Raw genomic sequence first — 57,671 nt, 5'->3', positions numbered from 1 at the left:
AACGAACAGCAATACCGTCAATTACAACAACTCGGCAATTTTGATACTAAAACCTCAAGTTGGATTCTGACCCCAACGCAAATTCGAGGGCTGGGAGGAGCGTTGTTTTGCGACCGCCGATACGGGCAAGTATTTACCTATCATAATGGTGCTGAGTCTTATTATGCTGCACGAGGTTTTAGAGTCATGCTTAGTGTTTAGTTGCGTGATAGATACTTTAAATGAATTTCTGAGAGGTGAAGGCGATGAATATCGAGCTATTGCGTCAAGGTTTGGGCTGGTCCTTAGTCATTAATTATCTGATTTTATTTATTTGGTTTTTTGCCTTTATTTATGCGCGACCTTGGATGAAACGGTTACATGGGCGCTGGTTTAACCTGAATGATCAAACTTTTGATGCAATTCATTATGCATCGATGGCGGTCTATAAAATTCTGATTATTGTGTTTAATTTAGTTCCGCTCATTGTGCTGTTTCTGCTGGATTAACGTTCAGAAATTTATTGCAGCGTCCTCTTGAGAATGCTCAATTGGCAGAGAAAATTGCTATGATCAGGATAAAAGTCCAAATAACTTAAAAAGATGATCGATAAACAAAACCAAGCTCACCATTGTCTGGTCTGTAAAAAGCCATTTCCCAATAAAGCCCTCGTTTCTGGTCATGCCATTCGGGATGTCATCAGTGATGAAATTCAAAAAGACTATCCTGAATGGTCGGTGGATAGTTTTATTTGTCATCCAGATTTGACTCATTATCGTATTCAATATGTGCATTCATTGCTGAAATCGGAAAAGGGCGAGCTCACCAGTTTAGAGCGTGAGGTGATTAGCAGTATGCAGCACCATGAACTGATCAGTAAAAATATAGAAACCGAATTTGATCAGAACTGGACTTTTGGAGAAAAGCTAGCGGATAAAATCGCCACGTTTGGGGGGAGCTGGACATTTCTAATCTGTTTTGCAATTTTTCTGGTGCTGTGGATTCTGTTGAATACAGTGGTGTTATTGGTTCACCCTGTTGATCCTTATCCTTTTATTCTATTAAATTTGGTCTTGTCCTGTTTGGCTGCAATTCAGGCTCCGATTATTATGATGAGTCAAAATCGGCAGGAAGCCAAAGACCGTTTGCGCTCACAGCATGATTATCAAATTAACCTCAAGGCTGAATTAGAGATCCGTCATTTGCATGAAAAAATGGATCATCTGTTGTCCCATCAATGGGAACGTTTGGCGCAAATTCAGGAAATCCAACTGGATTTATTGACCGAAATGAATAAAAAACGCTAAGTTTTAAAACTCCGTCGAGCTTCAATATAAGCCAAAAGCGGAGTTTGGCGTGGATGTGGAAGTGTGATTAAGGCAAAAATTGACAGCAGGTATTGGGCTTGATATTTTGCCTTGGTTTTTCCCAATTGCTGTTTCCCATGCCTTTAAATGACCAGTTTGTTTATACCCCGCTCCAAGAGCCTTTGGTGATTTTGTATGAAGATGCAGACTTGGTGATGATTAATAAGCCAGCAGGATTACTGTCTGTACCAGGGCGCTTGCCAGAGCATCATGACAGTGCCTATTTCAGAGTGTTGGCTCAGTTTCCTGATGCGAAAATTACCCATCGTTTAGACATGGCAACTTCAGGTATTTTGATGTTTGCCAAGCATCGTGATGCAGAAGTCGCCGTCAGTAAAATGTTTCAAGCGCGAACAGTCACTAAGCATTATCAGGCATTGGTGCAAGGTAAAATTCAAGCTTCAGGTAGTGTCGATGTGCCATTGATTACAGACTGGGAAAATCGGCCACGTCAGATCGTGCATTTTGAATTAGGAAAAGCCGCTAAAACGCTGTTTGAAGCTTTGGATTATGATCAGCAACAGGACATTAGCCGAGTGTTATTGACCCCGATTACAGGACGTTCGCATCAACTTCGGGTTCATATGCAATATATTGGACATCCAATTACTGGAGATAAGTTATACCATCCTGAACCTGCGCAAAGCCCGTTAAAACGGATGGCATTGCATGCTAGTCATTTAAGCTTTACCCAACCCTTGAGTGGTGAACTGGTGGATGTGCAGTCTGTGCCTGCTTTCTAAAAATATCTATTTGGGGGCTTAAACTGTCATAAAATCATGCTAAATTACGTCTAATTAATAAGCAAAAAAAACAGGGACACACGCATGAGCCGTAATTATGAATTATTTCCTGATGACGATAACGGTAACGTACTTTGGCAGATGTATGAAGATGGCAATGACTTAACCGAGTTGCATGAAATTGAATTTTCAATTGTTTTTACCACACAAGAGCAGGCAGAAAAATGTGCTTTGCACCTGCTGCACGAAGAACAAAAAATCTCGTTGTTTCAAGAAGAAGTGAAAAATGACGGCAGCGATTTATGGGTGTTGAACATTCATGTGAATATGATTCCTGAATATCAAGATGTACAAGATTTAGAAGAGTGGTTTGTTAAAATTGCCGAAATGTTCCAAGGTGAATATGATGGTTGGGGCTGTCTAAGCTATCTCTACGATTATGATGACGAATAGCCGCTACTACTCAAGGGCGTGGTTTATGTGTAATGCATACTCAAGTTATACATAAGCCCCCCCAACTTGCCGTACACTAATCAAAACTAAATAATAAAAAATAGGTGTCTCATGTCGAATACGGTTCAATTACATCGAGTCTTTCATGCACCGCCTGAGCGTGTTTATCGTGCTTTTACGACCGCAGATGCGTTAGTGAAATGGATGGCACCGCACGGTTTTACTGCCCATGTCGAGTTGCTTGAAGTCAAGCCTGAGGGCAAATATCGAATGTATTTCACCAACTTTTCTACAGGCACTCGGATTGGTTTTGGTGGCACCTATCATGAAGTTATTCCAAATGAATTGTTGCGTTATACGGATCAGTTTGAAGATCCCAACATGCCCGATTTAATTGAGGTAGTTGTACAATTTAAAGCGGTTTCGGTAGGTACTGAGATTCAGATTACACAATCGGGCATTCCAGATACCATACCTGCAGAGGCTTGCTATTTGGGGTGGCAGGAATCTTTACAACTATTGGCATTACTGATTACTCCTGAAATACCCGATGGATAGAAGGCAAGGATGCGATGCAAAATTTTAATAATTTTAAGGAACGAGAACAAAAAGCCAAAAAAGCCATTTGGCAAACTTATTTGCAAGATGCGGCACCAGATAATCAAGTCCGATTATATGTCGAGCATCATTTGCAAGAAATTGCTCCGAAATACTGGCAACATCATACGGGGCTGACTCGTCCTGATGCAAAGCAAGTGATTGAGTTATTATCTACGCAGCGCTTTTTAGATTTTCACTCGGTCGAAGAAAATGATGATTCGATTGATTTTAGTTTGCCAGACAACATCACTGATTATGTGCTGTGTGTTTCATTTGATGAAGATGGCGATGTTGAAGACATTAGCATGGAAAGTTAAATACCAGGCTTTTATGCCGAGTAAAGGGCGTTGATGCAAATACAGATTAAACGGGTTTATAGCCCCGTTTCCCCCGAGGATGGTATTCGAATTTTAGTCGACCGTTTATGGCCACGAGGAATTACAAAGGATCAGGCCAAGATCGATCTTTGGCCCAAAGCGATTACGCCTTCTACAGTACTCAGGCAGTGGTATCATCAGGATTTGAGTCAATGGGAAGCATTTCGAGCAACGTATTTGCTTGAATTGGCCCAGTCTCCAGAGATTTTGGCAGAGCTACGCACTCTGGCGGTGGACAATACGCTCACACTCATCACTGCGGCAAAAAATGAAACGCATAACCATGCGCTTGTGTTAAAAGCCTTACTGCTGCAACAGCATTCTGATTGAATCTGGTTATAAACCGATGGGTGTGACATCCATTTGTTTGGGAAATAAGTCTTACAAAAACTAGGGTTTTATCCTGCTTTCTATTACACTTAGTCCGATATTATTTCAATTTAGATCATTTGAGTTTTTTTATGTCTTTACCGAATTGCCCGAAATGCCAATCAGAATATACCTATCAAGATGGCGATTTATTGATTTGTCCAGAATGCTCGTATGAGTGGAAAGAAGGCGAGAGCAGTGCCAACGAAGAAGCGATTCAGATTAAAGATGCCAATGGCAATCTACTCAGTGATGGTGACAGCGTGACCGTTATCAAAGATCTGAAAATCAAAGGCTCATCTTCTGTGGTGAAAGTAGGCACCAAGGTCAAGAATATCCGTTTATTGCCTGAAGCCAGTGATGGGCATGATATTGATTGTAAAGTTGATGGCATTGGTGCGATTAAACTGAAATCTGAATATGTGAAAAAAGTTTAATACGGTTTCAGATCTCTGGTGCAGGGCATAATGCTCTATGCTTGCATCAGGGATTGATTAACAGCAAGATATAGTTCAGTTTTAAACAATCCGAGCTTAATGTATGCCGCACATTCATTTGGAATATTCTAATAATCTAGCAGCGTTTCAACCCCAACCCATTTTACAGGGTTTAAATCAGGCCTTACTGGCGACAGGACATGTAAAAGCAGCGACAGACATTAAAAGTCGTGCCGTAGCTCAAACCGATTTTGTGATTGGACTAGGGGAAACCTCCCAAGCTTATGTGCATGTGAAAGTCTCTTTGCTGTCGGGACGTGATTTAGCCACTAAAAAAGAAATTTCGGATCAACTCTTGCTTGCCTTACAACAATTGCTGCCTGCCCAGCCAGATTTAACTGTACAGCTTTGTATTGAAATTCTAGAAATGGAAAAAGCCTATTACGGCAAAACAATTATTCCAGCACAAACACTTTAATTGCTTGATGCATTTTAAGATTCACTCATCAAGGGGCTATTTTATTTTGCCCTAAAATAGCCCAGTTTGAATGCGGAGTGCCGCAGAGTAATACAGGCTAGCTAGACGTTGATTAAAAATGCTCTTTTTTGTTGAATAAAAGTCATTTATATTGCTTAGAACTTAAATTTTTTAAGCAACAATAATTACATTTAAAACAACAAGAGGTATTTTAATATGTCTGGATGGTTTGAATTGAGTCAAGCAAAAGATGGTCAATATCGTTTTGTGCTAAAGGCTGGTAATGGGGAAGTTATTTTAAGTAGCGAATTATATAAAGCCAAGCCTTCCGCGCATGTGGGAATAGAGTCGGTGCAGAAGAACAGTGGGCTCGACAGTCGCTATGAACGCCTGATTGCCAGTAATGGCAAACCTTATTTTAATCTGAAAGCTGCGAATCATCAGGTGATTGGCACCAGTCAATTTTATGCTTCAGAACAATCACGAGAAAAGGGCATAGAGTCGGTCAAAAATAATGGTTGCGTGACAACAATTAAAGATTTAACGCATTAATGTCGAGTGATCCGGATGAAGCATGTCGAATGGCATGCTTTTTTATTATTTGAGCTTGAATAAAAAGCTCAAATATAAGAAAGGATTGTCGGCACAATTCAAATTGTACTTTATTCCACGATTCTTTTTCGCTATAGTTTTTTTAGTGTGATGGAATTCACATATCGGTTCATGAGGGTTGTAGGGAGTGCACCTTCAAAAAACTGTGTCGAATGCAGCGTCAATGTTGCTGAATCATTGGGATATGTATAGATATGTCTTGCCGTCTTAATGTCGTCAGATTTAATGTTTATGCTGCATCTATATTTGATGCACTGTAAAGGAATGACACCATGACCATAGAAATTACGGGTGATAAAGAAAGTGCCCATGCAGTCTTATCCATGCTTAAACAATGGGATGCGGCTGTCGAGAGAATGGACATTCAAGCGCTGGCTGATCTGTGTATGGAAGATGTTAGTTTGATTGATGTGAGTACACATCTCACAGGTATTCAGGCCTATAAACAACTCTGGAATCGTTATTTACCGATCATTTCAGGCAATATTCGGGTGTATCGTGAAGCGATCAAACTTATTGCCCAACCTGAACTCGCTGTGCTGCATTGTTTTTCTAAGGTCGATCAAATAGATGCAATACCCAATTTAGAGGTGTTCTGGTGTCGTACCACCATTTGCTTTCAAAAAGTTGGTGATTCGTGGAAAGTCGCGCATCAACATATTTCCATGCCTATTCAACTGGAAACGGGACGCCCGATTTTACTCAGTGAAGTGAGTTAATGGTAAGAATGGTTAAAAATCATGAGCGATCAATGCGCTCATGATGAGTAATATTTCAAGCTGAGGCACTTTCCAGTTTTTGGATAATTTCACTGAGTTGCTTGATACGTTTCACTTCATCCCAAAGTAATTTGGCTTCAGGATAATGTTTAGACATCATGCCCAGCCACTGTTTGTAGCGTCCCAGCATGCCAATTTCAGTTTTGGCAGGACCATTAATAAAGCGAATTTGTAAGGCCAGTAAATCTTGCCAATGGAGTAAAGGCATGTCCGAGTTTTGACGAATACATTGGGTTAAATCGGGAGTAGTGACCGCACCACGTCCAATCATTAAATCTTCACAGCCTGATTCAAGGCGACACTGTTTGGCATCAGCATTGGTCCAGATTTCACCATTGGCAATCACATTAATTTTCAAGGCTTCACGAATCGGTTGCAATTGATCCCAAAACGCAGGTGGGGTGTAACCATCGGCTTTGGTTCGTGCATGAACTGTCACCCAAGATGCACCAGCTTCTTCAATGGCATGTGCATTATCGAGCATGAAATGACGGTCCATATAACCCAAACGCATTTTTGCCGATACGGGAATATGCTGAGGAACCGCATCTCGCACCGCCTTGACCAATTCATGTACCACTTCAGGTTCATCCAGTAAAACCGAGCCGCCGCGGTGACGGTTTACGGTTTTGGCAGGGCAGCCAAAGTTCATGTCGATGGCAGGTGCTCCCAGCTCAACGGCTCTGACCGCATTGGCTGCCAGCATTTCAGGATTATTTCCCAAAAACTGCACATGCACAGGCGTCCCCGCAGCGGTTTTACCCTCTGTTTTTAATTCAGGGCAAAAGTTGTAATAAATATGATCGGGCAGGACGGTATCGGTGACTCGGATAAACTCGGTCACACACCAGTCAAAGCTGCCGACGGATGTTAGAACATCACGCATAATCGGGTCAGTTAAGCCTTCCATGGGTGCAAGAATGAGTTTCACGGTTTGAGTCACCAGTTAAATTTGAAGAACGGTGTTATACGCAAATCCGATCACGCTGTCTAGTCTAAGGTGTTTGGGTTAAATCGAAATAGTTTTCAATCTGTGTCTCTTCGACAAAGGCGTCATCATGTGAAACTAAAATAACCGCCCCTGTAAAATCGCGTATAGCCTGTGCCAACAGTTGTCTTGAGTCGATGTCGAGATGATTTTCGGGTTCGTCCAGTAACAGTAAGTCCACAGGCTGTGCTGCGAGACTGATACACAGTAAAGCGACTTTGAGTTGTTCACCGCCACTGAGTAGTGAGATGGGAAGCAGAGCCTTATCTCGTCGAATTCGAAGTTGCCCCAATTGATTCCGACACTCCTCATCGGACAAAGACGGATTCAATAATTGTAAATTGTGTACCGCATTCAGTTCTGGATTCAGTAGGCTAAAGTTTTGATCTAAATATAACGATGCTCCACGCTTAAAAATGTCTCCCGATTGAACATGACTATGATTTTGAATGGCATGAAGTAGGGTCGACTTACCTGAACCATTTTGGCCGCGCAGTTGGATTTTTTCTCCGTTGTGTAAGGCGAAAGAAATAGGCGAGATAGAAAGTGCTGCTAAACCCACTTCTTTCAAACGAAGAATTTCACCTGTTTGTTTAGGTTGAAAATGGAAATCAAACTTTTGTGACTTAATCTGTTCTAGTTGCTGCTGTTTGTTTTTGAGCTCATCTTGCGCTTGTTCCTTTTGGCGAAGTTGTTGCTGCACGACTCCCGATAAGGTTTGACTCGCACGTTCTTTTTTAAAGTCGAGTAGGATTTTGGCTTGAGAACCAGAGCTTCGTAATTTCTTCCCAGACTTTTGCCTTTTCTGAGCTTTCATGCGCTGCCCATGCTGTTGGACTTGTAATTGTTTTAGTTCGCGTTTTTCTTGCGAGATATTGTGTTGTAGTGCCTGCTGTTGTTGCTCTGCTTGTGGCTGATACTCGGCATAGTTGCAACGGAAGTGTTGCAAACCAAAATCATTTAAAACATACGTATTGGAGATTTGATTTAACAATGTGCGGTCGTGGCTAATGACTAAACAGCCCGCAGGATGCTGAAGGATTTTTTGACTTAACCATGCACGACTTGCATGGTCTAAGTGATTACTGGGCTCATCAAGAAGTAAATAATGCTCAGTTTGTAAAAAAAGGCGACACAGTGCCAGTTTAGTTTTCTGACCTTCACTCAGTTGAGAAACTGAGCTAGATAGATCCGTAGGTAAGTTTGCACTTTCTAGCAATTTCAACCATTCAGTGGGTTGATGCCATGCATGTTCGACGCAGTCATAGTCTTCAAAGCTCGCAGTCGATTGTTCAATACGTTGAAAACTTGCATGTAAGTCAGCAATATTAAGGGCTTCGGCAAGCGTACAGTTGCTTAAACGCTCGAGCTGACTTAAGTAGGAAAATGGCATATGCCAAATCACTTCGCCACTCGCATAATTGGGCATGTGCGTCTGAGTGAGTAGCGACATTAATATTGATTTGCCTTGACCATTGCATCCGATCAGAGCTGAACATTGGGCAGCGGGCAATTCAAAGTTTAAATGTTGAAAAAGTGGTTCATGAGCAAATTGAACGCTGAGATTTTTTACAGTACAGGCCTGTTGGGTCATTGAAGACTCCTTTATACAGGACATACAAAATAAATTTTTATAGAGATATAGAGTAGTAAATAAGTTTATTTTGCACGTCAGAAAACAAATAAAATAGATTTGACGGAAAATAAGACTTACTTCATTGGCGTTACTCTAAATTGGAAGAAGGGGAGTAAATATTTAGCCAGTATAACAGATGGATAAAAAATGATCCATTTTGTTATCTTTCTTATGTACTTAAGGTTTATCGATCAGTGCTATTGGTTAGGGAATATTGTCATACACTAGTCGAAGCTTCCTGTAGATGTGAATACAACCCGCACGATTGGTTAAGTGAGGCTTTTGTAAGTGCGTGGATGAGTTTTAATGTTATTTCGCATAACGCCCACTTCATTAAATAGAAGGGGTAAGGATTTATTACAGAAAATATATTAGATAAGTGAGAACATTGTTATTTGTATTATTGAGGCTAATAGCAGGAATGTTATCTAAAACCCAAAAACTATTTAAAACTAGTCTCTTTACCTTAGCTGTGGGATGTAGTATTCATTCAAATGCATATGAAATAGAAGCAAATCAAAAAGATATTGAAACTGCTGTTAACCAGTCATTTAAACCACTTATGGAACAGTATGGTGTGGCAGGAATGGCGATAGGCGTCATCTATAAGAGAGAAAACTACTAACACTATTATGGTCTTCAATCTAATAATGATAATAAAAAAGTAGATAGTTGGACTATCTTTGAGTTGGGTTCTTTCAGCAAGCTTTTTACTGCAACCGCGGGTGCTTATGCTAAGGCTCAAGGAAAATTATCTTTTAAAGATCATCCAAGTCAATATTGGCCAGCTTTAAAGAATTCAGAAATGGATAAGGTGAGTTTGCTGGAGTTAGCGACCTATACTAGCGGTAATTTACCTTTACAATTTCCTGATTATGTTAAAACAGATGAGCAAGTTTTAGACTATTTTCAAAATTGGCATATAAAAAATCCTTCTGGTAAATATCGTCAATATTCAAACCCAAGTATTGGATTGTTTGGCGAGTTAACAGCAAGATCAATGAAAGTCCCTTTCCCATCATTACTAGAACAGGTGATTTTTCCAAGTCTTCATTTAAAAAACACTTATGTGAACGTTCCAGAGGAATAGATAGAACATTATGCTTTTGGGCATGATCAAAAGAATAATCTTATTCGAGTTAATTCTGGTGCATTAGATGCTCAAGCATATGGAGTTAAATCTACACTTCCAGATATGCTGAGTTTTTTAAACTCAAATTTGGATGTAGAAAAAAATAGTTCAAAGATAAAGACAGCCATTTTAGAAACGCACAAAGGCTATTTCAAGCTTGGAAACATGACTCAGGCGCTTGGGTGGGAGACATACTCTTATCCGACTACCTTAGAAATTTTGCAAGAGAGCAATTCTGAAAGTGTTGTTATGCAATCAAATCCAGTTATAAATGATATTAGTCAGTCAAAATCCAAAGTTTTTCATAAAACTGGTTCTACCAATGGTTTTGGAACTTACGTTTTTTTTATTCCTGAAAAAGGCTTTGGGCTAGTCATGTTAATGAATAAAAGAATACCAAATGAAGAACGGATAAAAGCGGCATATAACGTATTCAACACAGTAAAAAGTATTTAAGTTTTTCTAAAATTTACATAATACGAAATGCACTCGATAATTTATTCTAAATCAAAGTATTGAGGTCTACTAAAAAGCCCAGTTTGGTCAAGCTGGGCTTTGCTATTGAATTATCACGCTCTAGGTCTACTTATCGAGCAATGTTCTACGTTTTTAATTAGTAAAACTAAAAAAGACTTTATCGACCTAAAATCATTTCCAACACAAACTTAGAACCAATAAAACCAACAGCCAAAAGGAAAAAGCCAATTAGGGTAAAGCGAATCGCTTTTTGCCCACGCCAGCCAAACTTATAATGACCAATTAGCAGGGAACCATACACAAACCATGAAATAATACTGAACGCCGTTTTATGCGCTAAATGCTGGGCAAAAAAGTCTTCAATGGTGAAGAAGCCAAACAGTAAAGCCACGGTTAAAAGAATAAAGCCGGTATGGATCAAATCAAATAACAACGATTCCATGGCTTGAAAAGAGGGCAGTAGATTGACCCAAATGCGCTTCTTTTGCTTGTTTTTCAGCTCACGGTTCTGGAACCATAAAATCACGGCTTGTATGGTCGCCATCAGCAACACGGCATAGGCCGATAAAGACAAAATAATATGAATATCTAAACTGACGGAGTGCTGTTCAATAAACTGGTCTGGCTTACTAAAGGCAAAGCCTAGAATGAGACCTGTAGCTGCGACGGGAATACCAATTAAATTTAACGCCAGAATCGGCCGATAGGTACTAAAAATCAGACTCAGCAGCAGCATCAAGCCTGAGGTAAAGGACATGAGGACAAAAACGTCATAATTGACCCCCAGTGGTGTAATCATGTCGTGATATAGAACGCCTGCATGCAGCAGCAGGCCTAAACCTAAAATCACGCCAATAAACCAGTGGTTTGGTTCACGTTTCGACATTAAATGCAGGAATAAATACCAAAAGGAGGTGGTATAGGCAATTAAAGCCAAAATGGTATAAACCAAGGGAAGACTAATCATGTCAAACCTTTTTCAGGATGATGAATATTCATTTATATAAATTCGACTCGAACTACAGTATCCTATAGCATCTTATGCATAAATTTTCTATTTTAAGAAAGATTTTTTTGCTACTGGCTATTTTAAGCGGATTTTGCAATGTTTGATACCTTAACAGAACGACTCACGCAGAGTTTAAGAAATGTTACTGGCTCAGGGCAGCTAACCGAAGATAATATTAAAGATACGTTACGTGAAGTACGTATGGCACTTCTTGAAGCCGATGTTGCGTTACCTGTAACTCGTGAATTCATCGCGAAAGTTAAGGAAGAAGCATTAGGCCAGGAAGTGATGACGCAGTTATCTCCTGGGCAAGCCTTCGTTAAAATTGTTTATAACGAATTAACCAAGATGATGGGTGAGGCCAATGAAAGCCTCGACCTCGCAGCTAAACCGCCAGTGGTTGTGCTTCTTGCAGGTTTGCAAGGTGCGGGTAAAACCACGACTGCGGCAAAATTGGCACGTTTTTTACAAGAACGTCAAAAGAAAAAAGTCGCGATGGTGTCTGCGGACGTTTATCGTCCTGCGGCAATTAAACAGCTACAAACTGTAGCGGGCGAAGTTGGCGCGATTTTCTTTGAATCGAATGCCAATGAAAAGCCAATTGATATTGCCAACCGTGCCATCGAACAGGCCAAAATCCAGTTTGCGGATGTCTTGATTGTCGATACCGCGGGTCGTTTGCATGTCGATGAAGACATGATGGGTGAAATTAAAGAGTTGCATGCTGCGATTAAGCCGACTGAAACATTGTTCGTGGTTGATGCCATGACCGGTCAGGATGCGGCAAATACAGCTAAAGCCTTTAATGATGCTTTACCGTTAACTGGTGTCATCCTCACCAAAACTGATGGTGATGCGCGCGGTGGTGCAGCACTTTCAGTTCGTGCGATTACCGGTAAGCCAATCAAATTCTTGGGTATGGGCGAAAAGCTCGATGCCTTAGAGCCATTCCATCCTGAGCGTGTTGCACAACGTATCTTGGGTATGGGTGACGTACTTTCTTTGGTCGAAGAAGTTGAACGTAAAATCGACAAAGAAAAAGCCGAAAAAATGGCGAAAAAATTGCAGAAAGGCGGCAGCTTCAACTTTGAAGATATGCTCATGCAATTTGAACAAATGAACAAAATGGGCGGCATGATGGGCTTCTTGGACAAGTTGCCTGGCATGAGCAATTCAGGTATTCAAGATGCGATTGCGCAAGCGAACCCTGAAAAGCAAGTCAAGAAAATGGAAGCGATTATTCAATCGATGACCATTAAAGAACGCCGTAACCCAGACTTGATGAACCCGAGCCGTAAAAAACGTATTGCAGCTGGCTGCGGTATGGAAGTGACAGAAGTGAACAAACTCATCAAACAACATGCGCAAATGGCGAAAATGATGAAGAAGTTTGCGAATCCATCGGGTATGGCAAAAATGATGCGTTCACTGGGTGGCTTGCAAAAGCAATTCGGTGGTGGCGGTGGTATGGGGCCTCTGTTTGGCAACAATGACCAGAAAAAATAATGCTTTAAATCGATGTTAAAAAAAGGTGCTTGATGCACCTTTTTTTATGATTCAAGATCACTTTTCAGATTTTTCAGGCTTTAATGCTTTTAGCTTGATGATGCATGTAATGCTGTAAACCTTTTAGTAGTAAATCCGCTTCTACAATCGGTTGATACTGCTGTAAATGTTGTGCAAACAATTCCGCATCGCCACCCGTCAACACCAACTGCCGTGGTGAGTGCTGCATCACGCGTTCAATAGTACTGAGTAAACCTAAGAAAATGCCATGATGTACGGCATCAATGGTATTGCGACCCGGACTGAGTTCTTCAAATGCAGCATCTGGAATTTTAATGCCTTTGGTATTTTGAATCAGTGAATCCCGTTGCAAATACAAATTAGGAACGATATATCCGCCTAAGTGTTGTGTCCTATGGGTAAGGTCAATCGTCAAGGCTGTACCGCAACTAATTACACAGAGGTCTTGATCTGGATTCGCGACCGCCAAGACTTGTAGCCAGCGGTCTATTCCTAATTGTTTTGGATTATCATAACCGCATTTTAACCCAGCATATTCAGTATGTACTTTGGCGAAGATTACAGGTACTGCTAAGCGTTCCAGAATGGTTTGGATCCGTTGATTATTTTCCTGATCCAGTACCGATGAGACGCCCACTTGCTGAATGTTCAAACCTTGAAAATGCTGGATTAAACCAAGTAATAAATCGGCAGGAGACTGTAGATGCAGTTCAGCTGCATGATCCACAATTTGATTCTGTTCAGTCAGCCAATATTTGAGCCGGGTATTGCCAATATCGAGCCATAAACTTTTCATTACATCATCCTATTCGGTTGTTGTACTGAGTCGTAAACGACCTTGGTAAAAACTTTGTCGGCCAGTTTCAGTTTCAAGCAATACTGCGCCATCGTCTTGAATACCGACAAAAGTCCCCGAGCATAGACCAGTACTATGTTCGAATTCGACGGCTTGTTGCTGAAAAGCGGCATAGCGATTAAAACGCGCGGCCAAGTTATAGCTTTGGTGATCAAACCATTCTCCAGCACGGTGAATGGCTAAATAGAGTTCGGCAATCAAATCTATGCGGGAACTAAGTTGTAGCCCCAGCTCGGTGAGTGAAGTCACTTGTTGATCAATGCTGGTATCAGCCACAGGCGCAATATTGAGTCCAACCCCGACAATGACCTGGTTGGGGCTGATTGGCTCAATCAAAATACCGCCCCATTTACCTTGCACACTGTACAGGTCATTTGGCCATTTAATTTGCAAGTTGAGTTGTTCAAGACTCGGCATGTGCAGAATATTGAGCGCAACTTCTAGAGCTAAACGCCCATCTATTGCTGTTCGTGTATTGAGCAATGTGCTTAAATACACGTTTCCTTCGGGTGACACCCATTGACGTTGTCGCTGTCCTCTTCCTTGCGTTTGTTGCGCACTGCAAACCAATGCACTGTGTATTCCTTTTTGTGCAAGTTCACGCACATCATCATTGGTTGAGGTGGTGGTCGGTTTTAACAGTAGGACTTCTGGGAGTTGTTGTGCGGCCTGAAGTCGTTGTTGTAGTTGGCGAGTTTCGGCATCCATTTGAATCTAAGCATAGTGGAAAATATTTATGGAGTTAATCATATATTTACTGATTGGTGCAATCGCAGGATTTACCGCAGGGCTGTTTGGAGTCGGTGGCGGTCTGATCATTGTTCCGATTCTGTATATTGTATTTACTCAGTTGCACTATGATCCTGCTGTGATTATGCATATGGCGTTGGGCACATCCTTAGCGACCATTATTGTAACTTCTTTCAGTTCCGTTTCCGCACATCATAAACAGGGTGCAGTGTTGTGGTCGGTATTTCGCAATTTAGCTCCAGGGTTGATTATCGGCTCTTTTTTGGGGGCGGGCATTGCGGATTTATTGCCGGGACAAGGTCTGCAACTGATTATTGGCTTTTTTGCCCTTTGGGTGGCTTATCGCATGTTTAAAGGGGCAAAAGCCCAAGTGGATACCTCGAAGCAGTTACCTTCGACAGCCAAACAGATGCTCGCGGGTGGTGGAATTGGGGTTGCCTCGGCAATTTTTGGCATTGGTGGTGGTAGTCTAACCGTCCCTTATCTGAACCGTCACGGGGTAGTCATGCAAAAAGCCGTGGCGACGTCTGCGGCTTGTGGTTTACCCATTGCTGTTGCAGGTGCCTTAGGTTTCATCTGGTTTGGTGCCAAAGCGCAGGTCAATGTACCGAATACCATTGGTTATATTCATATCTATGCATTTTTAGGCATCAGTTTGATGAGTTTTATGACCGCTAAACTTGGTGCAAAAGTTGCACATCAATTGTCACCAGCAATGCTCAAGCGCTGTTTTGCAGGATTGTTGACGACGGTGGGGCTTTATTTTATTTATCAGGGGTTTTCAAAATTATTCTAAAGTTTTGTGATAATTTTTACTGTTTGAATTGGCTTTTTAGACATAATATTGTCTGACAATGACATGGTGCCAGACCGTTGAAATCAGTTAAAACTATGACATCGGTGGAATGATGTATTTGAGATTGCATCTTAATAAAAACAAGATAGGAAAAGTATGCAACAAGAAGAAATAGAAAGCCTGTCCGAGCAAATTGCCAAACATATTAGTGAGCAAATCATTAGTGGCGAATTGGTCGAAGGTGAGCGCATTCAGGAGCTCAGAATTGCCAAAGAACTGGATGTGAGTCGTGGTTCGGTGCGCGAGGCCTTGTTGCTCTTGGAGCGCACGCATCTGATTCAGATTTTTCCGCGGCGTGGAGCGATAGTATCAGAAATGTCGGCACAACAGGTGCGTGCATTATTTGACAGTTGTGCCATGCTTGCGGGGCAGATTGTGCATCGTATTGCGGAAACTTGGCGGCAGCATGAAGCTGAACAGTTTCAGCGGTTAATGGAGCAGATTCAAGAAGAATGCCGACAAGGACATACCGAGAAATTTTATGATTTAATTTTTCAATATTTTGCCCGACAACAGGATATGGTGGCGAATCCTTATTTAATGAATTTTTATCAGGAGTTGTTGCCTTCCATTCGTCGCAGTTATTTCTTAACCTTAAATACGTCGCGCAGGGAGTTACAAGAGTCGTTTGAGTTGTTTAAACTGGTGAGTGATGCAATTTTAATCCGAAAATCACAACAAGCCACTTTATTTATGGACGATTTTTGCCGACACTTGCGTAACTTGGTGTTGGAATCTCTAACACGCATGAAACAAATCGAATTAGCATGGGCGCGTCGTTCACGACGTTAACAGGACATTATGCGTTTAAGCAGTTTAAAACTTTCAGGCTTCAAATCGTTCGCCGACAGTACGACCTTACATTTTAAAGCCAACCGTACCGCGGTAGTTGGACCCAATGGCTGTGGTAAATCCAATGTGATTGATGCCATTCGCTGGGTGATGGGCGAGTCTAATGCACGACAACTGCGTGGTGGCAGCATGCAAGACGTCATCTTTACTGGGACTGCCAAGCGTAAGCCTGTGGGTGTGGCCAGTGTCGAACTGCGTTTTGAAAATACTTACGGGAAATTGGGTGGTACCTATAATGCCTATAATGAGCTGGCTGTACGACGTCAGGTCAATCGTGATGGTAAGTCTGAATATTTCCTGAATGGCACCAAGTGTCGTCGCCGTGATATTACCGATATTTTCTTGGGCACAGGTTTAGGTCCACGCTCTTATGCGATTATTGAGCAAGGCATGATTAACCGTTTGGTCGATGCCAAACCTGAAGAAATGCGAGTGTTTATTGAAGAAGCGGCGGGGGTGTCGCGTTATCAGGCACGTCGTCGCGAAACTCTGCTGCATTTGGATCATACCACCCAGAATTTATCGCGCTTAGAAGATATTGCCCAAGAGTTAAAGTCACAGCTCAAAACCTTAAAACGTCAGTCTGAAACTGCGATTCAATATAAAGAATTAGAAAAAACCATTCGGAGCATTAAGGTTGAAGTGTTGTCATTCCAATGCGAACACAGTAGCCGGTTGCAGCAGGAATATACGGTACAGATGAACGAGTTGGGTGACCAGTTTAAGTTGGTTCGCTCTGAACTCAGCACCTTGGAGCATGATTTAAGTTCGACCAGTGAGCTCTTTCAGCGTCTGATTCAACAATCGACGCCATTACAAAATGAGTGGCAACAGGCAGAGAAAAAACTGGCTGAGCTGAAAATGACCCTAGAACAAAAACAGTCACTGTTTCAGCAAAATACGTCGACACTGGTACAACTGGAACAGCAAAAGGCACAGACCAAAGAACGTCTGCAACTGATTGAATTGCAGTTAGAAACCTTACTGCAACAACAAGATGATCAGACCGAGCAGTTGCAGCAATGCGAAGTGTTGAGCCAACAGCAGAGCCAAAGTTATCAAGATTTTAAAGCACAACAGCAACAGGTGCAGCAGCAGTTTGAACAGCTGAAAACCCAAGTTGAAAAGCAACAACAGCAAAAAATGCAGATGCTGGCTCAATCTGAACAGTTAACAAAGAACATTGAGCGGATTGAACAGCAGAAACAGACTTTGCAATTGCAAGCCGCACAGATTCAATCGCAAACCCAAGGCGATGATGTACAGCAATTAGAACAGGAAAAACAAGGCGTTCAGGCAAGATTGGCGCAATTAGAACTCGACATTCAGCAGCAAGCTCAGCAACACGAGCAATTACAAGAGCAATATGCCCTGCAAAAAAGCCAGCTGCTACAGCTCAAGTCGGAGATTCAGGTTTTACAATCGGAACAGCGAAATCTGTCGCAATTGGTCGCTAAGCAAAGCCCTGATTCGCATAATTCTAATGTGCAATTGATGCAGTCCTTAAAATTAAATGAGCAAGGCAAACCGCATGCGCAGTTAATTGAAAAGTTTCTGACCAAATGGCTTTCAGCAGAAGTGCTGGATGAAGAAGCGGAATTCCAAGAAAGCATTGCACGTCAGCTTAAAATGAGCACAGGCAGTAGTCAGCTGACTTTGCCACAACTCCCCTGTCTGGCAGACTGGATTGCCTCAGCATCACATTCGCTGTGGAATCAGGTCGCCATTGCCAACTCACTGACACAGGCTTTAGCGTATCAATCTGAGCTTGAGCCAGGCCAGTCGATTTTAACCTTAGACGGTTATCATGTCGGTGCGGATTGGGTTATTGCGCTGTATTATGATGAAAGCAGCCAAGCGGGTCAGGGCGCACTCAGTCATCGTATTCGCCTAGAAGGCATTGAGAGTGAATTAAGTCTGTTACAAGCCCAGTATGAGCAAGCTGAGCAGCATTTACCTGAGTTGCAGCAACAGATGCAACAGCAACAGGCCGTGTTGAAGGAGCAGCAAGAGTTACTGAAACAACAGCAGAAAACACTACAACAGTTGGATGTCAATATTGCCAAGCTGCAAAGTAGTGCCCAAGCATTTGCCTTGCAACAGCAACAATTACGAGATCAACTTGTCCAGTTAGAGCAGCAGCTTGAAGAAGATGCTATGCAAAAAGATGATCTAGAAATAGATTTGCATGCGTTGACGCTAAAGCTTGAACAGGTGCTGCCAAACTATAAAACTACGCAGTTTCAACTGGAAGAGTTGACTGAGCAAGTCGAGTTGGCGCAGCAGCAAGCCTTGCACTCGCAACAAGAGCTAGAAGTGTTACGCCGTCATGCGACGCAAACTCAACAGCAAACAGAGCTATTGGAAAAAGATGCTTCTTTCCTGAAAACCCAAAATCTGCAAATTACCCAACAAATCGAACAAGCCAAAAAGTTTATTGACCCTGTGCAACTTGAATTGCCAAGTCTGGAATCGCAATTTGCCGAACAGTTCCAACAGACTGAAAAATTGCAGAAAAACTGGAATGCATGGCAGTTAGAACTCAACAGTGTGCAAGAAAAACAGCAGCAGGTCACGGAACAACGTCATCAACAGCAACAGCAAGATGAACGGTTACGCAGTCAGCTCGAAGAAAAGCGTTTGGCATGGCAGGCAGCCAAATCCGATTTTCAACACTATTCTGAGCAGTTAAAAGCCATGGACAGTGAGCTGATTACGGGTTTAAACATTGATTTACCGGCACATCAGGCACGTTTGGAAAAAGCCCAACAGCAGTTTGCCAAATTAGGTGCAGTCAACTTGGCGGCTTCAGAAGAATATGAAGAAGTGTCCAACCGTTTTGATGAACTCAGCCATCAGATTGAAGATCTAGAGAAAACCGTGGCGCAACTACAAGCCGCCATGAAAAGTATTGATCAAGAAACCCGAAAGTTGTTTATGACAACTTTCGATCACGTCAATACCGAGTTACAGGACTTATTCCCTAAAGTCTTTAATGGGGGAGAAGCCTGTTTGACTTTAGAAGATGATTGGCAGTCTGGGGTGAAACTGATGGCACGCCCACCGGGTAAGCGCAACAGTTCACTTGCCTTATTGTCCGGTGGTGAAAAAGCGTTGACGGCATTGGCGTTGGTATTTGCCATTTTCCGTTTAAATCCTGCGCCATTTTGCGTTTTGGATGAGGTGGATGCACCTTTGGACGATGCCAATGTGGGGCGTTTCTGTAATTTGGTAAAAGAGCTTTCTGAACAAGTTCAATTCATTTACATTACACATAATAAGCTAGCAATGACGATGGCAACCGATTTACTGGGCGTGACCATGCCAGAACCGGGTACATCCAAACTTGTTAGTGTGAATTTGGAACAGGCAAAAGAATACGGTTTAGTCGCGGAGTCATAATATGGAAGTCACTACAATAGTTGGTATCGTAATCGCCGTAATCATAATATTCGTTGGTTTACGCATGCTGTTGAAAAAGCCAGCTGAAGCAACACCATCCCTTGAAAGTGCATTACAGGTGAATTCTGATAGTCAACTTCCTATCATTCCGCGTCATGTGCGTGATCAGTTGCAAACTTCGGAATCTACAGAGCGTGTAGAACCAACTTTAAATGAAGCCGCTGTTGCAGAAGATACAGAACAAAAACCAGAACCTACAGTGAGTGCAGAACAAGATAAAGTAGCCCCCGTAGCCGTTGCAGATCAAACGCAAACTGAAGCGAACACTCAGCAAGTGCCAGCTGCAGAAGTGCCCGCTGATCCGAATACTGCAATCGCAGCAGAACATGCTGATGCAGATTCAGGCTTACATTTACAGCCGCATGTAGAAAAAGCCGAGATTACTGAATTTAATGAAGAAAGCAGTATCTTGGATGAACATTTACATGAACAGCAGCGTGTTGATGAGGAAAGCGTCTTACAGACTGCGGAAGAATTTATTGTCTTTAACATTTACCCAGAACGTCGAATTCTAACTGGAGACAAGATGTTGAAAGTCCTGCTTAAATACGGTTTGCGTTATGGTGAAATGGCATGTTTCCACCGTTATGACGAAGAACATCAAAAACTGTCTTTCTCGGTCTTACAAATTACCGATGAAGGTGCGGCAGGATTTGATTTGGAAACTTTAGCCAATGAGCAAGTCAAAGGTTTGGCCTTCTTCTTGGCTTTACCGCATAATGATGTGCAAAATGCCTTTGATACCATGGTGAGTATTTCTAACCTGATTGCGCGAGAAATTGATGGCACAATTTACGATCAGAATCAGCAGGAATTAACCGCACAATTGCGTGAATTTTGGCGTCATCAAGCAATTGATTACCGCTCAAATCAGCGTGCTACGGTATAATCAAATTGAAAATTAAGGTCTGATTTTTATAATAGACCGATTAGATTGTTGAAGGGCGGAAAAACCGCCCTTTTTTATGGTGAAACTATGACTCAGCAAAACACTGTTGTCGCACAAATGCGTCAACTGATTCAGATTCTGGCACAGCATAATCATGCCTACTATGTGATGGATCAGCCCACCATTGCCGACAGTGAATATGACCAATTATTTCACCAACTCAAGGCCTTAGAACAACAATATCCTGAATGGGTACAAGCCGATACACCGACCCATAAAGTCGGTGGCAAGCCTTTAGCAAAATTTGAATCGGTCACACATGTGGTACCGATGCTGTCTTTGGGCAATGTGTTTAATCAAGAAGAATTATTTGCTTTTGCACGTCGTGTTGAAGAGCGCTTACCAAACCAAAAAATTGAATATGATGTTGAATTAAAGTTCGATGGACTCGCGATTTCGCTCTGGTATGAACATGGCGTGTTAGTGCGCGGGGTGACCCGTGGTGATGGTGAAACGGGTGAAGATATTACCCAGAATGTCAAAACCATTCGTAACTTACCGAAAGTGTTGAGCCATGCCTCAGGCATAATACCGACGCTATTGGAAGTCCGTGGCGAAGTGCTGATGCCAAAATCGGGCTTTGAAAAGTTGAATGCTGAAAATGAAGCTAAAGGTGAAAAAACATTTGCCAACCCGCGTAATGCTGCAGCAGGCAGTTTAAGACAGCTTGATCCGAATATTGCAGCGTCGCGTCCACTGGCATTTTATGCCTACGGCATTGCACAATGCGAACCGAGTCATGGCTTGAAAACCATGTCCGAGAGTCTGGACTGGTTGGCTGGATTTGGCTTTGCCGTGGGTGAGCGTCATTTTGTCTGCGACAGTATTCAGGCGGTACAACAGGCGTATGAAAAAATTAATCTTGAGCGTCCGAATTTAAGTGTTGAAATTGATGGGATGGTGGTCAAGGTCAATGATTTAAAACAGCAGCAGCAGCTGGGTTTTCTCAGTCGTGAACCACGCTGGGCAACCGCTTATAAATTCCCTGCGGTTGCAGCTTTGACTACGGTTGAACATATTGACTGGCAAGTGGGGCGTACAGGGACACTAACCCCTGTGGCACGCTTAAATCCTGTGGCAGTCGGTGGGGTCACAGTCTCTAATGTGACTTTGCATAATATTGGTGAAATTCACCGTTTGGATGTGCGTCTTGGCGATACGGTCAGTGTCTATCGCAGTGGGGATGTGATTCCTAAAGTGGAAAAAGTTTGGCCTGAGTTTCGTCCGAATGATACCCAAGAAGTGCATTTACCCGAACAGTGTCCCGTTTGTGCTTCACCCGTGGTGATGCCTGAAGGTGAAGCCTTGGCACGTTGCTCTGGCGGTTTGTACTGTGCTGCACAGCGCATTGAAGCGATTCGCCACTTTGTTTCGCGTAAAGCTATGGATATTGAAGGTCTAGGCGAGCGTTGGGTAGAGTCTTTGTTGCATCTGGATTTACTGCAAGATGTGGCAGATATTTATCACTTGCATGAACATCGTGAAAAATTACTCACCATTGAAAAAATGGGCGAGAAATCGGTTCAAAATCTGATTGATGCGATTGAAAACAGCAAAAAGACCACTTTGGCGGCATTTATTTATGCATTGGGGATTCGTGGGGTGGGTGAAACCACAGCGCGTATGCTGGCGAATACTTTCCAGACGTTTGAAGCCTTACAACAAGCCGACATTGAGTCGTTAATGAAAACACCTGATGTGGGCAATATCACCGCAGAGTGGATTTATGACTTTTTCCAAGCCCCGCATAATTTGGAAGTCTTGGAGCGGTTATTGGCAGCAGGTATTCACTGGGACGCACCAGTAGCACCAATCCGCCAGCCTTTGAATGGTGAAAGTTGGGTTGTGACTGGTACACTGAGTCGCATGGGGCGGGATGAAGCAACACAGCTCTTGCAAGCACTGGGTGCACGTGTCAGTGGTAGTGTATCGAGTAAAACCAAATGTGTTGTTGCTGGAGAAAAAGCAGGTTCGAAGCTAGATAAAGCGGAGAAGCTCGGTATTACTGTGATCAACGAAGCTGAGTTTATTCAACTGATGCAAGATTATGGTCAGTTAGAGGCTTAGATTTCTGATTCGTATGAAATAAAAAAAGACACCGATAAGGTGTCTTTTTTTATGGTGATCATTACGGAATATATTGTTTGATCACACCATCGTTAAGCAATTGTTGAAAGTGCTCAATCAAGCTTTCTTTGACATCGCGATACTGTAAGCCTAATTCTTTTTGGCTCTTGCTCGCATCAAAATAAATAGGGTAACCCATATTCAGTTCAACAAACTCACGGCTAAAACCAATGAGCGGACCAATCACTTTAAAGGCAGTTTTTGGCAGTTCATTGCGTGGAAATGGAAACTTCCAACCAAAATGGGCTTTAAGTAATTGACCAATTTCAAGCAAACTCAACGTATCACCACTGACGATGTAACGACCTGTTGCTTTGGGATTAAATGCAGCCTGTAGGTGTGCTTCGGCAACATCTTGAACATCGACTACACCATTCCACATGGGTGGAACACCCGCAAGCGTTAAGCCATTGGTAAATTGTTGTAAGACCTCAATTGAACCTGACTGCGTATTTGGCGTTAATGAACGACCAAAGACCAAGGCAGGGTTAATGCAAACCAATTGCCAACGCTCTTGTGCATCCGCCATTTCCCAAGCTTTACGCTCAGCCATCACTTTAGAATATGGATAAGGCTGATGGGTCTCTGAGCTGCTGGTATTCCAGTGACTTTCATCAAAAGTATTATGATCCGTTTTTAAAATATCCACGGCATCGCCATAGGTCGATGCAATGCTTGAAGTGACAATGACGCGTTTGACAGACTCAGTTTCATTCACGGTGTTTAAAACATTTTCTGTACCTAAAACAGCAGGTTCAATGATGTCCTTCACGGCATTTTTATAGTTGGTAACAACAAAAGGTGACGCCATATGAAACACAATTTCACAGCCCTGCATGGCTTCTTTAAATGAATTGGGTTCGAGCAAATTCGCTTTAAATAGTTTGAGTGTTCCTGTGCTGCTTTCTGCAATTTTCGATAAATGCGCGAAGCTTTGAGTTTTGTTCAGGTCACGGACAGTAGCATGTACGGTATAGCCTTGGGTTAATAGTTTTTGAATTACCCAACTGGCAATATAACCCGAGGCACCTGTGACCAGTACAGGTGCTTGTGTTGCTAAATTTGTCATAGATCAACCGTTGTTGTTTTAAGTATTGGCATAGTGTAAACGCGAATGGGATGAAAGTCTTTGCTTATGGGGAACAGGTAGCTAACTGATGCGTCATTTCAACGTAGAGGTGGGTGTGCCTTATAAAACCCAATTGGGCGAGGTAAAAATGACTATCTTCGCCAATGTAGATCATCTCATCAATAAAAAATATTTGGAAGGTATGTTTAACGCTTACTATGCAACAGTGGGGCTCATAGCTCTAAATTGAGTGTAACTTTTTTATTTTTAATAATAAAAAAATGATGGTGTGACAATTTAAACTTCGTGATGTTTTAAAGACGTAGCGAAATAAGAACCATTTTAAATAGTTACAAATTTTAAAATAAGCAAAATTTTAAATGAAATAGCCTTTGTCCGAAGAGGCAAAATACTGCAAAGGCTTATTTTATATGTGGAAAATGGGCGAATTTAAACTGCAAATGCGTATGTTTCTCATTTTAATTTTATAAAAATCATAAACTTACAAAATTTAACTTTTGCATTCTTAGTTAATTGTCGCCATAATATTTGAAAAAGGTATGGGGTATAACGAGATGCGTGGCAATCCAGAAGTAGTAGACTATTTAAATATGTTGATCGGTGGAGAACTGGCAGCTCGCGATCAATATCTCATTCATTCTCGTATGTATGAAGACTGGGGCTTAAGCAAAATCTTCGAACGTATTGACCATGAAATGCAGGAAGAAGCTTCCCATGCGGATGCCCTCATTCGCCGAGTATTGTTCCTTGAAGGAACACCAAATATGAATCGTGATGATATTGATGTCGGTCAAGATGTGGTGAGCTGTTTAAAAGCCGACTTGGCACTGGAATATCATGTCCGTGAGAAACTGGCGCAAGGCGTGAAATTGGCGGAAGAAAAAGGGGACTATGTCACTCGAGATATGTTGCGTCAGCAAATGTCTGACACGGAAGAAGATCATACTTACTGGTTAGAAAAACAGATTCGCCTGATCGAATTGATTGGCTTGCAAAACTATATTCAATCGCAAATGTAAGCACGTCGCATCATTTCAAAAAGGTTTTCAGACTTGAGTTTGAAAACCTTTTTTTATGTGCCAAATTTTTACTTTTTTGAAAACTTCTGAATATCAGCGAGCACCTGATTGGCATGGGTCTGGGTGTTTACACTGCTGTAGTGATAAACAATCGTGCCTTGTGGATCGACCAAGAATGTTTCCCGTTTGGCAATTTGTGCCACACCAAAGTTGCGCACGATGCCGAATTGTCCTGCAAGCTGTTGCTTTTGATCGGCCAAGATCGGAAAAGGCAGTCCCAATTTGCTGGAAAATTTTTGATGCGACTTCACATCATCTAGACTCACGCCTAGCACTACGGCATTGGATTTTAAGAATTTGGGATAGAGTGCTTTAAACTGATTGGCTTCTTGGGTACAACCAGGAGAGTCATCTTTGGGATAAAAATACAAGACCATCCATTGACCACGATATTGTTTGGAGTCGTGCCATTTACCATTTTGGTCTTGTAGCTTGAAGCTCGGTGCGGTTTGCCCAACCCATTGTTTTTGGCTTGAATTCGATTTAGAAAAGACAGCGTTTTCGGCATGACTGAGCGTATAGCTACCGATGGTACAGCTGATGCTCAGGAAACCGACACGGCACAGTTGGTTCAAATGCATATTTTTTCTGATTTTTGATTAACTGAATGTTTTATCTTAGCAAAGAAAGCTTATGCTGAGTGTAAGAAAATAGACCATTGACTTGGCAGATATGGGAGCCAAACTGCCTGAAATATACAACCTGCCTACTGTTTCAGATGTGTGACTTTACAGTTGCAGAATGATAGGAAATGCAGCTCAGTCCAAAAATAAAAGTCGTTATACTGCTCGACAAAGTTTGATTCGTAGAGCAAAACCTTGAGCACAAGTATTTTACTCATCACAGGTTGGGGTGGTGGTACGCAACTGTTAGAACCCTTACAGCAAAAATTGCAACAGCACGGGCATCAGGTCGACCTGCTCAATATTTTTAATGCATTAGACCCAGAAACGCTGCAACAACAGGTCGAGCATGCGCGTGGTTTTGAGGTGATTATGGGCTGGTCACTGGGCGGTCAGTTAGCCACCTTATTGGTTCAACAACTTCAGCAGCAATTTTCACAACAGAAAACCTTGATTACTTTGGCATCGAACCCCTGTTTTGTGGTGCAACCGAGTTGGGACACAGCCATGCCACAGGAAACGTTTATCCAGTTTAAGCAGTCATTCCAGCAAGATGCGATTAGCACCCTAAAACGCTTTGGTTTTTTAGTTTGCCAAGGCGCAGATTCTGCCAAGAAAGATTTTGTGCAAATGCAAAAAATGATTAAGCCTCAACCAGTTTCACTGTTGGAGCAGGGTTTAGTGCTATTAGAGCAGTTGAATTTAACCGAAACTTTAGCGCATTATACAGGAAGACAGTTACACCTGTTCGCAGCACAAGATGCGCTAGTTCCAAGTGAAATTGTTGAAAATATGCAGCAATTACTTGCAGAAAATACAAAAATTATGTGTATTGATCATGTTTCACATGGCTTTCCATGCTTTGAAGCAGAACAAACTTTGCAAATTATTGCTGATTTTCTGTAAGAGTCCGTTCAGGCTGTCTAGGAATGACCATTCTCGCAATGTTTTTTAGAAACTTGCAGGTTTAAGATAGCCAATATTGTAAAAAATGAGTACGCCACAGGAGTTATGGATGACCGATTTATTTGACCTTGAACATATCTGGCATCCTTATACCTCTATGACCAACCCACTGCCGACTTTTAAGGTGAAAAAAGCCTATGGCGCAGTGATTGAGTTAGATGATGGGCGTCAGTTGCTCGATGGCATGTCTTCATGGTGGTGTGCGATTCATGGTTATAATCACCCAGAATTGAATCAGGCCGTTACCGATCAACTGCAAAATATGTCGCATATCATGTTTGGTGGCTTTACCCATGATCCTGCCATTGAGCTGGGCAAACTATTACTAGAGATTACCCCACCGAGTTTAGACAAAATTTTCTATGCCGATTCAGGTTCAGTTGCCGTCGAAGTTGCTTTAAAAATGGCTGTGCAATACTGGACTTCACAAGGCAAGACGGCTAAAACCAATTTTGTTACGCCACGTTCGGGTTATCACGGGGATACTTGGAATGCCATGTCGGTGTGTGATCCAGTGACGGGCATGCATCAGATTTTTGGCAGTAGCTTACCGAATCGTATTTTTGTCCCTGCACCACAAGTCCGCTTTGATCAAGACTGGGATGCTACCGATATTGCCGAATTAGAACAAGTCTTAAAGCAACAGCATGACACGATTGCAGGACTGATTCTTGAACCGATTGTGCAGGGTGCAGGCGGCATGCGCTTCTATCATCCTGAATATTTACGCCAAGCCAAACTGCTGTGTGAACAATATCAAGTGCTGTTGATTTTTGATGAGATTGCCACTGGTTTTGGGCGTACAGGTAAACTCTTTGCTTGGGAACATGCACAGGTAGAACCCGATATTATGTGTATTGGTAAAGGCTTAACGGGTGGCTACATGACCCTATCTGCAACCTTAACCTCGAAACATGTGGCGGACACCATTTCACAGGGTGAAGCGGGCGTGTTTATGCATGGTCCAACCTTTATGGCGAATCCTTTAGCTTGTGCGGTGGCACTCCGCAGTACCCAGCTTTTGGTTTCGCAAGATTGGCAAAGCACCATTCAACGCATTGGACAGCAGTTAGAGCAGCATTTAGCACCATTAGCGCAACTCAGTTATGTACAGGATGTGCGGGTGTTGGGAGCAATTGGTGTGGTTGAATTAAAGTTCAATGTCGATATGAAAACCCTGCAACAAGAATTTGTTAAACGTGGCATTTGGGTTCGTCCATTTGGCAAACTGGTGTATGTGATGCCACCGTATGTGATTTCAGAAACACAGTTAGATACCTTGTTGACCGAATTAGTCGATGTAGTACGTCATATGCAAGAGGAAGCGGCATGAATTTGTTAGACCATTATGCAGCGCAACTGGATGAGCTAAAACTGCAGGGCAATTTACGTCAATTTACCTCGAATACCCAACAGGGCAAATGGATTGAAATTCAACAGCGTCGGATGTTGAATTTGGCTTCTAATGACTATTTGGGTTTGGCTTCAGATCTGAGCTTACGCGAACAGTTTTTTGATGAAACCCCGAATGCACAGCGCATCATGAGTTCATCTTCTTCACGCTTACTGACCGGAAATTTTCCGGAATATGAACAGCTTGAAGCCAGCTTGAGTCAAGCTTTTGCTGGGCGTGCTGCGCTGTTGTTTAACAGTGGCTATCATATGAATATCGGGATTTTACCCGCAGTTAGCGATGCCAAAACCTTAATTCTGGCAGATAAATTAGTACATGCCAGTATGATTGATGGGATTCGTCTTTCATCTGCTAAATATGTACGTTATCGCCATAATGACTTGCAGCATTTGCAGCAGTTATTACAGAAATACCATGATGATGCGGCCTTTGATCGAATCATTGTGGTGACTGAATCCATTTTCAGTATGGATGGGGATGAAACGGATCTGGCAGCGTTGGCTCGCATTAAATCCCAATTTGCCAAAGTCATGCTCTATGTGGATGAAGCGCATGCCATCGGGGTACGCGGTGAGCAAGGTCTTGGCTGTGCTGAACAGTATCAAGTGATTGAGCAAATAGACTTTTTGGTCGGGACTTTTGGTAAAGCCATGGCGTCTGTAGGTGGCTACCTGATTTGCCATCCGATAATTCGTGAGTTTTTGATTAATCGAATGCGATCACTGATTTTTAGCACCGCCCAGCCCCCAATTTGTATGGCATGGACCAATTTTATTTTTCAGAAAATGCGTAATCTAAATGCCAGTCGTCAGCATTTACAGCAATTAAGCTCTTATTTACAACAAGCCGTACAGGCAAAAGGGTATGCTTGTCCATCGACCAGCCATATTGTGCCTGTCATTATTGGTGAGTCGCAAAAAACCGTCGATACTGCGGTGCAGTTACAACAGGCAGGTTTTTATATTATGCCAGTGCGTCCACCAACGGTGCCTGTGCAAAGTTCACGTTTACGTATTTGTTTAAATACACAATTTCAGCAAGATGAACTGGATCAGTTTATCGCTTTGTTATGAGTTTTAGTGGTGAATCCATCTCAAATAGATAAATCCCGTGTGGCCTTGCGCTTTGCACAGGCGGGACAAAGCTATAGCGAACATGCTGTGGTACAAAAGCAAATTTGTCAGCATTTAATGCAATTGATGCTGAATCATTTGCCTGCACAGCAGCAAGCACGTGTGTTAGAAATTGGTTGTGGCTCAGGTAATTTAAGCCATTTGCTCATGCAAAATTTGCACATAGATCACCTGATTCTGAATGATCTGTATGCTGCGGTACAACAACATTTTCCACAGCAAGCGCAGATTGAATGGTTGATTGGTGATATCGAGCAATTGGATTTGCCGCAAGATTTGAATCTGGTGACTTCCAGTTCAGCATTACAGTGGATGACGGATTTGTCTGCCATGTTTCATCGCGTGGCACAGGCGTTGCTCCCGCAAGGTTATTTCTGTTTTTCGATTTTTGGGCAGGAAAATTTAAAAGAAATTAAAACCCTAACAGGACAAGGCTTGCACTATCCCACTTTACCAGAATTGCAGCAAGCCTTAGAGCAGGCGGGATTTGAAGTTTTGCAGCTGAGTGAGCAGGTCAGTACGTTAAATTTTGCCCATCCCAAACAGGTACTCAAGCATTTAAAAGCAACAGGGGTAACGGCAACCAGCGTGTACTATCGTTGGACCAAACAATCGCTGCAAAATTTTTATCAAGATTATCAACAATTTTCACAGATTGATGAATTTGGGCAGTTGCACTATTGCTTAAGCTATCACCCAATTTATTGTATTGCACGGAGAACAACATGACCGCAGACATCTATTTTGTGAGTGGTATTGATACTGGTATTGGCAAAACTTATGCCACTGGATATTTGGCGAAATTATGGAATGCCGAAGGTCAACGTACCATTACCCAAAAGTTGATTCAAACTGGCAATGTGGATGTGTCTGAAGATATTGAGCAGCATCGTGAAATTATGGGTACAGGTTTCTTGCCGGAAGATGACAGCAAACTGACCATGCCTGAAATTTTCACCTATCCAGCTTCTCCACATCTAGCCACGAAAATCGATGGCCGTGAGATTGATTTTGCCAAGATTGAGCATGCAACGCAGCAGTTGGCGGATAAATTTGAAGTGGTGTTACTGGAAGGCGCGGGCGGCTTAATGGTGCCTTTGACGACCGAAATGCTGACGATTGATTATCTGGCAGATAAAAAATTCCCAGTGATTTTGGTCAGTTCAGGGCGCTTAGGTAGCATTAACCATACCATATTGAGTCTGGAAGCCTTAAAAGCACGTGGTTTGTCTTTATATGCATTGGCCTATAACTTAAATGATGAATCGCAAGACCCTATCATTTCTAAAGATACAGCTGAATATCTTAAAACTTATTTGGCGCAGCATTTCCCAGAAGCACACTGGATTGATATTCCAGTGTTGTGATTTATTTGAAAAAGGTTTCATCACATAGATGAAGCCTTTTTCATACTTGAACCTGAAAGTCGTAATTGATAGCCAAGCAATATTTTAGAAACCAGCTTAAAAAAGATATTTGGAAATAGTGGTCACACGAATAACCACGAATAAAAAATACAATGGGCAACCAATGCTGTGCTTTATCAGGATTGATTCTGCAAGATAATAGAATGATGGCTTTGATTTAAATACAGCAGACTAGAATGAATTAAAATGATTGGACGTTCCTTTTGGCTTTTGGATTTTAGTCCAATCTAAAGCACCGAATAAATAAAAAATATAATAAATATAAATATTTATAAATATCTGTTTTTTTAGCAGTATTTTTAGCGATGGCACGAAATTCGCTTTAGGAGCAAATCATTGTTAATTCATGACATAAGCAGAGGACTAATTCGAGAGAATTTGCTTAAATGGAACAGGAATAACAATAAACACATCAGTTTAAAAACAATGAATAAACCGGCGTTTATGCAGGTCTCACAGGAAAGGTCAAAATTGGAAGCCAAAAACTTAAGAATTGCCATTTTAACCCTGCTGATTTCATCGGGCTGTATGCAGCTAGCCAATGCCGCAGCTCAGTCCAACAAGATTTTACACGTAGCAATGGAAGCCCCTGATGATGGTTTTGATATGGTCAAAACCTATAATTTTTACAGTGGAAAAATTGCTGAAGTCATTTTTGAGCCGTTATTGAAATATGATTATTTGGCGCGACCTGTGCAATTGGTGCCGAATACCGTACAGGCGTTGCCGCTGATTGAACAAAATGGCAAGCGATACACTTTTAAAATTAAGCCGGGAATTTATTTTGCGCCTGATCCTGCGTTTAAAGGGCAACGTCGTGAACTGAAAGCTCAAGATTATATTTACAGTATTCAGCGCATTTTAGATCCCAAAAACCGTTCCACCACCTATTCCTTCATTGATGGCAAAATTGTCGGGGGCAATGAAGCTCATGCGCTGGCCAAGAAAACTGGAAAGTTTAATTACGATGCTCCGATTGCAGGCTTAAAAGCGCTGGATCCTTATACCTTACAAATCACTTTGACCCGTCCTGATTATAATTTTCAGTACATTCTGGCCTATGTCACCTTTGGCGCAACGGCACGTGAAGTGGTCGAATATTATGGAGATCGTATCGCACAGCATCCTGTAGGCACAGGTCCATATCAGCTGAGTAAATACGTGCCACGCAGTAAAATAGAATTGACAGCTAACCCGCATTACCGTGGTTTTGTCTGGAACTTCAAATCCACAGGTACAGCTTGGGATAACCGACTGGTGCAAGAGATGTCGGGTAAACAGATGCCGCAAATTGGTAAAATTGAGGTCAGTATTATTGAGGAAGAACAGTCGCGTTGGCTGGCCTTCAAAACTGGGCAGCTCGACTTTGACAAATTGACCTCGAATGCTGTCCCACAAGCCTTAGATGGACAGAAGCTCAAACCCGAATTGGTGAAGCAGGGTATCCAGCATTATCCCAACAAAGATCCTGAAATTACCTACACCATGTTCAATATGAAAGATCCGATTGTCGGGGGATTCAGCTTAGACAAAATTGCCTTACGCCGTGCCATTACTTTGTCGTTTAATCAAGACGAAGCCATCAAGCAACTCTACAAGGGTCAGGCGGTGAGGTCGGAAATGCTCATTCCGGATGGGGTTCAGGGCTTCAATCCGAATTACCGCAGTAGTTTGGCCTATAACCCTGTACTGGCCAATAAACTACTGGACCGTTTTGGTTATAAAAAGGCAGCAGATGGCTATCGTCGTTTGCCGAGTGGTCAGCCACTTACCTTAAATTTTATGACGGAAAACAGTTCCAGTTCTGTGGTGCACTCCGAGTTGTGGAAAAAGAATCTGGATGCGATCGGCATTCGGGTGGATTTTAAAGTCAGCAATTTCGCCGATAACTTAAAAGCTGCAACACAGTGTAAATATATGATGTGGGGCGGGGCATGGATTGCGGATTATCCTGAAGGGGAAAATTTTGCCCAATTACTGTATGGGCCGAATGCTGCTCAGGGTAATTTAAGCTGTTATCAATCGAAAAGCTATGATGCTTTGTACAAGAAAATGTTGAGTTTGGCGCCACAGCAACGCGTGCCATTTTATGAAAAATTAAGCCGCCAAATTGAAGCGGATAATCCGTGGATTATTCATAGCAGCCGCATTCGCAACTGGTTACTGCATCCACAAATTCAGGGCTTTAAAGCGCATCCCATGATGAATAGTAACTGGCCATATCTGGATATCCAGCCTGAAAAAAATAAATGAGTGTGGAATAAGAATGAACGTTTGCAATAAAAAAATGCCACATTGGGGCAAAGGGCTATTGGCAGGCAGCCTGTTATTGAGCATGTCGGTGAACGTGCTGGCACAAACTCCTGCCGACCCTCATAAAATCTTGCGCTATGTGTTTCCTGTGGCGGAAACGGGGTTTGATCCAGCGGGAGTGCATGATCTGTATTCAGCGCATGTGAATGGCTCAATCTTCGAAACTTTATTTACTTATGATTATTTGGCTTCACCGGCTAAGTTGGTACCGCGTACCGCAACCGCCTTACCAGAAGTCAGTGCGGATGGTTTAACCTATACCATTCACCTGCAAAAAGGCATTTACTTTGCTGCCGATCCCGTGTTTAAGGGCAAAAAGCGGGAACTGACCTCGGCAGATTATGTTTATACCTTTAAACGCTTACTCGACCCAAATTTACGCTCGCCCAATAGCTGGTTACTCGACGGGCGTATTCTAGGCATGGATGCTGTGTTAAAGCAGGCGGCCAAAACAGGTAAATTTAATTACGATCTACCCGTGGTAGGGCTGCAAACACCAGACCGATATACCTTGGTCATTCGCCTCACCAGTCCAGATCAAAACTTTCCGATGTTGCTGGCCCATCAGCCTGCGGGGGCGGTCGCACGTGAAGTCATCGAAAAATATCGCGATAAAGCTGGATTTGTGATGGGGCATCCTGTCGGAACTGGACCGTATCTGCTGACGCGCTGGACGCCAGGTTCACGGATTATTTTAAAAGCCAATCCTGATTTTCGCAGTTTTGTCTGGAACTTTAAGGCATCCACGCCAGAAGATCAGCGCATTGTGAAAGCCATGCAAGGCAAAAAAATGCCGCAGATTGGGGTGATTGATATTCAGGTCATGGAAGAAGGGCAGTCGCGCTGGTTGTCTTTTATTAAAGATGAAATTGATCTGTTTGCCTTGGATGGCGAATTAACGGTTCAGGCTTTGCAAAATGGCAAACTCAAACCTGAACTGGCGAAAAAAGGCGTACAACTGTCGCGGATTACCGATCCTTCTATTGATTACCATTATTGGAACATGCAAAACCCAGTGGTGGGTGGCTTTAGTAAAGACAAAATTGCTTTAAGACGTGCCATGGCGATGGCCTTTTCGGCGGATAATTACATCAGTATTTTACAAAAAGGCGATGCCGAACGCTTACAAGCCCCGATTCCAAACGGTGTGGTGGGCTATGATCCAAACTATAAAAGCAGTATTCCTTACTCAGTCAAAGCGGCCAATTTATTGTTAGACCGTTATCACTATAAAGTCGCTGCAGATGGTTGGCGCACTTTGCCGAATGGTAAACCTTTGGTCATCAATATGACGATCTCGGGGAATAGTGCACGCAGTCAGCAACAGGCAGAATTTTGGAAGAAAACGCTGGATAGCATCAAAATTAAAATGAGTACCCAGTCCTTGCCATTTGCTGAAGCACTCAAGTTAGAAAAGCAGTGCAAGACCATGTTTAAAAGCTCGGCTTGGATTGCCGATTATCCAGATGCTGACAATTTTATGCAGTTGTTCTATGGCAAAAACATTAACGTGACCAACAATGCCTGCGTCAAAATTCCTGAATATGACCGTTTGTATGAGCAAACACAAAAAATGCCACCGAGCCCTGAGCGGGATGCTGTATATCGGAAAATGTCACGCTTACTAGAAGTCTATATGCCCGTACAAATTATTGGGGCACGTTATCGCAACGTCTTGGCTCAGCCGCGTGTGATTGGTTTTAAAAAGCATCCGATTTTGCCTGCGGAATGGATGTACATCGATATTGATATGAAGAAATAGAAATTAAATAAAACTGGAGTAATGATGAACAACCCGACCTTTAAATTGACCGCACTCGGCATTTTGACTTTAGCTACCCAGCAGTTTGCTTTTGCAGATTCTCCCGCACGCCAGATCTTACCGCAGTATCAAGCCCAAGATATTCCAGCATTATGTGAGGCTAAAATTCAGGACATTCAAAAACAGCTTAAGCACTTTGAAGTCAAACCCATTCAGGCGCAGCGTGATGCTGCCCCCGTATTGGCGGAGTGGGATCGGATCTTTGCCTCATTTGAAGATTTTTATGGCCCCATAGGTTTATACAGTAACGTATCGCCAGATGCAGCACTGCGTAAAGCAGCCGAAGATTGCGAAATCAAGATTAGTCAGTTCCAAACCGATATTTATCAAAATGCCAAGCTCTATCAACCAATTAAGAACAGCAAAGCTACAGATGCGATTGATGCGAAGTTTCGTGAAGATTTACTCAATGAATTTGAAAAAACAGGGATTCAGTTAAGTGCTGAAAAGCAGGCACGTTTAAAAGTAATTTTGGCAGAACTGGCGAAGATTGAGCAGGAATATGCACGCAATGTCCGTGATAATCCGGAAAAACTGGAGTTTACCCCTGCTGAGTTGGCAGGATTGCCGGCAAGCTATCTCAATACTTTAAAGAAAAGTAAGCAAGGCAATTATTTACTGGGCTTTGAATATCCAGAATACCGTCCCTTCATGGAATTGGCGGACAACGATGCTGCGCGTAAACGCTATCAAATTGCCTATACCCGCCGCGGCGGAGAGCGCAATTTACTCTTGCTGAAACAAGCCATGGATTTACGTTATGAACTGGCGCAATTGTTTGGTAAATCCAGTTATGCCGAATGGGCACTGCATAAACGCATGGCAGAAACCCCTGAAAACGTGAATAAGTTTTTAAGTGATGTACATGCCACGGTTGCGCCTTTGGAACAAAAAGAAGTACAGGCCTTACGCGAGTTTCAAGCCAAAACTTTAAATATTCCTATCGAACAAGCCAAAATTGAGCGCTGGAGTGAGGCCTATTGGAGTGAAAAGCTGCGCAAAGCCAAGTATCAAGTTGATCAAGAAAAAATGCGCGAATACTTTCCCACTCAAGCCGCACAAGATTGGCTGTTTGCCATTTCAGCGCAGTTGTATGGCATTCAATTCAAGCCTGTCAAAGTTGAGGTTTGGCACAACGAAGTTGAATATTACGATGTCATCGACAATCAAACAGGGCAGCTTTTGGGTGGCTTATATGTCGATAAATTTCCACGTGAAGGCAAATATGGACATGCTGCAGTCTGGGGTGTTTATGGTGGTAGCAGCTTAACAGGACGTAAACCAATAGCCGCTTTGGTCACCAACTTTAATCGCAATGGTTTAAACAGTGATGAATTGGAAACCTTTGTGCATGAGTTTGGACATGCTTTACATGGCATTTTGTCGAATACCCGTTATTCAGGGCAATCCGGTACCTCTGTTGAGCGTGATTTTGTCGAAGCACCGTCACAAATGTATGAGGAATGGGCACGACGCAAAGAAACCTTATCGAAGGTGGCCGATTATTGCCAACCTGCTTGCCCACGGGTGGATGATGCCTTAATTGCCAAACTCAACGCTGTGCATCGTTATGGGCGGGGTTTGCATTACGCGCGCCAAACTTTATATGCGCAATACGATATGGCATTGCATGGGCCTGATGCCTTAAAGGTGCAGCCAATGGATGTCTGGAAGAAAATGGAAGGGGCGACAGCTTTGGGATATGTCCCAAGCACTGAATTTCCTGGACAGTTTGGTCACATCATGGGTGGCTATCAAGTGGGCTACTACGGTTATATGTGGTCTGAAGTGATGGCCTTAGACATGTTGTCTGCCTTTGGAAATAATTTAAATAATCCTGCAGTGGGGCAACGTTATCGCCAAACCATTTTATCGCAAGGCAGTCAAAAACCTGCTGAAGACTTGGTCAAAGATTTCCTAGGACGCAAGCCGGACAGCAAAGCCTTTTTTGATGAAATTACCGGTCAACGGGTTAAATAGGGAGCAATCTAAATGCTGGCATATATTATCCGTCGTATCTGGCAGATGATTCCCACCATGCTGGGTGTCGTGCTGCTGATTTTCTTTCTGTTTAACTGGGTGGGTGGAGATCCTGCCTATATTTTGGCGGGTAAAATGTCCAATCCTGAACAGATTGAAAATATTCGCCAACAGTTGGGGGTGGATCAACCTTACTATGTGCAATTGTGGATTTTCATTAAACAGATACTGACTTTTGATTATGGTTTGAGCTGGAGTACAGGAGAGTCAGTTTCGCAAATTATCAGCACCCGTTTAGGGCCATCACTGACCTTACTCATTCCGCTTACCCTTTTACAAACCGTGATCTCGATTATTTTGGCTTTAGCGGTCGCTGCGGTACGCGGCACCTTAACCGACCGTATGGTCATGATGCTGTGTACCATTGGCATGTCGATCAGTATTTTGGTCTACATCATTGTGTTTCAGTATGTTTTTGCCTACCAGTTAAGCTGGTTTCCAGTGCAAGGCTGGAGCGATAGCCTGAGCGAAAATCTATTTAAATATGCCTTGTTGCCGATTCTGATCATGTTGGTGGTCAGTATTGCGCCAACGTTAAGACTTTACCGCAGCTTCGTCCTAGATGAAGTGAATCAGGATTATGTCCGAACCGCACGTGCCAAAGGGGTCGGTGAACGTCGCATTTTGGGCGTGCATGTTTTAAGAAATGCTTCCATCCCGATTATTACCGATGTCATGGCCAGTCTACCTGCACTCTTGATTGGCGCTTTTTTAATTGAACGCTTCTTTGGTATTCCAGGGATTGGTCGTGAAGTCATTATTGCAGTGGAACGCAGTGATTTTCCTGTGATTAAAGCCATTACCGTGTATGTGGCTGCAGCCACCATGATTTTTAACCTGATCGCCGATTTGGTTTATAAGCTGGTCGACCCACGTGTACAGTTGAAGTAGGTGAATTATGCTCAGTGTATTATTTAAAAGAAAAGCACTCGATTCATCTGAAACCCCATCTACTGGACTCTGGCATTTAGCCTTGCGTCGCCTTAAAGCGGATCGTATTGCCATGATCTCATTGTTTGTGGTGCTGTGTTATTTCGTGATGCTGCTGTTATCGATGACAGGGGTGATTGCCTCCAACTGGAATAAAGAAGTCGCGGTGAGTTATGCGCCACCAACCTTTATTGGCGCAGACCCTGTCAGTACACCCACTGAAAAAGAAGCGGCACAAGCACAAGCTCTGCCTGAAAATCCAGTCGACCCCTTAAAAGATGTGATACGTGAACTCAATGCCGAAATTGCTCAAGAGCAGGGAGCAACCGCTGCGATTGACTACTATGGCGTGGTTGATCCTCTGGCGGCGGATATGCAGGCGATAGATCAACAATTGGATGGGCATTTACTCGACCAACAGGCCGAACTCAAGCAAACTCTGCCTTTGGGCGCGGATAAATGGGGGCAAGATGTGTTGCAAAAAACCATTAAAGGGGCGGAAACATCCATTATTGTTGGAGTGGTGGCAGCATTATTGGCAGTCTTGATTGGTACGGTACTTGGGGCGATTTCAGGGTATTTTGGTGGTTGGGTCGATGATGTCTTGAACTGGTTTTATAATATTTTTACCTCGATTCCCTATTTACTGCTGATTTTAGCCATTGCCGCGGTGTTGCAGCAAAAAGGTATTCTGTCGATTGTGCTGATTCTCGGACTTACAGGTTGGACTGGGGTTTACCGTTTAATCCGTGCTGAATATATGAAACATACATCCCGTGAATATGTACTGGCGGCCAAAGCCATTGGCGTGAGTCATTTTCGCCGTATGTTTGTGCATATTTTTCCCAACGTGAGTCATATTGCCTTGGTGCAAGTCTCGATTTTGGTGGTGGCATTTATTAAGTCCGAAGTCATTCTGAGTTTCTTGGGCTTTGGCGTCCCTGTCGGGGTGGTGTCTTGGGGCAGTATGCTCAATGAAGCGCAAAGTGAATTGATTTTAGGCAAATGGTGGCAGTTGATTGCTGCTTCTGTGGCAATGGCAGTCTTGGTCACGGCATTTTCGATGTTCACCGATGCCTTGCGTGATGCTTTAGACCCAAAACTAAAATAAGAGGTGTATGAACATGACTGAACTGCATCAACCTTCAATATTATTAAAAGTTGAAAATCTAAAAGTCAGTTTTAAAGGCGAAAATAAGCAATATATTGAAACGGTCAAAGGCATTTCATTTTCAATTCCTGAAAATACCACTGTTGCTTTGGTGGGGGAGTCAGGGAGCGGGAAATCGGTGACTTCTTTAGCCACCATGGGGCTGCTGCCGCCAGAACAAAGTCAAATTTCGGCAGACAGTAAGATCCTGTTTGAAGGCAGAAACTTACTGGCTTTGTCTCGTGCTGAAATGCGCAGAATGTGTGGCAAAGACATCGCCATGATTTTTCAGGAACCGATGTCTTCTTTAAATCCTGTGTTTACCGTGGGAGATCAGATTGCGGAAGTACTCAGACTACATTTGGCGATGGGACGGAAACAGGCCAAAGCTCGTGCCTTAGCGCTACTCAAAGAAGTCGGTATTCCTTCGCCTGAAACTAAGATGGATGCTTATCCTAGCCAGCTCTCGGGTGGTCAACAACAACGGGTGATGATTGCCATGGCGATTGCCTGTGAGCCCAAGTTGCTGATTGCGGATGAACCGACCACAGCCTTGGATGTCACCATTCAAAAGCAAATTCTAGATTTATTGCAGGATTTACAGCAGCGCCGCAAGATGTCGATGCTGTTTATTACCCATGATCTGGCGCTGGTCAGTGAAATTGCCGATCACGTGATTGTGATGCGTCATGGTGAAATTCGAGAGCAAGGTGCAGTGCAACAGGTATTGGAACAGCCGCAGGATATTTATACCCGTGCCTTATTGCAATGTCGTCCGCAATTGTCACAGCGGCCGTATCGCCTGCCGATGATCAGCGACTTTATGCATCAAGAAGGCAGTACATGGATTGAAAATACCGCAGCACCTCTTCAAATACGCCCTCAGCGTCAACGCGGGCTAAAAGGCAATGAAGAGATTATTCTCGATGTTCGTGATCTAAAAAAATCATTTTATAGTCGTAAAGGGCTGTTTGGGCGTGAAGAATATCAGGCGGTTAAAGGGGTGTCTTTTCAGTTGGCAAAAGGTAAAACTTTGGGGCTAGTCGGAGAGTCAGGTTCAGGTAAAACCACCATTGGGCTTTTGCTGATGCGTTTGCAACAAGCCACAGGTGGATCAGCACGGATTGATGGGCAAGATATCTTGGCCATGACCGACAAGCAGTTTGCGCAGTTCCAGCGTAAAATTCAGATTATTTTTCAGAATCCTTATGCCTCCTTAAACCCGCGCTTTACAGTGGGACAGATTCTCATGGAACCGATGCAGATTCATGGCATTGGCGAAAATGAGCTAGAGCGAAAAAAAATAGCCTTGGATTTACTGGAACGGGTCAGTTTACCTGCATCAGCATTTCATCGTTATCCGCATGAATTTTCAGGTGGTCAGCGACAGCGGATTGCGATTGCACGTTGCTTAACCCTCAAGCCTGAAATCTTAATCTGTGACGAATCTGTTTCGGCACTGGATGTTTCAGTCCAAGCTCAGGTGCTCAATCTGTTACAAGATTTACAAGACGAATTTGGATTGAGCTATATTTTTATTTCGCATGATTTGTCGGTAGTGAAATATATTTCCGATCAGGTCATGGTGATGAATCATGGTGACATAGTGGAAATTGCCAATTCAGATGATCTGTATCAATCCCCGCAGCATGACTATACCAAGCGATTGTTAGGTGCGATTCCGAAAGGTATTGCGTCGGTTACCTGATTTAAATGACATAAAAAAACCGCCCGAGGGCGGTTTTTTATGTGCGCTGAGAAGTTAATTAAAACTTCTTAAAGCTTTTGTTTGCGCCAAATGGCTTACGCGGTGCTTGTTCATCACGCGAGTCACGTTGACCATAAGCCGCTTTGTTGCCAAAGTTGTCGGAACGGTTGTCACGTTGTGCGTAACCAGAGTTTTGACGTTGCTCACGCTGACCGTAGCTTGCTGGTGCATTGTCCTGACGACGGTGTGTATGGCCATTCGGGTTTTCACGGCGTTCGCGGTTGAAGGTCGGCTTTGGTTGAGCTTCATCATCATTGTCACGACGTTGCTGACGTAAGAAACCACCACGGCGTGCAGCCAATGGTTTGTCTTGCATGCGTTCAGTACGACGTTTCGCCATACCGAACAAACCAGTACCCTGACGTGGTTTTAACTCAACCGACTTGGTTAAGTTGTCGATGTCATTTTTGTCGAGTTCCATCCAGCGACCTGTACGTAATTCACGTGGCAAAATCACTGTGCCATAGCGAGTACGCAATAAGCGGCTAACTTTCAAACCTTGAGATTCAAAAATACGACGCACTTCGCGGTTACGGCCTTCTTTCACAACCACTTGATACCAGCGGTTAATCCCGTCACCACCAATTTCAGAGAAAGATTCGAATTTTGCAGGACCATCATCCAATACCACACCACGCAGCATGTTATTACGGATTTGAGGGGTTACTTCACCCATTACACGCACAGCATATTCACGTTCAATTTCATTCGATGGATGCATTAAACGATTGGCTAACTCACCGTCATTTGTGAACAATAACAAGCCTGTAGAGTTAATATCCAGACGACCTACCATCACCCAACGATCATTGGCAATCGAAGGTAAATTATCAAACACGGTTGGACGTTGTTCAGGATCGTTACGTGAACAAATTTCACCTTCTGGTTTGTAGTAAATCAGAACGCGACGACGAATTTCGTCTTCAATTTGGAACTGCACTTTACGACCATCGATGCGAAGCTCATCGCCTGGCTCAATACGCTCGCCTACTTGCGCAACACGACCGTTGACACTCACACGACCAGCAGCAATGACTTCTTCCATATAACGGCGAGAGCCGAGTCCAACTCGTGCGAGTACCTTTTGCAATTTTTCACTCATGACAGCATAACCTTAGAAATTATCATCAACAGTTCGCCTATTTATGATTTCGGTGCTTGCGCATCGAGGGTCATAAAAGCTTCCTTGGCATCCTGTAGGGGAGGCAATTGGCCAACAGAGGTTAGACCAAAAGCATTTAAAAATTGAGGCGTTGTGACTAACAACGCGGGTCTTCCAGGGAGTTCCCGAAAACCAGATTCTTTAATCCAGCTCCAGTCAAATAGGGTTCTCAATATTTGACTATTATTCGAGACTCCACGAATTTGTTCAATGTCCGCACGAGTCAAGGGTTGATGGTAAGCCACCACCGCTAGAATTTCGAGCAGAGCAGGCGATAAGCGTGTTGGACGCTCAGGCCAGGTTTGACTAATAATATGTCGGTATTTGGCGCGGACTTGAAAGCGGAAACCTTGAGCAGTTTCAACCAGTTCAATCGAGCGACCATGTTGTAATACCATTAATTGTTGGATCAATTGGCGCAGTTCAGATTTGGAATATTGATCTTGAAATGCTTCTTTCAGACGTGCCAAGGAAACAGGTGCATCACTGGCAAAAATAATCGCTTCCAGTTGCATCAACATTTCATGATGCGTTTCAGAAGTCGAAAGCGGAGTCGATTCACTCATGATTGTGCTCCTTGTACACTCAATGGGGCCTCAATCCCTGAACCAATAATTTTGACGCGCTGTTGGCGGGTCAATTCCAGTACCGCCATAAAGGTGACGACCACCCCCATACGACCCTGACTTGGTTTCAGTAATTCAATAAATTCGAGCACATTACCGGTTTGCAGCTTTTCTTCAATAAAGGCAATCCGTTCTTCGAGCAAGACCGGTTCTTGCTCAATTTTATGCATGATAGGCTCTGGGCGATTAAACACACAAAATAGAGCATCATGCAGCAGATTGACTGAAAACCCTTCATGACGCACCGCAACATCGCCTAGGCTGACATTAGTTTCGAAGGTATCCCGCTCTAAAATGCTCATTTGACCCAAACGTTCAGCCGCTTGCTTAACCCGTAAATAAGTTTCTAAGCGGTCAATCAATTCCTGCTTAGGATCTTTTTCTACTGCAATTGCCGTTGGCTTTGGCAGTAACAAACGCGATTTTAAATCAGCCAGTAAGGCAGCCATCACCATATAGTCTGCGGTGAGTTCAATGTTTAATGACTTCATCGCATCCATGTAGGACAGATACTGAGCCGCAATTGGAGCAATGTCTAACTGTAATAAGTCAAACCCATTTTTTTGAATCAGATAAATTAAAAAGTCGAGTGGTCCTTCGAAATGCTCTAAAAGAATTTCAAATGCAGCGGGAGGAATATATAAATCCTCAGGGATGGAGTCTTGCCATTCATCCAGAACACGGATGTGAGGCGTATCTTCCATTGCATTATGGACGGATTGATTCATTACAGTTATTGGCCACGCGAATTTTCAAAGGCATGATTATGCGTTTTTGAATCAGCACTTAGGAGAGAAAGTAGAGGTGATTAAAAAATACATAATTTTAATAGGGCTTAGTGTAAAGCAAATTGCAGGATGAATAAATTACTTCACCGACTAAATCACAAAAAAAGCAGTAAATAAATATGCAGTATTTTTTTGAGTGATGATAAAGAGGACTCGAATTGAGTTCATCCAATAGATACCAGAATTGAAAGAATTGACCAAACAGAGGGTTCTATAACGTTGTAATTATTTACATTACAACGTTATATAGGTCAAAGGGGGGCCCTTAGATGTTTATAGCTTTTATTATTCAAAAGCACTGACATCACCCACACCATGCCGGATTACCACAGGGTGATCTCCAGACAGATCCACAATACTGGTGGTACTTAAAGTGCCCAAGCCGCCATCGATAAATACATCAATACGTTTTTCAAGCTGCATTTCAATCTCATAAGGGTCATCGAGTGGATCCGCTATCCCGGGTAAGATCAGGGTGCTGGTCAGTAGAGGTTCGCCCAACTCTTTTAGCAGCATTTGGCAAATCGGATTGCTGGGGATGCGTAAACCGATGGTTTTCTTTTTCGGGTGCATCAAACGACGCGGCACTTCGCTGGTCGCAGGTAAGATAAAGGTGGTGACCGCAGGGGTATTGTTTTTCAGTAAACGATACATGGCATTGTCGACTTTGGCATAAGTGGCAATGTCGGATAAATCGGAACAGATAATCGCATATTGATGTTTGGGACCTAAACCACGAATTTGTGAAATACGCTCCATGGCACTTTTATTCCCAATCTTACAACCAATCGCATAAGCAGCATCGGTCGGGTAGACCACCACATCACCCGCCCGAATACGTTCCACTGCCTGACTGATTAAGCGCGGTTGTGGATTATCAGGATGTATTCTTAAGTGCAACATATTTTTCTCCTGATTTTTTAGATATTATCTGTTGAAATTACAGTATGTTGACATGAATCTTTGATGAATTTCTGTAATTAATCCAGCATTTCGCGTTGAAACTCGTCACTTTGTAATCTTTTGCCACTTCGGGTGCAGGAGCAAATGCAGTCAATGAAGTATTTTGCATCACGTGGCAGAGCGATTTCTCCCGCACAATAACGCTGGACTTGTGCATAGACATTATCTTTGAATGTTGCTCCATTGCCACCTTCGCCCGTGAGGTTGTCGAGAGATACGCGAAATTTTCGTCCAAAGGCTTGTGCAAACATCCATTCAATGGCTTGAGGCTTGATTTCGACTTGTTCAAACAAGGCTTGTTGTTCTGCCGTGCGACCATCGGGTGCATACCAGTAACCTAAATCGGGAAGGAGACGACGTTGTTCTCCCGCAATGGTCCAGTGACTAATTTCGTGCAGGGCGCTATTAAAAAAACCATGGGCAAATTGAATCCGCGCTGGCTGTTCATGTGTCGCTGGAAAATATTCAGGTTCATGCTCACCGCGAATCAAATTCACATTAAGGTGGGAAAACCAGTAATTAAAGTGTAAGATGAGCCAGTCAACTTGTTCATTTTCTGTCTGTAAATTCGCCCAGTCCAAAAGTTGCACTTGGTCTGGTGAAATGTCAGAATGAACAGCTGAAAGTGTGCTAACAAGTGATTTTTTATTCACTTCTGTTTGCGGCTGCAACAGATGCATGACTTAATTTACCCAATAGGTCTGTCTAAATAAGTACAAAATTGTATCTTAATCTTTGACAGAGTACTGATGAATTTGTAGAATTGCCGCCTTAATTATGTCAGCAAATACCTTTCCGGCACAGATTGAGCCGTTTAAATGGGCTGAACAAGGCTTTACATGGTCAGGTACCCTGCCATTGTCTCGCTTTGCTCGTATCGCTCGTGAAGCTGTTGGATCAATTGATGATCAATTGATTAACATAGACTGTAAGCTATCAATGGATGCGTATCATCGTATTGTATGGTTGGATGGTCATGTTGAAACCAAAGTTCCAATGGAATGCCAGCGCTGTTTAGGCGCTGTAGAAGTTGAGTTGGTTTCAGATTTTCATCTAGCTCTTATTGATGATGAGTCACTGATAGAGCGCTTGGATGAGGATGCTGATTTCATCGTACTAGGTGAAAGTGAAGCGACAACGAAAGGAGATTTTGCAACTCCTGCCACTGCCGATTTACTCGCACTTTTGGAAGATGAACTGTTATTGTTGCTGCCTTTGTCTCCTAAGCACGACGCTTGTGAGCATAAGCATCGACCTGCCGTTCAGGACGTTGTCGAAGAAAAACGGGATAACCCGTTTGATGTTTTGGCAGGTTTGAAGGGTAAACTTAACTAAATTTTGTGTTATACTGTTAAGTTAAGACAACTGAATTTGTTCTGATCCATTTTTTCGATTTGTAAGGAGCCATCATGGCCGTTCAGCAAAACCGTAAAAGTCGCTCTCGCCGTGACATGCGCCGTTCACATGACGCTTTAACCGAGAATGCATTAACTGTAGACCAAGCTACTGGTGAAACGCACCGTCGTCACCACGTATCTAAAGATGGTATCTACCGTGGTCGTCAATTATTCGCTAAAGCATCTGCTGAATAATTGATGAAGCATTAAGCGATAGGCTTAGTGAAAAAATTGGGAGCGAAAGCTCCCTTTTTTTGTCTCCAATTTTTGTTGTATTTCGCAATTACCAAAAACAAAATTAAGTGTTAAATTTTCGCTCCATGAATGAGCAGTGACTACATAAAGGATTCTTATATGTCTGCTAGACCACTCGAACAAGCAGCTCAAGCAACAAAAACTGCATTTGTGTTTCCAGGTCAAGGTTCGCAAAAGGCTGGCATGCTGGCTGAACTTGCTGAACAGTTTAGTGGTGTTCGTGACACCTTCGCGGAAGCATCAGAAGCTCTAGGTTTTGATTTATGGCATATTGCCCAAAGCGGTGAAGGCTTAGACCAAACTGAATTTACTCAGCCAGTGTTATTGACTGCGAGTATTGCTTTATGGCGTGTATGGTTGGAACTTGGTGGGGTTGTACCGAAATACCTTGCAGGTCACTCATTGGGTGAATACAGCGCTTTGGTTGCTGCGGGTGCAATGACTTTGGGGGATGCCGTTAAGTTGGTGAATTTGCGCGGCAAGCTCATGCAAAATGCTGTGCCTCAAGGCAAAGGTGCAATGGCCGCAATTTTGGGTCTTGAAGATGCCAAAGTTGTAGAGTTGTGTGCTGAAGTGACTGCACAAGGTCAAGGCTCAGTGCAAGCGGCAAACTACAATGCTCAAGGTCAAGTTGTGATTGCGGGTGAAAAAGCTGCGGTTGAAGCGGTAATGGCGATTGCGAAAGAGCAATCCGGTAAAGCCATTGCTTTACCAGTGTCTGTACCATCACATTGTGCATTAATGAAACCTGCCGCAGAGCAATTTGCACTTGCGTTGGAACAAACTGCCATTGAGCTACCTAGCATTCCTGTAATACAAAATGTCAACGCGGAAATCGCGACAGATGTAGCGCAATTACGTCAGGCATTAACTGCACAATTGTACCAATCCGTACAATGGACCAAAACCATGCAGTTTGTGCAGGATCAGGGCATTCAATTTATTGTTGAGTGTGGTCCGGGTAACGTACTTGCCAATCTTGCGAAGCGTTTACCTAATATTGATAAAGCATTCCCACTCGACACCAAAGGTCGTATGGAGGATGCACTGAATGCCATTTTAGTGGCAGAAGGGAAAATTGCATGACACAAGAACGCAAAGTCGCTTTAGTGACAGGCGCGAGTAGAGGGATTGGCGCAGCCATCGCTCAACAATTAATTCAAGACGGTTATTTTGTTGTGGGTACTGCGACATCTGAATCCGGCGCAGAAAAATTGTCAGCATCATTTGGTGAAAATGGGGCGGGTAAAGTCCTCGACGTTCGCGATGGGGCAGCAATTGATGCATTGGTTACAGATATCGAACAAAATTATGGTCCAGTTCTTGCACTTGTAAATAATGCAGGAATTACCCGTGATAATTTGTTACTACGTATGTCTGAAGATGATTGGGATGATATTCTGAACATTCATTTAAAAGCCGTATACCGTTTGTCTAAGCGTGTTCTTAAAGGCATGACTAAAGCCCGTTTTGGACGCATTATTAACATCAGTTCTGTGGTTGCGCATTTCGCAAACCCAGGACAGGCCAACTATTCAGCTGCTAAAGCAGGTATTGAGGCATTTAGCCGCAGTCTTGCAAAAGAAATGGGTAGCCGCCAAATTACTGTGAACTCGGTTGCACCAGGCTTTATTGCAACGGAAATGACAGAACAGTTAAGCGAAGAAATTCGCAAAAAAATGAGTGATCAAGTGGCACTTCAGCGCTTAGGTGAACCACAAGATATCGCGAATGCTGTAAGTTTCTTGGCTTCTGAGAAGGCAAGTTACATTACAGGTACGGTTTTACACGTAAATGGTGGTTTATACATGAGCTAAGGCTGATGTATAAACTTTCAAAAAATTAGAGTTTCAATTAAACTAACGGCATTTAAAAACGCCACAAGCAATGAGGAGAATTCCTGTGAGCGATATCGAACAACGCGTTAAACAAGCGGTTGCAGAACAACTTGGTCTTAAAGTAGAAGAGATCAAAAACGAAGCATCTTTCATGGATGACTTAGGTGCAGACTCTCTTGACCTGGTTGAACTTGTTATGTCTTTCGAAAATGATTTCGACATCACTATCCCTGATGAAGATTCTAACGAAATCACGACAGTTCAATCTGCTATTGACTATGTTTCTAAGAAACTTGGTTAATCGTTGATTTTCAGCTTCGCTGAAGAAAAAGCCACCTTTTAGGTGGCTTTTTTATGATTTCAATTTATAGGGGGGGGATGGGGGCGGTAGGAATACGCTGTTAAGCCATATATCCCTAAAAATGGGGATATCAATTTTGATTCATCAATTTTAAGGTAAGAGATACCCTAAGAAGGATAAATTAGAGATTAAAATAAGAAATTGAATTTATTGCTACTCATGAAAGTTGAGTCTGGCAGTTGGTTTATTTGTAACAAAAAATGTATACTAAATTACTTGGTTTTATATAATTATTAGTTTTGTTTTAAAAATAAGTAAAATAGATAATAATAAAATTCAATCATCAATGTTATATATATGTATAGTCAGATGGTTAAATTATAAAAAATTGATAACGCATCCACATTTTTATGACATGCTGATGTCATTTTTCGGTATAAAAAATTGTCTATTAATTTTCAATCAAGTAATTCAGCCTGAAATACCCTTTAATTATAAAGTATAACTTAACTATACGGCTTGTCTATCGGCTGTGCTAAATGACTATTAACTTGTTGAATTTAGTTGTTAAACTGGCTTGTGAGATATAAGTCACAATGTTTTATACGTATAAGAAGTATTTATAGCTAAAAGATGACAATGCGAAATAAACAAGTTCAATCAGTGTATTGGGGCAAAGGAATAGCTCTATTACTGACATTATTTTGTACCTCTTCGGTATATGCCGTGCCATTAAAAGCATTGTTAAGAACAGCTTTGGAGCAAGACCCAATGATGTTAGAAGCACAAGCCAACGAAGATGCGGCATTAAGTAAGGTTAAAGAGTCAAAGTCATTGCATTATCCCACTTTGGCTGTAACCGCTAATCAGATTCTTGATCAATATCATCAGAGTCAATATGACTATGTGAGTGAAGATTTCACTCCTGGGCTTCGAGGTAGCGTTAATCTGTATTCATTTGGGGCAATCAGCGCTCAAGTCGATCGGGATGTGAAAAAATCACAATACTTTGAGCAGAAGATTGACGAAACGGCTGAGGAGTTGGGCTACAACATTGGTACTGAATATTTAAAAGCCCTGAATGCACACGAGGCGCTTGCGGTGCAGATGCGAAGTTTAGCGCGCCACAACAAATTTACCCATGACATTGGGGTCATTGTGCAATATGACCCAGGTCGGCGCTCAGAGTTGACCCAAGCGCAAGCGAGACAAATGCAGGTAGAGCATACAATCAGTGGTTTACAGCGTGAACTGGGTTTTGCATTAAGTCATTTAAAAAAATATTCCTCAGAAATTATTAATCAAGATACCCTTGTTGATCCTTTTATAGCCATGCCTCCAAGTGAGTTTATTCAGCGTTATCAACTGAGTGAGGTAAAGCAACATCCTTCTTATATGGCGCAACACGCTGAGCTCGACAGTATTCGATCCGAGGTGAAGTATCGTCAAGCAAAACGCTATCCAAGTATTAACTTGGAAGGCAATGTGACGACTGAGGATCGGCAGGTGTATTTAAATCTGTCTTGGGATTTACTGAATCGTGCATCTAAATATTCGGTAGAGCAAAGTGGTCAGTCTGTAGTTGCTGCGCAAGCCCGATTGGAACAAATTCAGCGGGATATTGAGGAGCGTGCTCGAACGGCTGAAATTGACATGTTTCAAAGTCAACAAAAAATGCATATTTCACAGGAGCAAATACAAGCATCTCGCAAAGTGGTTAGTGATAACGAAAAACAGTTCAAAATTGCCAGAAAAAGCTTAATAGATGTGCTGAATGCCTATAACGAATTAGCAGGCGTCGAAATGGCGTATGTAACGGCACAAAATGACTACCGGATGGCTGCGTTGGCATATTTACGTGCACAGGCGGGTATTAGTAATTGGGTGAGGCAATAGAAGAGTCGAGATCTGATTCACATATGGACGTGGATTATGCCTGAATGACCAGAGGGTCTAATAATTAAAAAAAGGATGACATCAAGAAAATGAAATCCATTATAGAACACATTGCTTTGGTGACCCGACTTCTCGGTAATCCATTACCAGTCGCTACATTGATGGCGCAGGTAACGCATGATCAACATTTGAATGTAAATTATTCCGCATTGATTGAGGTATTAAAAAGCCACGGATTTGAAAATACCTTAGCAAAAAAAGCACTTCTAGATATCCCTTATTTGGCTGTACCTGCGGTGATTGTGTTGCAGCATGACGAGGCCGCGGTCATTACGCGGATTGAAGGCAACGGTACAGCGCGGGTATATGAATTACAACAAACGGATGGTTTGAAACAATCATTTACGCATCTGCAATTGGCGCAGCTTTATGCTGGTTACTGTTGGTTTATTAAAGCAAAGCTCGCGAGTGACGTACGTTCAGAGTTGCCTGAATATCATTTGCCGAAAGCATGGTTTTGGAAAGTGATTTGGCGCTTTCGAGCATATTATTCACAGGTGATTTTAGCGACTTTTGTGATTAATTTTCTGGCATTGGTCAGTTCGTTATATGTCATGAATGTATATGATCGGGTAATTCCCAACAAATCGTATGAAACCCTGTGGGTACTCAGTATTGGCGTGATATTGGCCATCAGTTTTGAATTTTTAGCAAAAATGATTCGGGGGCATTTAACCGACATTGCAGGCAAGAAAGCCGATTTAATTATTAGTTCAGCAATTTTTAGACGGGTGATGAGCCTAGATTTAGCAGAACGTCCGGTTTCATCCGGTTCCTATGCCAATAATTTGCGTGAATTTGAATCTGTGCGTGAATTTATGACCAGTGCCAGTTTATTGGTGTTGGTAGATTTACCTTTCCTATTGTTGTTTATTACCGTGATCTGGATGATTGGCGGACAGTTAGCACTGGTGCCGCTAATTTTAATTCCAATTGTGATGTTGGTCGGAATTTTGGCTCAAGCTCCTTTAGCACGTTATATCAATGAGTCGATGAAAGAGTCATCGCAACGTCAGGGGTTGGCAGTCGAGGCAATTGAAGGGATTGAGACGCTAAAAGCCAATAATGCGACCAGTTGGGCGCAACAAAAATGGGACTATTACACCGCTAAAAATGCAGCTTCGAGTACCAAAACACGTGATCTTAGTAATTTTGTGGTGAATTTTTCGGTTGCTGTTCAGCAATTGAATACGGTCATTTTGGTCATATTGGGGACTTATCTCATTCATAGCCCAGACCCAAACCATAAAATCAGTATGGGGGCGTTAATTGCTTCTGTGATTTTGTCAGGCCGAGCCTTAGCACCTTTGGCTCAGATAGCGAGTTTAGCGGTCCGTTTTCAACAAGCAAAAATCGGCTTGCAAGGTTTACAAAGCATTATTGAGCGTAAAATTGAACGCCATCCAGATCGGCAATATATCAGTCTAGATCAGGTGAAGGGTGAGCTGAAGTTTAAAAATGTCAGTTTTAAATATCAACAAGACATCCCCGCAGTATTGAAAGGCCTCAATTTGAATATTGAAGCTGGAGAGAAGATTGGAATTTTAGGCAAAATTGGCAGTGGTAAGACCACGACTTTGAAACTTGCAAGTGGCATGTTCGAGCCGTTGGAAGGGAATGTCACTTTGGATAGTGTAGATTTGCGTCAGCTTGATCCTCATTTTTTACGCAATCAAGTGGCAATGTTAGGTCAGGCACCACGCTTGTTTCTAGGGAGTTTGCGGGAAAATCTAGATTTGGCACGACAAGATGGATTTTCAACCGATCAAGAATTATTAATCGCCTTGAAACGCTTTGGTCTGGATAGTCTTATTCAGAATCATCCCAGAGGTTTAGATATGCCGCTTGGAGAAGATGGCTTAGGACTTTCAGGAGGGCAGAAGCAAATTATTGCTCTAGCTCGATTAACGTTAAGACATCCGAAAGTCGTCCTGTTAGATGAACCGACCAATGGTTTGGATCAGCTTACGGAAAAACAAACTTTGGCTGCTTTACACCAATGGAGCAAAGATAAAACCTTATTGGTCGTAACACATCGAACTCAGGTATTAAGTATTGTGAATCGTGTGATTGTGATTGATCAAGGGCAAGTGGTCATGGATGGTCCGCGAGATGTGGTGCTGAACAAATTAGCCATAAATGATCAAAAACAAAAAGAATCGGCTACAGCGCAACCATCGACTAGCAAGGAACAGGGTTCATCTATGGGGCAAACAGCACCACAACATGGACGGACAATCGTTGTTAAGTCAGATCAGTCACAAACCTATCAGAATCCAACGAATCATTCGCAAGTACAAAAAGTAAATATGGAATAGTTGCAGATTGGGACAATCAAGCGACCAGAGTAAAGATTATGGAAAAATATCAAAACCCAGTTACTGAAGAACGAATTCAGTCAAAAGATCTCAAGCTATTGAATGATCTGAATGCTGCATTACAGACCGAACAGCACACGGGCTTATTCTGGACCATCAGTTTGTTATTTGTGCTTTTAGTGGTGTTTGTATTTTGGGCCTATTACAGTCCTGTGGAAGAAGTGACTCGTGGTCAGGGGAGTGTCATTCCGACCAGCCGAGAGCAAATTTTACAAAGTCTAGATCCTGGCACCATCAAAGAAATGCTAGTGAAAGAAGGGGATATTGTTGAAAAAGATCAAATTTTATTGCGGCTAGATGATACCCGTAGCTCCGCAATTTTAAGAGAAAGCAAGGCTAAGGTGGAAAATTTAGAAGCGATGGCTGCGCGCCTTAGAGCAGAGTCTTATGCTACGAGTATTCAATTTCCTGCTGGAATTGGTGAGTCACTCAAACACCGTGAGCGTGCAGCATATACGGCACGACGTCGTGCAGTAGAAGATGCTGTTGCTGGCTTACAAAGCAGTAAATCCATGCTGGATCGGGAAATTTCAATTACCGCGCCAATGGTGGCTGAAGGGGTGATGTCAGAAGTTGAGCTCCTTCGTATGCGCCGCCAATCATCAGATTTAGCTTTACAGATTGCTGAAAAGCGCAATCAATATGCTGCCGATGCCAATAATGAGTTGGTACGTGTGGAGTCAGAATTAGCACAAGCTAAAGAGAACATGGCAATGCGTGCTGATCCAGTGGATCGTTCCTTAATTCGGGCACCCTTACGCGGGATTGTGAAGAATATCAAAATCAACACTGTTGGTGGTGTTGTTCAGGCGGGGCAAGACATCATGGAAATTGTGCCATTGAATGACAAATTATTAGTTGAAGCTTATATCCGCCCTCAAGATGTGGCCTTTGTGCATCCAGGTTTGTCTGCCATTGTAAAAATTACAGCCTATGACTATGCCTTATATGGTGGTTTGGAAGGTAAAGTCACCTTAATTAGTCCAGATACACTAAGAGATAAAACCCGCCCGAGTGAATTGAATTTAAATCCAGAAGAAGCCTATTACCGCATTTTGGTTGAAACTCATCAAAATGCATTACGGGATAAAAATGGAAAAGTGATGCCAATTATCCCAGGTATGATTGCTAGCGTTGATGTTAAAACAGGAGAGAAGACAATATTTCAATATTTAATCAAACCGATTACGCGAATGAAACAAGCATTGCAAGAAAGATAATCCATAAATTGTAGAACTATGAATTAAATTTATAATAGTTTTTGGATATAAAGAATTGGCCATAATGTGGTTAAAATAAATTTATCTATGATAATTAAAATATATTTTGAATGTATTTTTTAATAGATTTTTTAAAATAATCAGTAAAAACCATATTGTTAATATGGTTTTTTTAAAATTTATAATATTTTTATTTTTTACAAGTAAATATGATAATTAATAAAAAAATATGACTAAAGCTATTGTTTTTTTAATTTTTTAAAATATTCTTTATAAATAAGCTTGATTGAAAATTCACATAAACACATATTTTTTTTATGGTTTTATGTGTAAATAAAAAATATATCCCTGAAGATAGGGTGGAAAATTAGAAGATAAATAATCGAGGTTAATATTATGTTGGTTAAGAGATTTGTATTAATTTTAGGGTGCTCCTTATTTTGGGTGGGTTGCACTTCTGCTAATAAACAGCCTTCTTCAGAACATTGGACTATCTTTAGCTCAAAGCCATTTTCTCAGTCTGAAGTGATTAAAGAGGGACATACACGAGTAGTTTTTATTCGGGATAAAGAGGGTTTAAAAGGTCCAGCCGCAAACATATTTGTGGCTGGACATTATTTAACATCACTTTTACCTGGAGGATATAAAACACAACAACTCTGTACTCAACCGACAAGAATTACAGCGGCATATACAAGAAGTGACTTAGATTATTCTCAGGTTCGTCAGCAAAATTCGCAGCAACAATTATCAGAAGGCGTTACCCAGTATTTTAGATTAGTGAATGGCGAGCATCAGTCTATTCAATTGCAAGCCCTTGAAGAAACTCAGGCATTAGCCATTCTGCCGAACTTGAAAGAAGAGGTGCATACTGTTTCACGAGTCAAAGAGGTTCAAGAATGTGTAAAACCAGTTTATGTGCCTGTTCCAGTAAAAACGGTATTAAAAAAATATACGTTGGAAGCCAGTACATTATTTAGTTATGCAAAATCAGGTGCGAATGATTTAACCCCGAAGGGGCGGCAAGAAGTTGCAGCAATTGCATCAGAAATTAGCCGTGATCAAGATGGAATTAGTCATATTGCAGTGATTGGCTATACCGATCCAGTGGGTTCTGAAATTTCTAATCAACAACTATCACAACGTCGAGCGGAAACGGTAAGAAGTTTACTTGTACAAAATAATGTGATGAAAAATAATATCTTAGTCGAAGGGCGTGGAGAGCAGGATCTTATTGTGAGTGATTGTGAACAGCGTTATGCCAAAGATAAATCTGCACGTGAGCAGTGTGATTTCCCGAACCGACGGGTAGAAATCGTAACTTATGGAATGAAGGCTGAGTAAAGCATTCTCTCTGCATTTATTCACCGAATAAAGAATCAAACTATAAGAAAAGGATAAATAACATGCCAAATCAAACTGTCAGCATAAAATTGCACGATGCAAAAAAAATTATTTCAGCATTTCAGGTTACCAAAACTCACGATCAGCCCATCACCATTCAGGCACAAAAAGGCGTGAATTATGAATTGATTGATGATGCCACTCAACGAGCGCCAGAAAATATCAAAATTCAACGTATTGGAAATGATCTGTATATTGGCTTTGAGGATGGGAATGCAAACCCGCTCGATCCGGATTTGATCATACAAGGCTATTACGGCACAGATGGAATCACAACCAACCTGATTATTGGCATGCATGAAAATGGCAATTTTTATGCCTATGTTCCTGAAAGTGGTCTACAAGAAAACGCGGTCAGTATGCTCGCAGATCAAGTCAGCGCGGGTCAGGCCTTAGGCGGAGAACCTTTAACTTCAGCTGCATACGAATTTAATCCTTATTGGTTGTTGGCCTTAATTCCTTTGATTGGTTTAGCCGCGGCTGGAGGAGGGGGCGGTGGTGGAAGTGGGGGATCAACACCTGCTAAAACTGCTGATAGCCCTGATGTAGTTGCGTTAGATGGTGGACAGGTCACAATTAAACCTGGGGCAGATAATGTTAAACAAGTCATTGTATATACAGATGAATCAAATAATACGGTCACGCTGACTGTGAATAAAGCATCTGATGGCACATGGAGTCTCGATCAAACGCCTACGGGTGTGACAATTAACTCTTCCACGGGTGAAGTTACCCTAGGTATGGATGCTGTGAAGGATGGCAGCACTGTGACTTCTACAGGCAGCAACTCAAGTGATAATACTGCAACTGATAGTGATACTGCTAGGGTGGATGACAGCACACCTAATGCTGCGGATAGGCCTGATGTCGTGGCGCTGGCGACAGGCGCTGTAGCAGTTAAACCTGGAGCGGACAATGTTAAACAGGTCATTACTTATACCGATGAATCTGATAATCCAGTGACTTTGACTGCGACTAAAGGTGAGGACGGTACTTGGAGTTTGGACAATACTCCAGCCAATGTTTCGATTAATCCTACAACAGGACTTGTTGCTCTTAATCCTAATGCAGTGAAAGATGGTTCACTTGTTACATCGGTGGGTAGTGATGCATATAACAATACAGCAAGTGATAGTGATACGGCATTAACCGATGAAACGGATATTCAAAGTTCGGATTTAATTGCCCCAACCCTTGAGATCAGTGCAACAGACTTGAATCTCGCATCAGGTGAAAGTACAACGATCACATTCAGCTTTAGTGAGGCGGTGACAGGCTTTAATACCAGTGACATTACAGTGGCTGGCGGGAGTTTAACAGGACTGACCACCACCGATAATATCACTTGGACAGCAACCTTTACTCAAGATGGTACAGCGACAGCGCCAAGTATTAGTGTGGCAGACAATACGTATACTGACCTTGCAGGTAACCTAGGCACAGGTGATGCCCTTGATGGCACTGATGGTTTTGGAGCTGACATTATTGCCCCAAGCCTTGAGATCAGTGCAACAGACTTGAATCTCGCATCAGGTGAAAGCACAACGATCACATTCAGCTTTAGTGAGGCGGTGACAGGCTTTAATACCAGTGACATTACAGTGGCTGGCGGGAGTTTAACAGGACTGACCACCACCGATAATATCACTTGGACAGCGACCTTTACACAAGATGGTATAGCGACAGCGCCAAGTATTAGTGTGGCAGACAATACGTATACAGACCTTGCTGGTAACCTAGGCACAGGTGATGCCCTTGATGGTACCGATGGTTTTGGAGCAGACATTATTGCCCCAACCCTTGAGATCAGTGCAACAGACTTGAATCTCACATCAGGTGAAAGCACAACGATCACATTCAGCTTTAGTGAGGCGGTGACAGGCTTTAATACCAGTGACATTACAGTGGCTGGCGGGAGTTTAACAGGACTGACCACCACCGATAATATCACTTGGACAGCGACCTTTACACAAGATGGTACAGCGACAGCGCCAAGTATTAGTGTGGCAGACAATACATATACTGACCTTGCAGGTAACCTAGGCACAGGTGATGCCCTTGATGGTACCGATAGTTTTGGAGCAGACATTATTGCCCCAACCCTTGAGATCAGTGCAACAGACTTGAATCTCGCATCAGGTGAAAGCACAACGATCACATTCAGCTTTAGTGAGGCGGTGACAGGCTTTAATACCAGTGACATTACAGTGGCTGGCGGGAGTTTAACAGGACTGACCACCACCGATAATATCACTTGGACAGCGACCTTTACACAAGATGGTACAGCGACAGCGCCAAGTATTAGTGTGGCAGACAATACATATACTGACCTTGCAGGTAACCTAGGCACAGGTGATGCCCTTGATGGCACTGATGGTTTTGGAGCTGACATTATTGCACCAGTAGTCAGCTTGAATGATCTAATTACTAATGACCAAACACCTGCACTGACAGGAACGGTCGATGACCCAACAGCTACGGTAGTTGTAACTGTTGATGGTAATAACTACATTGCAACCAATAATGGTGATGGCACATGGACTTTGGTGGATAATACTTTGCCAAGTCTAGCGGAAGCGACCTATCCAATCACTGTGACTGCGACTGATATAGCAGGCAATGAGGGCACAGATACGGGTAGTTTAATCATTAACTTGACTACACCAATCCTGACGATTACCGAAGCAGCCGATGGTTACGTTAATGCCGATGAACTGTCGGATGGCATTCAAACCAATGTCAGCCTGCCGACTGGGACAGAAGAGGGAGATACCATCACCCTGACCATCACCAATCCAGATCTGAGCACCAGC

At 42.6% G+C, this 57,671-nt stretch carries 52 protein-coding genes and 1 pseudogene (1 of these 53 running past the window's edge); 41 read left to right on the top strand and 12 right to left on the bottom strand.

From position 1 onward, the window contains the following. The 12 genes from ACX17N_RS14265 to ACX17N_RS14210 form a co-directional block, all read left to right on the top strand. A protein-coding gene (locus ACX17N_RS14265; RefSeq protein WP_458893232.1) for a DUF4256 domain-containing protein crosses the window boundary here: on the top strand, positions 1–201 show its 3' portion. The gene continues 360 nt to the left of window position 1, outside the view; the window shows 201 of its 561 coding nt (coding positions 361–561); the start codon falls outside the window, past its left edge; its stop codon occupies positions 199–201. A gap of 44 nt (positions 202–245) precedes the next feature. Beyond that, positions 246–488 (top strand): DUF6868 family protein, encoded by a 243-nt coding sequence (locus ACX17N_RS14260; protein ID WP_458893231.1) that lies wholly within the window; start codon positions 246–248, stop codon positions 486–488. A 93-nt stretch (positions 489–581) separates the two neighbouring features. Next, positions 582–1,286, top strand: coding sequence for a DUF1003 domain-containing protein (locus ACX17N_RS14255; protein WP_458893230.1), 705 nt, complete (start codon positions 582–584; stop codon positions 1,284–1,286). A gap of 137 nt (positions 1,287–1,423) precedes the next feature. After that, positions 1,424–2,089 (top strand): RluA family pseudouridine synthase, encoded by a 666-nt coding sequence (locus ACX17N_RS14250; RefSeq protein ID WP_458893229.1) that lies wholly within the window; start codon positions 1,424–1,426, stop codon positions 2,087–2,089. Positions 2,090–2,173: 84 nt separating this feature from the next. Further along, a complete protein-coding gene (locus tag ACX17N_RS14245) occupies positions 2,174–2,542 on the top strand; it encodes a ribonuclease E inhibitor RraB (protein ID WP_458893228.1) in 369 nt (122 codons plus the stop codon). Between the two features lie 111 nt (positions 2,543–2,653). Continuing rightward, entirely contained in the window at positions 2,654–3,100 is a 447-nt protein-coding gene (locus ACX17N_RS14240; protein WP_458893227.1) for an SRPBCC family protein, read from the top strand. 14 nt (positions 3,101–3,114) lie between these two features. Continuing rightward, positions 3,115–3,459, top strand: a complete 345-nt coding sequence (locus ACX17N_RS14235) for a DUF2004 domain-containing protein (RefSeq protein ID WP_458893226.1) — start codon at positions 3,115–3,117, stop codon at positions 3,457–3,459. Positions 3,460–3,492: 33 nt separating this feature from the next. After that, positions 3,493–3,849 (top strand): DUF488 domain-containing protein, encoded by a 357-nt coding sequence (locus ACX17N_RS14230; RefSeq protein ID WP_458893225.1) that lies wholly within the window; start codon positions 3,493–3,495, stop codon positions 3,847–3,849. A gap of 131 nt (positions 3,850–3,980) precedes the next feature. Further along, positions 3,981–4,325, top strand: a complete 345-nt coding sequence (locus tag ACX17N_RS14225; RefSeq protein ID WP_458893224.1) for a zinc ribbon domain-containing protein YjdM — start codon at positions 3,981–3,983, stop codon at positions 4,323–4,325. A 103-nt stretch (positions 4,326–4,428) separates the two neighbouring features. Next, on the top strand, positions 4,429–4,803 hold the full coding sequence (locus tag ACX17N_RS14220) for a 5-carboxymethyl-2-hydroxymuconate Delta-isomerase (protein WP_458893223.1): 375 nt from the start codon (positions 4,429–4,431) through the stop codon (positions 4,801–4,803). A gap of 216 nt (positions 4,804–5,019) precedes the next feature. After that, the gene (locus tag ACX17N_RS14215; RefSeq protein WP_458893222.1) at positions 5,020–5,355 is read left to right on the top strand and encodes a YegP family protein; all 336 of its coding nucleotides are present in this window, start codon (positions 5,020–5,022) and stop codon (positions 5,353–5,355) included. A 332-nt stretch (positions 5,356–5,687) separates the two neighbouring features. Next, positions 5,688–6,134 carry a YybH family protein gene (locus tag ACX17N_RS14210; protein WP_458893221.1) on the top strand — a complete coding sequence of 149 codons (447 nt, stop codon included), beginning with the start codon at positions 5,688–5,690 and terminating at the stop codon, positions 6,132–6,134. A gap of 55 nt (positions 6,135–6,189) precedes the next feature. Here the strand turns inward: ACX17N_RS14210 and ACX17N_RS14205 are convergent, their stop codons facing one another. Both ACX17N_RS14205 and ACX17N_RS14200 read right to left on the bottom strand, forming a co-directional pair. Continuing rightward, positions 6,190–7,125, bottom strand: coding sequence for a tRNA dihydrouridine synthase (locus tag ACX17N_RS14205; protein WP_458893220.1), 936 nt, complete (start codon positions 7,123–7,125; stop codon positions 6,190–6,192). A gap of 64 nt (positions 7,126–7,189) precedes the next feature. Further along, positions 7,190–8,776: an ATP-binding cassette domain-containing protein gene (locus ACX17N_RS14200; protein WP_458893219.1), complete on the bottom strand. Its 1,587-nt coding sequence runs from the start codon at positions 8,774–8,776 to the stop codon at positions 7,190–7,192. A gap of 463 nt (positions 8,777–9,239) precedes the next feature. Here ACX17N_RS14200 and ampC point away from each other — a divergent pair. Further along, a pseudogene (gene ampC, locus ACX17N_RS14195) lies at positions 9,240–10,406 on the top strand (class C beta-lactamase). Positions 10,407–10,584: 178 nt separating this feature from the next. Here the strand turns inward: ampC and ACX17N_RS14190 are convergent. After that, positions 10,585–11,394 carry a cytochrome C assembly family protein gene (locus ACX17N_RS14190; RefSeq protein ID WP_458893218.1) on the bottom strand — a complete coding sequence of 270 codons (810 nt, stop codon included), beginning with the start codon at positions 11,392–11,394 and terminating at the stop codon, positions 10,585–10,587. Between the two features lie 138 nt (positions 11,395–11,532). On the opposite strand from ACX17N_RS14190, the gene ffh reads away from it, so the two are divergent. Then, positions 11,533–12,942, top strand: a complete 1,410-nt coding sequence (gene ffh, locus ACX17N_RS14185; protein WP_458893217.1) for a signal recognition particle protein — start codon at positions 11,533–11,535, stop codon at positions 12,940–12,942. Between the two features lie 73 nt (positions 12,943–13,015). Here ffh and ACX17N_RS14180 read toward each other — a convergent pair whose 3' ends face one another. Both ACX17N_RS14180 and ACX17N_RS14175 read right to left on the bottom strand, forming a co-directional pair. After that, positions 13,016–13,759, bottom strand: coding sequence for a type III pantothenate kinase (locus ACX17N_RS14180; protein WP_458893216.1), 744 nt, complete (start codon positions 13,757–13,759; stop codon positions 13,016–13,018). 9 nt (positions 13,760–13,768) lie between these two features. After that, entirely contained in the window at positions 13,769–14,527 is a 759-nt protein-coding gene (locus ACX17N_RS14175) for a biotin--[acetyl-CoA-carboxylase] ligase (protein ID WP_458893215.1), read from the bottom strand. Positions 14,528–14,555: 28 nt separating this feature from the next. On the opposite strand from ACX17N_RS14175, the gene ACX17N_RS14170 reads away from it, so the two are divergent. The 5 genes from ACX17N_RS14170 to ligA all read left to right on the top strand — a co-directional run bounded on the left by ACX17N_RS14170 (position 14,556) and on the right by ligA (position 22,755). Beyond that, the gene (locus tag ACX17N_RS14170; RefSeq protein WP_458893214.1) at positions 14,556–15,365 is read left to right on the top strand and encodes a sulfite exporter TauE/SafE family protein; all 810 of its coding nucleotides are present in this window, start codon (positions 14,556–14,558) and stop codon (positions 15,363–15,365) included. A gap of 156 nt (positions 15,366–15,521) precedes the next feature. Continuing rightward, positions 15,522–16,217, top strand: a complete 696-nt coding sequence (locus ACX17N_RS14165; RefSeq protein ID WP_458893213.1) for a GntR family transcriptional regulator — start codon at positions 15,522–15,524, stop codon at positions 16,215–16,217. A 9-nt stretch (positions 16,218–16,226) separates the two neighbouring features. After that, complete coding sequence (gene smc, locus ACX17N_RS14160) at positions 16,227–19,679, top strand: chromosome segregation protein SMC (RefSeq protein WP_458893212.1); 3,453 nt, start codon at positions 16,227–16,229, stop codon at positions 19,677–19,679. Position 19,680: 1 nt separating this feature from the next. Further along, positions 19,681–20,628, top strand: coding sequence for a cell division protein ZipA C-terminal FtsZ-binding domain-containing protein (locus ACX17N_RS14155; RefSeq protein WP_458893211.1), 948 nt, complete (start codon positions 19,681–19,683; stop codon positions 20,626–20,628). A gap of 87 nt (positions 20,629–20,715) precedes the next feature. Further along, entirely contained in the window at positions 20,716–22,755 is a 2,040-nt protein-coding gene (gene ligA / locus ACX17N_RS14150; protein ID WP_458893210.1) for an NAD-dependent DNA ligase LigA, read from the top strand. A 61-nt stretch (positions 22,756–22,816) separates the two neighbouring features. Here the strand turns inward: ligA and ACX17N_RS14145 are convergent, their stop codons facing one another. Next, complete coding sequence (locus tag ACX17N_RS14145) at positions 22,817–23,884, bottom strand: SDR family oxidoreductase (protein ID WP_458893209.1); 1,068 nt, start codon at positions 23,882–23,884, stop codon at positions 22,817–22,819. A gap of 575 nt (positions 23,885–24,459) precedes the next feature. On the opposite strand from ACX17N_RS14145, the gene ftn reads away from it, so the two are divergent. Further along, on the top strand, positions 24,460–24,924 hold the full coding sequence (ftn, locus tag ACX17N_RS14140) for a heteropolymeric bacterioferritin subunit Ftn (RefSeq protein WP_458893309.1): 465 nt from the start codon (positions 24,460–24,462) through the stop codon (positions 24,922–24,924). A gap of 68 nt (positions 24,925–24,992) precedes the next feature. On the opposite strand, the gene ACX17N_RS14135 is transcribed toward ftn, so the two are convergent. Beyond that, complete coding sequence (locus ACX17N_RS14135; protein WP_458893208.1) at positions 24,993–25,565, bottom strand: peroxiredoxin; 573 nt, start codon at positions 25,563–25,565, stop codon at positions 24,993–24,995. Between the two features lie 237 nt (positions 25,566–25,802). On the opposite strand from ACX17N_RS14135, the gene ACX17N_RS14130 reads away from it, so the two are divergent. The 11 genes from ACX17N_RS14130 (at position 25,803) to ACX17N_RS14080 (ending at position 40,510) form a co-directional block, all read left to right on the top strand. Further along, on the top strand, positions 25,803–26,513 hold the full coding sequence (locus ACX17N_RS14130) for an alpha/beta hydrolase family protein (RefSeq protein ID WP_458893207.1): 711 nt from the start codon (positions 25,803–25,805) through the stop codon (positions 26,511–26,513). A gap of 109 nt (positions 26,514–26,622) precedes the next feature. Further along, positions 26,623–27,906, top strand: coding sequence for an adenosylmethionine--8-amino-7-oxononanoate transaminase (gene bioA, locus ACX17N_RS14125; RefSeq protein WP_458893206.1), 1,284 nt, complete (start codon positions 26,623–26,625; stop codon positions 27,904–27,906). Continuing rightward, positions 27,903–29,060, top strand: coding sequence for an 8-amino-7-oxononanoate synthase (locus tag ACX17N_RS14120; protein ID WP_458893205.1), 1,158 nt, complete (start codon positions 27,903–27,905; stop codon positions 29,058–29,060). Before bioA ends, ACX17N_RS14120 begins: the two co-directional genes overlap by 4 nt. A 9-nt stretch (positions 29,061–29,069) precedes the next feature. Beyond that, the gene (gene bioC / locus ACX17N_RS14115) at positions 29,070–29,849 is read left to right on the top strand and encodes a malonyl-ACP O-methyltransferase BioC (RefSeq protein WP_458893204.1); all 780 of its coding nucleotides are present in this window, start codon (positions 29,070–29,072) and stop codon (positions 29,847–29,849) included. After that, positions 29,846–30,487: a dethiobiotin synthase gene (gene bioD / locus ACX17N_RS14110; RefSeq protein WP_458893203.1), complete on the top strand. Its 642-nt coding sequence runs from the start codon at positions 29,846–29,848 to the stop codon at positions 30,485–30,487. The genes bioC and bioD overlap by 4 nt, the downstream gene beginning before the upstream one ends. A 588-nt stretch (positions 30,488–31,075) precedes the next feature. Continuing rightward, a complete protein-coding gene (locus ACX17N_RS14105) occupies positions 31,076–32,800 on the top strand; it encodes an ABC transporter substrate-binding protein (protein ID WP_458893308.1) in 1,725 nt (574 codons plus the stop codon). 34 nt (positions 32,801–32,834) lie between these two features. Beyond that, positions 32,835–34,622, top strand: coding sequence for an ABC transporter substrate-binding protein (locus ACX17N_RS14100; protein ID WP_458893307.1), 1,788 nt, complete (start codon positions 32,835–32,837; stop codon positions 34,620–34,622). A gap of 24 nt (positions 34,623–34,646) precedes the next feature. Further along, the gene (locus ACX17N_RS14095) at positions 34,647–36,662 is read left to right on the top strand and encodes a M3 family metallopeptidase (protein ID WP_458893202.1); all 2,016 of its coding nucleotides are present in this window, start codon (positions 34,647–34,649) and stop codon (positions 36,660–36,662) included. 12 nt (positions 36,663–36,674) lie between these two features. Further along, on the top strand, positions 36,675–37,613 hold the full coding sequence (locus ACX17N_RS14090) for an ABC transporter permease (RefSeq protein ID WP_458893201.1): 939 nt from the start codon (positions 36,675–36,677) through the stop codon (positions 37,611–37,613). 7 nt (positions 37,614–37,620) lie between these two features. Next, a complete protein-coding gene (locus tag ACX17N_RS14085; protein WP_458893200.1) occupies positions 37,621–38,763 on the top strand; it encodes an ABC transporter permease in 1,143 nt (380 codons plus the stop codon). 13 nt (positions 38,764–38,776) lie between these two features. Continuing rightward, positions 38,777–40,510, top strand: coding sequence for an ABC transporter ATP-binding protein (locus ACX17N_RS14080; RefSeq protein WP_458893199.1), 1,734 nt, complete (start codon positions 38,777–38,779; stop codon positions 40,508–40,510). Positions 40,511–40,568: 58 nt separating this feature from the next. Here the strand turns inward: ACX17N_RS14080 and rluB are convergent, their stop codons facing one another. The 5 genes from rluB to ACX17N_RS14055 all read right to left on the bottom strand — a co-directional run bounded on the left by rluB (position 40,569) and on the right by ACX17N_RS14055 (position 44,789). Further along, positions 40,569–41,672 carry a 23S rRNA pseudouridine(2605) synthase RluB gene (gene rluB / locus ACX17N_RS14075; protein ID WP_458893198.1) on the bottom strand — a complete coding sequence of 368 codons (1,104 nt, stop codon included), beginning with the start codon at positions 41,670–41,672 and terminating at the stop codon, positions 40,569–40,571. Between the two features lie 41 nt (positions 41,673–41,713). Further along, the gene (gene scpB / locus ACX17N_RS14070) at positions 41,714–42,298 is read right to left on the bottom strand and encodes an SMC-Scp complex subunit ScpB (protein ID WP_458893197.1); all 585 of its coding nucleotides are present in this window, start codon (positions 42,296–42,298) and stop codon (positions 41,714–41,716) included. Next, a complete protein-coding gene (locus tag ACX17N_RS14065; RefSeq protein ID WP_458893196.1) occupies positions 42,295–43,086 on the bottom strand; it encodes a segregation and condensation protein A in 792 nt (263 codons plus the stop codon). Before ACX17N_RS14065 ends, scpB begins: the two co-directional genes overlap by 4 nt. A gap of 345 nt (positions 43,087–43,431) precedes the next feature. Further along, the gene (locus tag ACX17N_RS14060; RefSeq protein WP_458893195.1) at positions 43,432–44,049 is read right to left on the bottom strand and encodes an L-threonylcarbamoyladenylate synthase; all 618 of its coding nucleotides are present in this window, start codon (positions 44,047–44,049) and stop codon (positions 43,432–43,434) included. A 77-nt stretch (positions 44,050–44,126) separates the two neighbouring features. Continuing rightward, a complete protein-coding gene (locus tag ACX17N_RS14055; RefSeq protein WP_458893194.1) occupies positions 44,127–44,789 on the bottom strand; it encodes an elongation factor P hydroxylase in 663 nt (220 codons plus the stop codon). A 97-nt stretch (positions 44,790–44,886) separates the two neighbouring features. Between ACX17N_RS14055 and ACX17N_RS14050 the strand changes: the two genes are divergently transcribed. The 10 genes from ACX17N_RS14050 to ACX17N_RS14005 all read left to right on the top strand — a co-directional run. Continuing rightward, on the top strand, positions 44,887–45,444 hold the full coding sequence (locus tag ACX17N_RS14050; protein WP_458893193.1) for a YceD family protein: 558 nt from the start codon (positions 44,887–44,889) through the stop codon (positions 45,442–45,444). Between the two features lie 74 nt (positions 45,445–45,518). Continuing rightward, the gene (rpmF, locus tag ACX17N_RS14045) at positions 45,519–45,701 is read left to right on the top strand and encodes a 50S ribosomal protein L32 (RefSeq protein ID WP_004279227.1); all 183 of its coding nucleotides are present in this window, start codon (positions 45,519–45,521) and stop codon (positions 45,699–45,701) included. A gap of 159 nt (positions 45,702–45,860) precedes the next feature. Further along, complete coding sequence (gene fabD, locus ACX17N_RS14040) at positions 45,861–46,847, top strand: ACP S-malonyltransferase (protein WP_458893192.1); 987 nt, start codon at positions 45,861–45,863, stop codon at positions 46,845–46,847. Next, positions 46,844–47,578, top strand: coding sequence for a 3-oxoacyl-ACP reductase FabG (gene fabG / locus ACX17N_RS14035; protein ID WP_458893191.1), 735 nt, complete (start codon positions 46,844–46,846; stop codon positions 47,576–47,578). The genes fabD and fabG overlap by 4 nt, the downstream gene beginning before the upstream one ends. Before the next feature lie 85 nt (positions 47,579–47,663). Next, positions 47,664–47,900 carry an acyl carrier protein gene (acpP, locus tag ACX17N_RS14030; protein ID WP_016166057.1) on the top strand — a complete coding sequence of 79 codons (237 nt, stop codon included), beginning with the start codon at positions 47,664–47,666 and terminating at the stop codon, positions 47,898–47,900. Positions 47,901–48,539: 639 nt separating this feature from the next. After that, positions 48,540–49,796 (top strand): TolC family protein, encoded by a 1,257-nt coding sequence (locus ACX17N_RS14025; RefSeq protein ID WP_458893190.1) that lies wholly within the window; start codon positions 48,540–48,542, stop codon positions 49,794–49,796. An 89-nt stretch (positions 49,797–49,885) separates the two neighbouring features. Further along, positions 49,886–52,174 carry a type I secretion system permease/ATPase gene (locus ACX17N_RS14020; RefSeq protein ID WP_458893189.1) on the top strand — a complete coding sequence of 763 codons (2,289 nt, stop codon included), beginning with the start codon at positions 49,886–49,888 and terminating at the stop codon, positions 52,172–52,174. A gap of 38 nt (positions 52,175–52,212) precedes the next feature. Continuing rightward, entirely contained in the window at positions 52,213–53,454 is a 1,242-nt protein-coding gene (locus ACX17N_RS14015; RefSeq protein WP_458893188.1) for an HlyD family type I secretion periplasmic adaptor subunit, read from the top strand. A 396-nt stretch (positions 53,455–53,850) separates the two neighbouring features. Next, positions 53,851–54,798 carry an OmpA family protein gene (locus tag ACX17N_RS14010; RefSeq protein WP_458893187.1) on the top strand — a complete coding sequence of 316 codons (948 nt, stop codon included), beginning with the start codon at positions 53,851–53,853 and terminating at the stop codon, positions 54,796–54,798. Between the two features lie 62 nt (positions 54,799–54,860). Then, positions 54,861–57,671 (top strand): Ig-like domain-containing protein (locus ACX17N_RS14005; protein WP_458893186.1); only part of this gene is annotated, 2,811 nt, incomplete at its 3' end.

Source organism: Acinetobacter sp. GXMZU3951, assembly GCF_054457875.1.
This window is presented reverse-complemented; position numbering and strand designations above follow the sequence as displayed.

What these genes read in the sequence shown, in the direction of transcription:
- ffh (WP_458893217.1), top strand. Translation starts at nt 11,533, where the DNA reads ATGTTTGATACCTTAACAGAACGACTCACGCAGAGTTTAAGAAATGTT.
- ACX17N_RS14090 (WP_458893201.1), top strand. Translation starts at nt 36,675, where the DNA reads ATGCTGGCATATATTATCCGTCGTATCTGGCAGATGATTCCCACCATG.
- scpB (WP_458893197.1), bottom strand. Translation starts at nt 42,298, where the DNA reads ATGAGTGAATCGACTCCGCTTTCGACTTCTGAAACGCATCATGAAATG.
- fabD (WP_458893192.1), top strand. Translation starts at nt 45,861, where the DNA reads ATGTCTGCTAGACCACTCGAACAAGCAGCTCAAGCAACAAAAACTGCA.
- bioA (WP_458893206.1), top strand. Translation starts at nt 26,623, where the DNA reads ATGACCGATTTATTTGACCTTGAACATATCTGGCATCCTTATACCTCT.
- ACX17N_RS14085 (WP_458893200.1), top strand. Translation starts at nt 37,621, where the DNA reads ATGCTCAGTGTATTATTTAAAAGAAAAGCACTCGATTCATCTGAAACC.
- ACX17N_RS14175 (WP_458893215.1), bottom strand. Translation starts at nt 14,527, where the DNA reads ATGGATGCCGAAACTCGCCAACTACAACAACGACTTCAGGCCGCACAA.
- ftn (WP_458893309.1), top strand. Translation starts at nt 24,460, where the DNA reads ATGCGTGGCAATCCAGAAGTAGTAGACTATTTAAATATGTTGATCGGT.
- ACX17N_RS14095 (WP_458893202.1), top strand. Translation starts at nt 34,647, where the DNA reads ATGAACAACCCGACCTTTAAATTGACCGCACTCGGCATTTTGACTTTA.
- fabG (WP_458893191.1), top strand. Translation starts at nt 46,844, where the DNA reads ATGACACAAGAACGCAAAGTCGCTTTAGTGACAGGCGCGAGTAGAGGG.
- ACX17N_RS14145 (WP_458893209.1), bottom strand. Translation starts at nt 23,884, where the DNA reads ATGACAAATTTAGCAACACAAGCACCTGTACTGGTCACAGGTGCCTCG.
- ACX17N_RS14050 (WP_458893193.1), top strand. Translation starts at nt 44,887, where the DNA reads ATGTCAGCAAATACCTTTCCGGCACAGATTGAGCCGTTTAAATGGGCT.
- ACX17N_RS14220 (WP_458893223.1), top strand. Translation starts at nt 4,429, where the DNA reads ATGCCGCACATTCATTTGGAATATTCTAATAATCTAGCAGCGTTTCAA.
- ACX17N_RS14230 (WP_458893225.1), top strand. Translation starts at nt 3,493, where the DNA reads ATGCAAATACAGATTAAACGGGTTTATAGCCCCGTTTCCCCCGAGGAT.
- ACX17N_RS14225 (WP_458893224.1), top strand. Translation starts at nt 3,981, where the DNA reads ATGTCTTTACCGAATTGCCCGAAATGCCAATCAGAATATACCTATCAA.
- ACX17N_RS14200 (WP_458893219.1), bottom strand. Translation starts at nt 8,776, where the DNA reads ATGACCCAACAGGCCTGTACTGTAAAAAATCTCAGCGTTCAATTTGCT.
- ligA (WP_458893210.1), top strand. Translation starts at nt 20,716, where the DNA reads ATGACTCAGCAAAACACTGTTGTCGCACAAATGCGTCAACTGATTCAG.
- ACX17N_RS14190 (WP_458893218.1), bottom strand. Translation starts at nt 11,394, where the DNA reads ATGATTAGTCTTCCCTTGGTTTATACCATTTTGGCTTTAATTGCCTAT.
- ACX17N_RS14245 (WP_458893228.1), top strand. Translation starts at nt 2,174, where the DNA reads ATGAGCCGTAATTATGAATTATTTCCTGATGACGATAACGGTAACGTA.
- ACX17N_RS14010 (WP_458893187.1), top strand. Translation starts at nt 53,851, where the DNA reads ATGTTGGTTAAGAGATTTGTATTAATTTTAGGGTGCTCCTTATTTTGG.
- ACX17N_RS14020 (WP_458893189.1), top strand. Translation starts at nt 49,886, where the DNA reads ATGAAATCCATTATAGAACACATTGCTTTGGTGACCCGACTTCTCGGT.
- ACX17N_RS14060 (WP_458893195.1), bottom strand. Translation starts at nt 44,049, where the DNA reads ATGTTGCACTTAAGAATACATCCTGATAATCCACAACCGCGCTTAATC.
- ACX17N_RS14100 (WP_458893307.1), top strand. Translation starts at nt 32,835, where the DNA reads ATGCCACATTGGGGCAAAGGGCTATTGGCAGGCAGCCTGTTATTGAGC.
- ACX17N_RS14215 (WP_458893222.1), top strand. Translation starts at nt 5,020, where the DNA reads ATGTCTGGATGGTTTGAATTGAGTCAAGCAAAAGATGGTCAATATCGT.
- ACX17N_RS14155 (WP_458893211.1), top strand. Translation starts at nt 19,681, where the DNA reads ATGGAAGTCACTACAATAGTTGGTATCGTAATCGCCGTAATCATAATA.
- ACX17N_RS14260 (WP_458893231.1), top strand. Translation starts at nt 246, where the DNA reads ATGAATATCGAGCTATTGCGTCAAGGTTTGGGCTGGTCCTTAGTCATT.
- ACX17N_RS14055 (WP_458893194.1), bottom strand. Translation starts at nt 44,789, where the DNA reads ATGCATCTGTTGCAGCCGCAAACAGAAGTGAATAAAAAATCACTTGTT.
- smc (WP_458893212.1), top strand. Translation starts at nt 16,227, where the DNA reads ATGCGTTTAAGCAGTTTAAAACTTTCAGGCTTCAAATCGTTCGCCGAC.
- ACX17N_RS14255 (WP_458893230.1), top strand. Translation starts at nt 582, where the DNA reads ATGATCGATAAACAAAACCAAGCTCACCATTGTCTGGTCTGTAAAAAG.
- ACX17N_RS14105 (WP_458893308.1), top strand. Translation starts at nt 31,076, where the DNA reads ATGCAGCTAGCCAATGCCGCAGCTCAGTCCAACAAGATTTTACACGTA.
- ACX17N_RS14065 (WP_458893196.1), bottom strand. Translation starts at nt 43,086, where the DNA reads ATGAATCAATCCGTCCATAATGCAATGGAAGATACGCCTCACATCCGT.
- ACX17N_RS14250 (WP_458893229.1), top strand. Translation starts at nt 1,424, where the DNA reads ATGCCTTTAAATGACCAGTTTGTTTATACCCCGCTCCAAGAGCCTTTG.
- ACX17N_RS14025 (WP_458893190.1), top strand. Translation starts at nt 48,540, where the DNA reads ATGCGAAATAAACAAGTTCAATCAGTGTATTGGGGCAAAGGAATAGCT.
- ACX17N_RS14235 (WP_458893226.1), top strand. Translation starts at nt 3,115, where the DNA reads ATGCAAAATTTTAATAATTTTAAGGAACGAGAACAAAAAGCCAAAAAA.
- ACX17N_RS14135 (WP_458893208.1), bottom strand. Translation starts at nt 25,565, where the DNA reads ATGCATTTGAACCAACTGTGCCGTGTCGGTTTCCTGAGCATCAGCTGT.
- ACX17N_RS14120 (WP_458893205.1), top strand. Translation starts at nt 27,903, where the DNA reads ATGAATTTGTTAGACCATTATGCAGCGCAACTGGATGAGCTAAAACTG.
- ACX17N_RS14180 (WP_458893216.1), bottom strand. Translation starts at nt 13,759, where the DNA reads ATGAAAAGTTTATGGCTCGATATTGGCAATACCCGGCTCAAATATTGG.
- ACX17N_RS14240 (WP_458893227.1), top strand. Translation starts at nt 2,654, where the DNA reads ATGTCGAATACGGTTCAATTACATCGAGTCTTTCATGCACCGCCTGAG.
- rluB (WP_458893198.1), bottom strand. Translation starts at nt 41,672, where the DNA reads ATGAGTGAAAAATTGCAAAAGGTACTCGCACGAGTTGGACTCGGCTCT.
- rpmF (WP_004279227.1), top strand. Translation starts at nt 45,519, where the DNA reads ATGGCCGTTCAGCAAAACCGTAAAAGTCGCTCTCGCCGTGACATGCGC.
- ACX17N_RS14210 (WP_458893221.1), top strand. Translation starts at nt 5,688, where the DNA reads ATGACCATAGAAATTACGGGTGATAAAGAAAGTGCCCATGCAGTCTTA.
- bioD (WP_458893203.1), top strand. Translation starts at nt 29,846, where the DNA reads ATGACCGCAGACATCTATTTTGTGAGTGGTATTGATACTGGTATTGGC.
- ACX17N_RS14080 (WP_458893199.1), top strand. Translation starts at nt 38,777, where the DNA reads ATGACTGAACTGCATCAACCTTCAATATTATTAAAAGTTGAAAATCTA.
- ACX17N_RS14170 (WP_458893214.1), top strand. Translation starts at nt 14,556, where the DNA reads ATGGAGTTAATCATATATTTACTGATTGGTGCAATCGCAGGATTTACC.
- ACX17N_RS14165 (WP_458893213.1), top strand. Translation starts at nt 15,522, where the DNA reads ATGCAACAAGAAGAAATAGAAAGCCTGTCCGAGCAAATTGCCAAACAT.
- ACX17N_RS14015 (WP_458893188.1), top strand. Translation starts at nt 52,213, where the DNA reads ATGGAAAAATATCAAAACCCAGTTACTGAAGAACGAATTCAGTCAAAA.